Annotated in this window: 38 protein-coding genes, 2 tRNA genes and 1 rRNA gene (1 of these 41 running past the window's edge); 25 read left to right on the forward strand and 16 right to left on the reverse strand. The window is 70.4% G+C overall.

What is annotated here, in order from left to right:
- The 4 genes from ABGB01_RS22560 to ABGB01_RS22575 all read left to right on the forward strand — a co-directional run.
- On the forward strand, nt 1-449 hold the end of the coding sequence (locus ABGB01_RS22560) for a S8 family serine peptidase (protein ID WP_347775508.1). The gene continues 700 nt to the left of window position 1, outside the view; only the last 449 of its 1,149 coding nucleotides appear in the window; the start codon falls outside the window, past its left edge; its stop codon occupies nt 447-449.
- A 48-nt stretch (nt 450-497) separates the two neighbouring features.
- Nucleotides 498-857: a hypothetical protein gene (locus ABGB01_RS22565; RefSeq protein WP_347775509.1), complete on the forward strand. Its 360-nt coding sequence runs from the start codon at nt 498-500 to the stop codon at nt 855-857.
- A complete protein-coding gene (locus tag ABGB01_RS22570) occupies nt 845-1,159 on the forward strand; it encodes an MGMT family protein (RefSeq protein WP_347646425.1) in 315 nt (104 codons plus the stop codon). The genes ABGB01_RS22565 and ABGB01_RS22570 overlap by 13 nt, the downstream gene beginning before the upstream one ends.
- A 207-nt stretch (nt 1,160-1,366) precedes the next feature.
- Nucleotides 1,367-4,114, forward strand: a complete 2,748-nt coding sequence (locus ABGB01_RS22575; RefSeq protein WP_347775510.1) for a CDP-glycerol glycerophosphotransferase family protein — start codon at nt 1,367-1,369, stop codon at nt 4,112-4,114.
- A 17-nt stretch (nt 4,115-4,131) separates the two neighbouring features.
- Here the strand turns inward: ABGB01_RS22575 and ABGB01_RS22580 are convergent, their stop codons facing one another.
- Nucleotides 4,132-4,746, reverse strand: coding sequence for an NUDIX domain-containing protein (locus ABGB01_RS22580; RefSeq protein ID WP_347775511.1), 615 nt, complete (start codon nt 4,744-4,746; stop codon nt 4,132-4,134).
- Nucleotides 4,747-4,919: 173 nt separating this feature from the next.
- Here ABGB01_RS22580 and ABGB01_RS22585 point away from each other — a divergent pair, with 173 nt between their 5' ends.
- A complete protein-coding gene (locus tag ABGB01_RS22585; protein ID WP_347775512.1) occupies nt 4,920-8,132 on the forward strand; it encodes an ATP-dependent DNA helicase in 3,213 nt (1,070 codons plus the stop codon).
- Nucleotides 8,126-11,425 carry an ATP-dependent DNA helicase gene (locus tag ABGB01_RS22590; protein ID WP_347775513.1) on the forward strand — a complete coding sequence of 1,100 codons (3,300 nt, stop codon included), beginning with the start codon at nt 8,126-8,128 and terminating at the stop codon, nt 11,423-11,425. The genes ABGB01_RS22585 and ABGB01_RS22590 overlap by 7 nt, the downstream gene beginning before the upstream one ends.
- On the opposite strand, the gene ABGB01_RS22595 is transcribed toward ABGB01_RS22590, so the two are convergent.
- From ABGB01_RS22595 to ABGB01_RS22610, 4 genes are read right to left on the reverse strand one after another with little or no spacing between them, the layout of a single operon-like run.
- Nucleotides 11,385-12,455: a type III PLP-dependent enzyme gene (locus ABGB01_RS22595; protein WP_347775514.1), complete on the reverse strand. Its 1,071-nt coding sequence runs from the start codon at nt 12,453-12,455 to the stop codon at nt 11,385-11,387. The two genes, ABGB01_RS22590 and ABGB01_RS22595, sit on opposite strands and share 41 nt — an antisense overlap.
- Nucleotides 12,452-13,999, reverse strand: coding sequence for an IucA/IucC family protein (locus tag ABGB01_RS22600; RefSeq protein ID WP_347775515.1), 1,548 nt, complete (start codon nt 13,997-13,999; stop codon nt 12,452-12,454). Before ABGB01_RS22600 ends, ABGB01_RS22595 begins: the two co-directional genes overlap by 4 nt.
- Nucleotides 14,000-15,487: an IucA/IucC family protein gene (locus ABGB01_RS22605; RefSeq protein WP_347775516.1), complete on the reverse strand. Its 1,488-nt coding sequence runs from the start codon at nt 15,485-15,487 to the stop codon at nt 14,000-14,002. It lies immediately after the preceding gene.
- The gene (locus ABGB01_RS22610; protein WP_347775517.1) at nt 15,484-16,620 is read right to left on the reverse strand and encodes a siderophore biosynthesis protein; all 1,137 of its coding nucleotides are present in this window, start codon (nt 16,618-16,620) and stop codon (nt 15,484-15,486) included. The genes ABGB01_RS22605 and ABGB01_RS22610 overlap by 4 nt, the downstream gene beginning before the upstream one ends.
- Before the next feature lie 143 nt (nt 16,621-16,763).
- Between ABGB01_RS22610 and nudC the strand changes: the two genes are divergently transcribed.
- Complete coding sequence (gene nudC / locus ABGB01_RS22615; RefSeq protein WP_347775518.1) at nt 16,764-17,738, forward strand: NAD(+) diphosphatase; 975 nt, start codon at nt 16,764-16,766, stop codon at nt 17,736-17,738.
- Here nudC and ABGB01_RS22620 read toward each other — a convergent pair whose 3' ends face one another.
- Both ABGB01_RS22620 and ABGB01_RS22625 read right to left on the reverse strand, forming a co-directional pair.
- Entirely contained in the window at nt 17,739-17,987 is a 249-nt protein-coding gene (locus ABGB01_RS22620) for a mycoredoxin (protein WP_347775519.1), read from the reverse strand.
- Between the two features lie 91 nt (nt 17,988-18,078).
- A complete protein-coding gene (locus tag ABGB01_RS22625; protein ID WP_347775520.1) occupies nt 18,079-18,801 on the reverse strand; it encodes an alpha/beta hydrolase in 723 nt (240 codons plus the stop codon).
- A gap of 346 nt (nt 18,802-19,147) precedes the next feature.
- Between ABGB01_RS22625 and ABGB01_RS22630 the strand changes: the two genes are divergently transcribed.
- The 7 genes from ABGB01_RS22630 (at nt 19,148) to ABGB01_RS22660 (ending at nt 25,275) form a co-directional block, all read left to right on the forward strand.
- Complete coding sequence (locus ABGB01_RS22630) at nt 19,148-21,187, forward strand: ATP-dependent DNA helicase UvrD2 (protein WP_347775521.1); 2,040 nt, start codon at nt 19,148-19,150, stop codon at nt 21,185-21,187.
- Nucleotides 21,188-21,235: 48 nt separating this feature from the next.
- On the forward strand, nt 21,236-21,820 hold the full coding sequence (locus ABGB01_RS22635; protein WP_347775522.1) for a putative glycolipid-binding domain-containing protein: 585 nt from the start codon (nt 21,236-21,238) through the stop codon (nt 21,818-21,820).
- 296 nt (nt 21,821-22,116) lie between these two features.
- Nucleotides 22,117-22,266 carry a hypothetical protein gene (locus ABGB01_RS22640; RefSeq protein WP_347775523.1) on the forward strand — a complete coding sequence of 50 codons (150 nt, stop codon included), beginning with the start codon at nt 22,117-22,119 and terminating at the stop codon, nt 22,264-22,266.
- A gap of 4 nt (nt 22,267-22,270) precedes the next feature.
- Entirely contained in the window at nt 22,271-23,362 is a 1,092-nt protein-coding gene (locus ABGB01_RS22645) for a winged helix DNA-binding domain-containing protein (protein ID WP_347775524.1), read from the forward strand.
- 225 nt (nt 23,363-23,587) lie between these two features.
- A complete protein-coding gene (locus tag ABGB01_RS22650; protein ID WP_347775525.1) occupies nt 23,588-24,457 on the forward strand; it encodes an acyl-CoA thioesterase II in 870 nt (289 codons plus the stop codon).
- Nucleotides 24,458-24,616: 159 nt separating this feature from the next.
- Complete coding sequence (locus ABGB01_RS22655) at nt 24,617-24,880, forward strand: hypothetical protein (RefSeq protein WP_347775526.1); 264 nt, start codon at nt 24,617-24,619, stop codon at nt 24,878-24,880.
- 125 nt (nt 24,881-25,005) lie between these two features.
- Nucleotides 25,006-25,275, forward strand: coding sequence for a WhiB family transcriptional regulator (locus tag ABGB01_RS22660; protein WP_132333100.1), 270 nt, complete (start codon nt 25,006-25,008; stop codon nt 25,273-25,275).
- Between the two features lie 595 nt (nt 25,276-25,870).
- On the opposite strand, the gene ABGB01_RS22665 is transcribed toward ABGB01_RS22660, so the two are convergent.
- The 3 genes from ABGB01_RS22665 to ABGB01_RS22675 all read right to left on the reverse strand — a co-directional run bounded on the left by ABGB01_RS22665 (nt 25,871) and on the right by ABGB01_RS22675 (nt 29,289).
- Nucleotides 25,871-26,080 (reverse strand): hypothetical protein, encoded by a 210-nt coding sequence (locus ABGB01_RS22665; protein ID WP_347775527.1) that lies wholly within the window; start codon nt 26,078-26,080, stop codon nt 25,871-25,873.
- Between the two features lie 270 nt (nt 26,081-26,350).
- A complete protein-coding gene (locus ABGB01_RS22670; RefSeq protein ID WP_347775549.1) occupies nt 26,351-27,685 on the reverse strand; it encodes an AarF/UbiB family protein in 1,335 nt (444 codons plus the stop codon).
- Nucleotides 27,686-27,756: 71 nt separating this feature from the next.
- Nucleotides 27,757-29,289 (reverse strand): thiamine biosynthesis protein ThiF, encoded by a 1,533-nt coding sequence (locus ABGB01_RS22675; RefSeq protein ID WP_347775528.1) that lies wholly within the window; start codon nt 29,287-29,289, stop codon nt 27,757-27,759.
- A gap of 240 nt (nt 29,290-29,529) precedes the next feature.
- Here ABGB01_RS22675 and ABGB01_RS22680 point away from each other — a divergent pair, with 240 nt between their 5' ends.
- The 3 genes from ABGB01_RS22680 (at nt 29,530) to ABGB01_RS22690 (ending at nt 31,476) form a co-directional block, all read left to right on the forward strand.
- Nucleotides 29,530-30,312, forward strand: a complete 783-nt coding sequence (locus ABGB01_RS22680; protein WP_347775529.1) for an enoyl-CoA hydratase-related protein — start codon at nt 29,530-29,532, stop codon at nt 30,310-30,312.
- Between the two features lie 67 nt (nt 30,313-30,379).
- Nucleotides 30,380-30,895, forward strand: a complete 516-nt coding sequence (locus tag ABGB01_RS22685) for a M48 family metallopeptidase (RefSeq protein WP_347623147.1) — start codon at nt 30,380-30,382, stop codon at nt 30,893-30,895.
- Complete coding sequence (locus ABGB01_RS22690) at nt 30,892-31,476, forward strand: hypothetical protein (RefSeq protein WP_347775530.1); 585 nt, start codon at nt 30,892-30,894, stop codon at nt 31,474-31,476. The genes ABGB01_RS22685 and ABGB01_RS22690 overlap by 4 nt, the downstream gene beginning before the upstream one ends.
- Nucleotide 31,477: 1 nt before the next feature.
- On the opposite strand, the gene ABGB01_RS22695 is transcribed toward ABGB01_RS22690, so the two are convergent.
- Genes ABGB01_RS22695 through ABGB01_RS22705 form a run of 3 tightly spaced genes read right to left on the reverse strand, consistent with a single transcriptional unit; the run spans nt 31,478 to nt 34,259 of the window.
- Nucleotides 31,478-32,464 (reverse strand): endonuclease/exonuclease/phosphatase family protein, encoded by a 987-nt coding sequence (locus tag ABGB01_RS22695; RefSeq protein ID WP_347775531.1) that lies wholly within the window; start codon nt 32,462-32,464, stop codon nt 31,478-31,480.
- A gap of 32 nt (nt 32,465-32,496) precedes the next feature.
- Nucleotides 32,497-33,051, reverse strand: a complete 555-nt coding sequence (locus ABGB01_RS22700; protein ID WP_347775532.1) for an NUDIX domain-containing protein — start codon at nt 33,049-33,051, stop codon at nt 32,497-32,499.
- Entirely contained in the window at nt 33,048-34,259 is a 1,212-nt protein-coding gene (locus tag ABGB01_RS22705; RefSeq protein ID WP_347775550.1) for a zinc-dependent metalloprotease, read from the reverse strand. Before ABGB01_RS22705 ends, ABGB01_RS22700 begins: the two co-directional genes overlap by 4 nt.
- Nucleotides 34,260-34,389: 130 nt before the next feature.
- Between ABGB01_RS22705 and ABGB01_RS22710 the strand changes: the two genes are divergently transcribed.
- The 7 genes from ABGB01_RS22710 (at nt 34,390) to ABGB01_RS22740 (ending at nt 41,043) form a co-directional block, all read left to right on the forward strand.
- Nucleotides 34,390-35,463 (forward strand): NAD-dependent epimerase/dehydratase family protein, encoded by a 1,074-nt coding sequence (locus tag ABGB01_RS22710; RefSeq protein WP_347775551.1) that lies wholly within the window; start codon nt 34,390-34,392, stop codon nt 35,461-35,463.
- 105 nt (nt 35,464-35,568) lie between these two features.
- Complete coding sequence (locus ABGB01_RS22715; RefSeq protein ID WP_347775533.1) at nt 35,569-35,994, forward strand: molybdenum cofactor biosynthesis protein MoaE; 426 nt, start codon at nt 35,569-35,571, stop codon at nt 35,992-35,994.
- Between the two features lie 10 nt (nt 35,995-36,004).
- Nucleotides 36,005-37,051 (forward strand): PDZ domain-containing protein, encoded by a 1,047-nt coding sequence (locus ABGB01_RS22720; protein ID WP_347775534.1) that lies wholly within the window; start codon nt 36,005-36,007, stop codon nt 37,049-37,051.
- A gap of 128 nt (nt 37,052-37,179) precedes the next feature.
- On the forward strand, nt 37,180-40,149 hold the full coding sequence (locus ABGB01_RS22725; protein WP_347775535.1) for a UPF0182 family protein: 2,970 nt from the start codon (nt 37,180-37,182) through the stop codon (nt 40,147-40,149).
- Between the two features lie 54 nt (nt 40,150-40,203).
- A tRNA-Met gene (locus tag ABGB01_RS22730) sits at nt 40,204-40,280 on the forward strand.
- A gap of 107 nt (nt 40,281-40,387) precedes the next feature.
- Nucleotides 40,388-40,464, forward strand: a tRNA-Met gene (locus ABGB01_RS22735).
- A gap of 114 nt (nt 40,465-40,578) precedes the next feature.
- On the forward strand, nt 40,579-41,043 hold the full coding sequence (locus tag ABGB01_RS22740; protein WP_347775536.1) for a group II truncated hemoglobin: 465 nt from the start codon (nt 40,579-40,581) through the stop codon (nt 41,041-41,043).
- Nucleotides 41,044-41,056: 13 nt separating this feature from the next.
- Here the strand turns inward: ABGB01_RS22740 and ABGB01_RS22745 are convergent, their stop codons facing one another.
- From ABGB01_RS22745 to ABGB01_RS22755, 3 genes are all read right to left on the reverse strand, one after another.
- The gene (locus ABGB01_RS22745) at nt 41,057-41,293 is read right to left on the reverse strand and encodes a hypothetical protein (protein WP_347775537.1); all 237 of its coding nucleotides are present in this window, start codon (nt 41,291-41,293) and stop codon (nt 41,057-41,059) included.
- 5 nt (nt 41,294-41,298) lie between these two features.
- Nucleotides 41,299-41,487 (reverse strand): hypothetical protein, encoded by a 189-nt coding sequence (locus ABGB01_RS22750; protein WP_347775538.1) that lies wholly within the window; start codon nt 41,485-41,487, stop codon nt 41,299-41,301.
- A 75-nt stretch (nt 41,488-41,562) separates the two neighbouring features.
- The gene (locus ABGB01_RS22755) at nt 41,563-41,964 is read right to left on the reverse strand and encodes a hypothetical protein (protein ID WP_347775539.1); all 402 of its coding nucleotides are present in this window, start codon (nt 41,962-41,964) and stop codon (nt 41,563-41,565) included.
- A gap of 581 nt (nt 41,965-42,545) precedes the next feature.
- Here ABGB01_RS22755 and ABGB01_RS22760 point away from each other — a divergent pair.
- Nucleotides 42,546-42,661, forward strand: a 16S ribosomal RNA gene (locus ABGB01_RS22760); the annotation flags it as partial.

Here is a 42,661-nt window from a genome sequence, read left to right on the forward strand (position 1 = left end):
TGTCGGTGCTGGTGGCGGCGCCCGGCGTCGGCGTGCCCGTGGTCAAGCGCAAGAGCGGCTACGAGATGTCGCAGGGCACCAGCTCGGCCGCCGCGCTCGTGGCGGGCGTGGCCGCGTTGATCAAGTCGCGCTATCCGAAGATGCGGCCCGAGCAGGTGGCCCAGGCGCTGTCGTCGAGCGCCAGGGGCCGGCCCGCCGCCGGTTACGACGACCAGACGGGGTTCGGCGTGGTCGACGCGGCGGCCGCGCTCAACGCCGCCGGAAGCCTGAGTGGCGCGAAACGCAGCGTCGTGCCGGGGATGGACCACTTCGGGGAGGGCGAGGACTCACCCGTCCCGGCGCCTCCAGGGCCCGACCCGCTCCGCCTGCTGTTGTACGGCGGCGGCGTGCTGGTGGCGCTGGTGGCGTTCTGCGGCGCGATCATCATGCTCAATCAGCGCAAGGAGTGAAAGGCTCCGTACGACGGGAGGAGTGAACATCCGCTATGGTCCCCCGTCATGGGATACGAGCTGCGGGTGGTGCGTGAGTCACCACTCGCCTTCGCGGAGCTCGCGAAGGCCATCGCTCCGGCCGGTTTCGAGCTGCGCGGATCTGACGAGATCGTGGCCGGTCACGGGGGCGCCGTGCACGCGGTGGCACGCTGGGACGACCAGCTGATCGGCGAGCCGGGCTCCGACTGGCAGGTGGCACAGCTCCTGCGGTTGTCGGCCGCGCTCGGCGCCCGGCTCGTGGGCGAGGACGGCGAGGTCTACGCTCTGCGTGACGGCGTCATCGAGGTCGAGGCGGGCGGCGGCACGGTGGAGATCGGCAAGTTCGACGAGATCATCGACGCCGGGCCGGCCTCATGGACTCCATGAACCCGTTCGCGGAGAAGGTGCTCGATCTCGTGGAGCGCATCCCGCCGGGCAGGGTCATGGCCTACGGCGACATCGCCGAATACCTCGGCGAGGGCGGTCCGCGTCAGGTCGGCGCGGTGATGTCGACGTGGGGTGGCGGCGTGCCGTGGTGGCGGGTCGTGCACGCGGACGGCAGCGGCGCCGCCCCTGACCACCTGCGGAGATGCCTGGCCCACTGGCGCGAGGAGGGCACTCCGCTGCGCGGCGAGCGGGTCGACATGCGGCTGGCCCGCTGGGACGGGCGTTCAGCGGATTTTCAGTAAGCGGCCTGACCAGCACTTTCGCCGAACGGGCGATTCTGTGACATGTGACGCGCATTACCATGGGCAGAACACTGATGGCGGCCCGAAAGGCGGTGCCTCCCTATGGCCACCGGCGTTACAGCCCAAAGCCAGGGCGGCGATTCGCTCGCCGACCGCCTGAAGGCTGTCCAAGATCTTTGTGATCGTGGCGAGCCTCTCGAAGCGGTCATGCGAGCGGTCGGTCCAGGCGGTCGCGACGCGGCGTTCGACACCGAGGTGCTGAGCGGCCCCCTGGGGAACCGCATGGATCTCGCGGTCAAACGCGGCGCGGCGCGCCGGCGCGAGATGCTCCAGCTCATCCGCCCCTACCTGGCGGGCGTCGACGCGCGCGTCAAACGTGACCTGCCGGTCGCGCGCCGCGTCATCTGCCACCTGATCGAGCACCGCCCCGACGAGGAGCTCGTCGAGGGCGAGACGCTCACCACGGTCGTGGCCGCGGCGGCCGAGCCGTCCAAGCGCATCCGCAAGGGCCTGCGCTGGTACGCCGAGCTGCCCTTCAGCGACGAACTGCCGTCCGACCTGCTCCGGCTGCGCCGCTCCGACCTGGTCCCGGTGACCCACATCGACGACATCGTCTGGGTCGACGGCAAGCTGCGCGTCACCGGCTTCGCCTACCTGGCGGGCCTGTCCGTACGCAGCCGCAGGTTCAACTGGGCGACCGTGGTGCTGCGCGGCCCCCGGTGGTTGCCGCCCATCCGCATGCGCACGCGCCGGGTCCTCGCCCCCGAGGCCACCCACGGGGCGCGCGAGCCCGGCTGCAACTACGACTGGTCCGGATTCACCGCGGAGCTCAGCCCGTGGTCGCTGCGCTGGCGCGGCGCCGTGCGCGGCGCGGTGTCCGCCGTGCGCCGCCGGATGCGCCACCGCCCCTCCGTGCCCGACGCCACGACATGGCGCGCGGAGATCGTGTTCTGGAGCCGGGGAGCGCGGGCCACCGGCCTGCTGCGCGGCTTCTCGATCGGCAGGGCGGAGCGGCCGGCCGGGCGCCGGCTGAAGCCCGGCTGGTGGGCCAGGCCGGTCTGGACGTCCGACAGGGCGCTGCAGATCGTGCTCCAGCCCAACCGGGCCGAACTGAAGGGCGTGTCCGTCGACGGCGAGCGCCTCGAGCTCAGGATCTCCCTGCCCGGACGTACGGTGACCAAGGGCCACGCCAGGCTGGGCGGCCACCGCATCGCCGCCGACTTCACGCCCTCGGGCGACGGTACGCAGGTCGTCGTCGGGCTGGCCGTGCCGGCGCTGCTGCAGGAGAAGGACGGCCGGCGGCTCTGGGTCGAGCCCAAGGGAGACCCCGCCGCGTCGGTCATGCTCGCCGACCTGCCGGGCACCCGCACGACCGTGGGCGACCGCGAGATCACCGTGCTCGGCGACCGGCGCGACCGTGTCGTCGTCTCCGCCCACCGCACCCGGCCGGTGATCACCTCGGCCGCCTGGGAAGGGCCGGTGCTCGTCCTGCGCGGCGACTATCCCGACGCGCCGGGCCCCCGCACGCTCACGTTGCGGCACAGGTCAGGGCTGTCCTACTGGATCCCCATGGAGCGGTCCGGCGACGCGTTCACCGTACGCGTCGAGCCGGCGGCCATGGACCGTTTCGGCGATGCCGTGCCGCTGGCGTCCGGCACCTGGAACATGTCGCTGCGCCACCCGTCGGGTGAGATCGTGCCGTTGCGCGTCGGCCACGCCGCGCTGCCGGGGTTCGACGAGGATCCGCGCACGTTCGACGGGCGCACATACCGGATGATCTCCACGCGGTTCGACGTGCCGGTGGTGACGGTCGAGGAGGACCGGCCCGCCGACGAGCGCGGCGTGGCGGGCACCCACGTGCTGCGCCGCGTGTTCTACCCGGCCCAGCGCACCGAGCCGCTGACGGACGCGACCACCTACGTCGTCAACGACGGGCGGCTGTACGCCGACAGCGTCCGCGCCATCTACGAGGAGCGGCTGCGGCGGGGCGACGACCGCGAGCACATCTGGATCGTCAAGGACGGCGCGTTCGTGCCGGAGGGCGGCGCGACCGTCGTGCGTGCCGGCAGCCGCGAGCACCACGCGGCGCTGGCCAGGTCGCGCCACATCATCACCAACGCGTTCCTGCCCACGTGGTTCCGCGCCCGCGAGGACCAGGTCGTGGTGCAGACCTGGCACGGCACCCCGGCCAAGCACCTCGGCAACGACCAGCCCCACATGCAGCGCGACCCGAAGCCGCCGATCTGGTATCGGCAGGCGGCGGAGGTGCGCGGCTGGGACCTGCTGCTGTCGCAGTCGCCGTGGGCCACGCCGGTGCTGCGCAAGGCGTTCGGCTACAAGGGCGAGGTGCTGGAGAGCGGCCTGCCCCGCAACGACGTGCTCACCTCGCCCGACCGCGACGCTCTCGCGGCGGCGGTCCGCGAGCGTCTCGGGCTGGCGCCGGGCAAGCGGGTGGTCCTGTACGCGCCGACGTGGCGTGACTACGACCGCAAGAACGCCATGGTCAAGCTCGACCTCGCCAAGGCCAGGGAGGCGCTGGGCGCCGACCACGAGATCCTCGTACGTGCCCACCCGATGCAGGCGATGCCCGCTGTCCCCGACATCGCCCGCGACGTCACCACATATCCGGACATCGCCGAGTTGCTACTGGTGACCGACGTCCTGGTGACCGACTACTCCTCGGTCATGTTCGACTTCGTCTGCACCGGCCGCCCGATCGTGTTCTACGGCTACGACCTGGCTAAATACTCGTCGAAGCGGGGCCTCTACCTCGACCTGTCCGAGCTGGCGCCGGGGCCGGTGTTGTCGACGTCGGCCGAGGTGATCGACGCGCTGAGGTCGATCGACGAGGTGGCGGCGGCACACGCGGACCGTTACGACGCCTTCCGCGCCACGTTCGCGCCCAAGGACGACGGCAAGGCCACGGCGCGCGTGGTTGACCACCTCTTCCCCTGACGGGGGCGGCCCGGCCGTCAGAAGAGGTCGGGCAGGTCCGGCAGGAGGAGGCGCCTGCCGGGATCGTGCGCGGGCTCGGCGGGCGGCCGTGCCGCGCCACCGTGGGGGGTGTGCTCCACCAGGAGGTAGAGCAGCGCCGCCACGCTGGTGCCGCAGACCATCTCCCCGTCGGCGATGAGCCCGCGGATCAGGGAGAGGTGGAGCCACTCCACACGCGTGGCCTCCGACGGATCGGCGGGCGGCCCGACGCGGGTGGCCGACTCGGCGCGGTAGACGTGGTGCAGGCTGTCGGAGAGCCCGTTGAACGGCTGGACGGACAGCAGCGGGCGCAGCGGGCCTGGCCGCCATCCGGTCTCCTCCTCGACCTCGCGGGCCGCCGCCGCGATCGGCATCTCGCCCTCGTCGATCCGCCCGAGCGGGATCTCCCAGCCCCAGGTGTCGGTGATGAAGCGGTGCCGCCAGATCAGCAGCACCCGGTCGTGGCCGTCGGTGACGACGACCCCCGCGCCGGGCGCGGTGCGGACGAGCCGGTGGTCGAGGTGGCGCCCGTCGGGCAACTCCACGTCGGCGACCCTGAGGTCCAGCCACTCGTCGGAGTAGAGCGACGTCTCGGAGCGGACCAGCCAGCGCATGACTCCAGGTTACTGGACATCACTCTCCGTAGGCAGGGTGAAGCCCGGAGCGAACGGCGGGGCGGCGTGTCGCCGGGGATCTGGATATTTGCCTCGATACGGTAGGCGGATCGCGCGAGGAGACCGGGCAAGTCGGCACGATCTACCCCTGTGGTCTGGTGGAATCTAGTGTTGTGAGTGGTCAGACCTGGCGGCTGGTGCGTCGCGGCAACGGCGGACCTGTTGTGCCTCCTGTGCTCGACGAGCACCAGCGTGCCGTGGTCGAGCACGAAAGCGGCCCCCTCCTCGTCCTCGCCGGGCCCGGCACCGGCAAGACCACCACGATCGTGGAGAGCGTCGTCGACCGGATCGAGCGGCGGGGTCTCGACCCCGAGCGGGTGCTCATCCTCACCTTCAGCAGGAAGGCCGCCGAGGAGCTGCGCCAGCGCGTCACCGCCCGCCTGCGCCGCACCACCCGCACCCCGCTCGCCCTCACCTTCCACTCCTACGCCTACGCCCTCCTGCGCCGCGAGGCCGTGCTCGAAGGCAAGCCTCCGCCGCGCCTGCTCACCGGTCCCGAGCAGCTCCTGGAGATCCGCCGCCTGCTCCACGGCGAGCTGGAGAACGGCGCGCTCGACTGGCCGCCGTCGCTGCGCGAGCCGCTCAAGACCCGCGGGTTCGCCGAGGAGCTGCGCGACTTCCTGTCGCGGGCCAACGAGCGCGGCCTCGACGCCGAGCGCCTCGTCGCGCTCGGCCGGCGGCACGGGCGCGCCGACTGGGCGGCGGCCGGCCGGTTCGCCGAGCGTTACCAGGACAGGTTCGACCTCGACCCCGAGGAGACCTACGACTACGCCGAGCTCGTCAGGGCCGCCTCGGCGCTGCTGGCCCGGCCTGGGGTGCTGGCGCGCGAGCGGGCCGCGCACGACGTGGTGTTCGTCGACGAATACCAGGACACCGACCCGGCTCAGGAGCTGCTGCTCGCCCAGCTCGCGGGCGACGGCCGCGACCTGGTCGCGGTGGGAGACCCCGACCAGTCGATCTACGGCTTCAGGGGCGCCGACGTGCAGGGCATCATGCAGTTCCCCGAGCGATTCCCGGCCCGCGACGGCCGCCCCGCGCCGGTGCTGGCGCTGCGGGTGTGCCGCAGGAGCGGCGCCGACCTGCTGGAGGCCTCGCGCCGGGTCGCCGCCCGGCTGCCGGTCGCCCCCATGCCCGACCACGCCTACGGGCACGAGCACGACCACCGCGACCTGACGCCGCTCCCCGACGCCGAGGCCGGCGACGTGCGGGTGTTGCTGGCCGACAGCACCAGCCAGGAGGCCGCCATCGTGGCCGACACCCTGCGGCGGGCCCACCTGATCGACGGCGTGCCGTGGCGCCGGATGGCGGTGCTGGTCCGCTCGGCCAAACGCCAGGTGCCGCTGCTGAGGCGGGCTCTGGTCAACGCGGGCGTGCCGACGATGATCGCGGGCGACGAGGTGCCGATCGCCCAGGAGCCCGGCGTGCGCCCGCTGCTCACGATGTTGCGGGTCGCGCTCGACCCGGCCCAGCTCGACGAGCCGGTGGCGGAGGAGCTGCTGACGGGCCCGCTCGGCGGCACCGACATGATCGGCGTACGCCGCCTCCGCCGCGCTCTCAAGATCGCCGAGAACGACGCCGTGGCCGCGCTGCGCGAGGCGGGCGCCGGCGACGACGAGCGGCCGTTAGCGGCGCGCTCGTCCGGCGAGCTGCTCGTCGCCGCCGTGCAGGACGTGCGCGAGCTCACCCGCGTCGAGCCCCACATCGCCCTGCCCGCCGAGCGGGTCGCGAGGCTCCTCGCCACCGCCAGGGAGGCCGCACAGCAGGAGGGCACCGCCGAAGACCTCCTGTGGGCCGTGTGGCAGAGCAGCGGCCTGGGGGCGCGCTGGACCGATCTGAGCCTGGCGGGCGGCCCCAGGGGCGCGCAGGCCGACCGCGACCTCGACGCCGTGGTGGCGCTGTTCGACCACGCGGCACGGTTCGTCGACCGCATGCCCAAGGCGGGCCCCGAGGTGTTCATCGACGACCTGGCCGCCCAGGAGATCCCCGGCGACACGCTGGCCGACCGGGCCCCCGACGGCGACGCCGTACGCGTGCTGACCGCCCACCGCTCGAAGGGCCTCGAGTGGGACGTCGTCGTGGTCGCGGGCGTGCAGGAGGGCGTCTGGCCCGATCTGCGCCTGCGCGGGTCGCTCCTCGGCGTCGAAGACCTCGTCGAGGTGGTCGAGGGCGCCGAGCCGAGCGCCGCCTCGCTGGCCTCCAAGCTGCTGGCCGAGGAGCGCAGGCTGTTCTACGTGGCCGCGACCAGGGCCAGGCGCAGGCTCGTGGTGACGGCCGTGGGCGGCGACGACACCGACGAACGGCCGTCCAGGTTCCTGAGCGAGCTGATGCCGGGCGCGGTGGAGACGGCCACGATCGACGACCGCGCCCGCTGGCTCACCATGTCCGCGCTCGTGGCCGACCTGCGCAGCGCGGTGACCGACCCCACCAAGCCGGCGAAGATGCGCAGGAAAGCCGCGAGCCAGCTCGCCCGCCTGGCCGCCGCGGGGGTTCAGGGAGCCCACCCCAACGACTGGTACGCCCTCACCCCCATCTCCGACGATCGCGCCCTGAGCTGGCCCGACGGGGTCGTCAGCATCTCGCCGTCGGCGGTCGAGAGCTTCACCAAGTGCGGCCTGCGCTGGCTCCTGGAGACGGCGGTCGGGGCCGCGGGCACCAGCACCGCCCAGGGCCTGGGCAACGTGATCCACGCGCTGGCCGTCCTGGCGGCCACCGACCTGCCCAGCGAGGATCTCCTCGGCGACCGCCTCGACCAGGTCTGGAACGATCTCGACTTCGGCGGCGTCTGGTACAACCGCAAGCAGCGCCAGGTCGCCGAGCAGATGATCGGCAAGTTCCTGCGCTGGCACAAGGAGAATCCACGCGAGCTGGTGGCGCTGGAGGAGGCGTTCACCGCGATGATCTCCGACGGCGTGCAGATCAAGGGCCGGGTCGACCGGGTCGAGCGCGACTCCGGCAATCGCGCGGTCATCATCGACCTCAAGACCGGCGGCGCCAAACCCAAGGCGGGTGATCTCGACCGCCATCCGCAGCTGGGCGTCTACCAGCTCGCGGCGCTGCTCGGCGCGTTCGCCCGGCACGGCATGACCGAGCCGGGCGGCGCCGCGCTGGTGCAGCTGGGCAAGGCGGCGGGCAAGAAGGAGGCGCTGGAGCAGCGGCAGGGCGCGCTGGCCGACGACCGCGACCCCGGCTGGGCCGCGGATCTGGTCGACACCGTGGCGACCGGCATGTCGGGCCCGTTCTTCCAGGCCAAGGTCAACGACGGCTGCCGCACCTGCGCGGCCAGGGCGAGCTGCCCGGTCAACGACAACGGGGGCCAGGTGTGCTGACCCCGGCCGAACTCGCCGGCAAGCTCGGCATCCTGCCCCCCACCCGCGAGCAGGGCGCGGTCATCGAGGCGCCGCTGGAGCCGACCGTCGTGATGGCGGGCGCGGGCTCAGGCAAGAGCGAGACGATGGCCGGCCGCGTGGTCTGGCTGGTCGCCAACGGCCTGGTCAAGCCGGAGAACGTGCTCGGCCTGACGTTCACCCGCAAGGCCGCGGCCGAGCTGGCCACGAGGGTCAGGGAGCGGTTGTCCGGCCTGGCGGAGGCAGGCCTGGTCGAGCCGGGCGCGCTCGACAACGAGCCCACCGTGTCCACCTACCACGCCTACGCCTCCCGCCTGGTGACCGACCACGCGCTGCGCGAAGGGCTGGAGCCGACCATGCGCCTGGTCACGCCCGCCGTGTCGTGGCAGCTCGCGTCGCGGGTGGTGGCGATGTACGACGGGCCGATGGACAAGATCGAGCTGGGGCCGCCGTCGGTCACGGCCGCCGTGCTGGAACTGGCGGGCGAGCTGTCGGAGCATCTGCGCTCGCCCTCCGACGTCAGGCGGCTGGGCGGGTGGTTGAAGGACCGCCTCGCCGCGCTGCCCGGCCGCACCACGCTCGCGCAGCGCAGGCCGCTCGGCGTCCAGGAGGCCAGGGAGCAGCTGCTGCCGCTGGTGGAGGCGTACGAACTGCTCAAGCGCCGCCGCGAGGTCATCGACTACGGAGACCAGATGTCGCTGGCCGCCAGGATCGCCTCCGGTCACAAGGAGGTCGGCGAGATCGAGCGCGCCCGCTTCTCCGTGGTGCTGCTCGACGAATACCAGGACACCAGCCACGCCCAGCTCGTGCTGCTGCGCTCCCTCTACGGCGGGGGCCATCCGGTGACCGCCGTGGGCGACCCCTGCCAGTCGATCTACGGCTGGCGCGGCGCGTCCTCCGGCAACCTTCGCCGCTTTTCCCGAGATTTCCGGACAAGTTCGGGCGATCTTGCCCCGGTCCGCCAGCTCAGCGTCAGCTTCCGCAACGGCGACCGCGTCCTCGACGTCGCCGCCCGCGTCCAGCTCCCGCTGCGCATGGAGGCCCGCGAGGTGCCGGTCCTCGTCCCCGGCCCCAACCGTGTCGACCGGGGCCGCGTCACGTGCGCCTTCCACGAGACCGCCGAGGACGAAGCCGCGTGGATCGCCGACGGCATCGCCAGGATCCTCGGCCAGGAGGTCGCCCCCGACGGCATGCCCTGGGGCGAGCAGGAGCGCAAGAAGACGCTCGCCGTGCAACCCCAGGACGTCGCGATCCTGGCGCGCAAGCGCTCGCAGTTCCCGGCCCTGCGCAGGGCGCTCGAGGATCGCGACATCCCGGTCGAGGTGGTCGGCCTCGGCGGCCTGCTCACCGTGCCCGAGGTCAGCGACATCGTGGCCACCCTGCGCGTCCTCTACGACGCCACGGCCGGCGACGCGCTGGCCAGGCTGCTGGCCGGGCCGCGCTGGCGCATCGGCCCCGCCGACCTGCGGGTGCTGGGGGAGCGCGCGCGAGACCTGGCCCGCGAGCTGAGCGAGAGCCACCGCGAGGACGACCCGCTCGACCAGGTGGTGGCCGACCTGGCGGAGGAGCGCGGCAGCCTGGTCGACGCGCTGGACGAGCTGCCTGACAGGGAGGAGTGGCTGGAGGCTTTCTCGCCGCTGGCCCGCACCAGGCTCGTCGCGCTCGCCCACGAACTGCGCCAGCTCAGAGCCCACACCGCGCAACCGCTGCCCGACCTGATCTCCGAGGTCGAGCGGCGGCTCGGTCTCGACGTCGAGGTGGCCGCGCGCAGCGGCACGGTGAGCGCGTTCGCGGCGCGGGCCGACCTCGACGCGTTCCTCGACGCGGCGTCCAGGTTCGCGGGCGACTCCGAGGACCCGACGCTCGGCGCGTTCCTGGCCTACCTGCAGGCGGCCGAGAGCGAGGAGTTCGGGCTGGAGGCCGGACGGGTCGGCGAGAGCAACAGCGTCAAGCTGATGACCGTGCACGCCTCCAAGGGGCTGGAATGGCCGATCGTGGTGGTGCCGGGGTTGTCGCAGCTCGTCAGCTCGAAGGGGACGATCGCCACGGGCAGCGTGTTCCCCGCCACCCCGGTCACCAACAGCCGCTGGACGGACAACCCGCGCAAGCTCCCCTACTCCCTGCGCGGCGACGCCGCCGACCTGCCCAGGCTCGCCGGGCTGAGCAAGGAGGAGCTGGCCGCGTTCGACGAGCGCTGCCGCGAGCGCGACCTGATGGAGGAGCGCAGGCTGGCGTATGTCGCGGTGACCCGGGCCCACTATCACCTGATCGCCTCCGGCTACCGCTGGGGCACCGCGACGAAGCCGCTGGAGCCGTCCGACTTCCTGCTGGAGATCCGCGACACCGCCGACCGCGTCTCGTTCTGGGCCGGCGACCTCGCGGAGGGGGTCACCAACCCGCTGCTCGCCGAGCCCGCCGAGGCCGTCTGGCCCGTCACGCCGGAGGGGCTGCGCTACGAGTCGGTGCTCGACGGCGCCCGCCTGGTCGAGGACGCCCTCTCAGGCAGGCTCGCCGGCTCACCCGCCGAGGAGGAAGAAGCCGGGGAGCCGCTGCGCTCGTTCGAGGAGGAGCGCCTGCGCGCCTGGGAACGCGACACCGACCTGCTCCTGCGCGAGCGCGAGCTGCACCGGCGCCGGCCCGCGACGACCGTCGAGCTGCCCGCGAAGCTGACCGTGTCGTCGCTGGTCACGCTGGCCGCCGACCCGCGCGAGCTGGCCCGCAGGATCCGCCGTCCGGTCCCGGCCAAGCCCGCGCCGCTGGCCCGGCGCGGCACGTCGTTCCACAAGTGGCTGGAGACGCGCTGGGACCAGCAGCGGCTGATCGACGACTTCGAGCTCGACCTGTACGACGAGCTCGAAGAGGCCGACGTGCGGCTGGCCGAGCTGCAGGAGCGGTTCGAGGAGAGCGAGTGGGCCGACCGGCGGCCGGTCGAGCTCGAGGTGCCGTTCGAGACCATGATCGCCGACCGGCTGGTGCGCGGGCGGATGGACGCCGTCTTCGAGCGGCCCGGCGGCGGCTACGAGGTCGTCGACTGGAAGACCGGGCAGCCGCCCAGGGGCAGGAAGGCCAGGGCGGCGTCGGTGCAGCTGGCGGCGTACCGGCTGGCCTGGTCGCAGCTGGCGGGCGTGCCGCTGGAGCGGGTGGGCGCGGCCTTCCACTACGTACGCGCGAACCGCACGGTGCGCCCGGTCGACCTGCTCGACGCCGACGGCCTGGTGGCGCTCATCGAGAGCGTCAGGATCGCAGATAGTGGAAAGCCGGCTTCGGGTGCATGAGGAAGTCGTGGTGCGAGATGTTCCAGGCGTAGGCGCCGGCCATCTCGAAGACCACGGTGTCGCCCACGCGGGCCGTGGTCACGATATTTCGGGCGAATACGTCTTTCGGGGTGCACAGCTGGCCGACGAACGTGGTCGGCTCGCCGGCGACCCCCGGTCCTGACCCCGTGGGAAGCACCGTGAAGGGCTGGTCGTGGCCCTTCGTGGCCGGCGTGCGCAGGTGGTGGGTGCCGCCCAGCACGATCGCGTACGCCTCGCCGCGCACCCGCTTCACGTCCACGACCCTGGTCACGTAGAAGCCGCAGTAGACGGTCAGCGCCCGCCCCGGCTCGATCCGCAACCGCCGCCCCCGGCCCAGCGCCGCCAGCCCGGCCCCGTACGCCTCCCAGCCGAACCTCCTCTCCGGCGCGGCATAGGAGACCGCCATGCCGCCGCCCAGGTTGACCTCGTCGTACGCGCCCCCGAGCAGGATCCCGGCCAGCCGCAGCAACTCGTCCGCGTCCAGCCCGCTGGCCAGGTGCGCGTGCAGGCCGCGCAGCCGCACCCGCTCGCCGAACAGCGGCAGGCACTCGGCCACGCCCTCCTCGTCCATCCCGAACGGGCCGCTCATCGTGAGCGCCGCTCCCTCTACCGGCAGGTCGGGGTTGAGCCGGAGCAGCACGTCGGCCTCCAGGCCCGTGGCGAGCAGGCGGCGCAGCTCGTTCGGCGACTCCACGTGGATGCGGTGGTGCGGCAGGCGCAGCTCCGCGTCGGTCTTGCCGGGGCCGCCGAGCGCCACCGGCATGCCCGGGAACAGGCTCGTGACGTGGGCGTGCTCACCACCCGACGACACCTCGAACCCGTCCACGTGCCCGGCCAGCACGCGCAGCAGCTCGGCGTCGGGGTTGGCCTTGACGGCGTAGTACAGCTCGGCCGCCCCCAGCGCCCGCCGTACGGACGCGACGTGCTCGTCCAGCGCGGGCAGGTCATAGAGGTAGGCCGGGACGGCGGGCAGGCTCGCGGCGGCGTCCTCGACGCGGGCGCTGATCATGCGAGCGGGTTAGCGATCGGGACGTAACCGGCGGCCCGGTCGGCCGCCCTGGCCCAGCGCACGCCCAGGTTCGCCTTGGCCGGCAGCGGCGCCCCTGCGAGCAGGTCCGACAGGGGCAGCGGCCGGCCCAGCTCGCCGGCCTGGCGGGCCAGCAGGTCGCGGGCGACGCGCCACAACGCGCGCAGCAGCGCGTCGTCGGGTCCGGCGAGCGTCGCGGCGATCTCGGTGAGGTGGTTGACGAGCAGGCAGTAGACCACCCGGGCCCAGCCCCGCTCGGCGTCGTAGGTGAGGGCCCTGGCGACGTCGGGGTGCAGGCCGCCGAGGTCGTGCCGGCCCTCGACGAGCTTGGTGCCCTCCAGATCGCGGAAGACGGCCTGCGCGGGCAGCCCGGAGGTGTCCAGGCCGACCAGGACGTTCTGCAGGTGGGGCTCCAGCACCACGCCGTGGGTGAAATACAGCTCCAGCACCGGCAGCGCCACCACCCGCACGTACGCCTCCCACCACGGCAGCGGATCCAGGGTGGGAGCGTCGAGGGCGAGGGCGGCGGCCAGCACCGGGGTCACGCCGGGGGAGCAGGCGGCCCACGGGCTCTGCCTGACGATCACGCCCAGCCCTTCGAGCAGCCTCAGGCTGAGGGTGGCCGAACGGTAGCCGGGTTCGGGCAACCAGCGGGTGGCGGGATGCCGGGCCGACACGTCACGGAAGAGGGGTTCGAGTCGCCTGGTCAGCTCCACGGCCCCGGCCAGCTCGTACCAGGCGTTCTTCCGTACGCAGTTCGTGATCCGTACATCCAGGGAGAACTTCAGGCAGACCTCCGCCTCCGGGGCGTACACCGTCCGTACGGACGAGGTCGGCTGCACCACGGGGCCGGGCCCGAGGTCGACCAGCTCGGCCCCGAACGCGGGCCGCAGCAGGTCGAGCTGCCACGGATGCGCGGGCAGCAGCCGGTAGCCCGCCGGCGCGTCGCCCATCGCGTCGAGCGCCGACGCGTCCCCGTCCTGGGCGACGAGGTCCGCCCGCACGCCGAGCAGCCTGAGGGGGAACTCGGCGTGCGCCTCCGGCGCGTACTGCAACCAGCCGGCACCGCCCCGCGCCTTCGGACTGGGGTGGAACGGATGGCCGAACACGAGCGCCTGCTCCGACGCCAGCCACGGATCGGCGGGCGGCACGGCCGCGCCCCTGGCCGTCAGGATCGCCGCCACGGCGTCCCTGCTGGCCGCCACCTGACCGGCGAACTCGCCGTTGCACTCGAGCCCTCCCAGCTCGGCCTCGGCCAGCCCGATCAGCTCGTCCGTGGTCAGCGCCTGCCACGCGCCGCCGGCCAGGCGCTCAGGCGGGCCGTCGAAGCGCAGCGCGGCGCCGCCGTGGGCACGCACGCGCAGCAGCGTGCCCGCGACCCGCAGCAGCAGGTACGGCGGCGCCGGCCACACCAGGCCGCGCGGCCCGGCCACCTCCCGCACGCAGCAGCGCAGCAGGGCCGCCAGCGTCGCCTCCTCGGCCAGGGCGGAGGGCGCCTCTACGGCCAGTCCCTCAAGGCTCGGCATTCACGCTCTCCTCAGATAGTTGGGCCCGCTGGTCCCGTAGAACTTGTTGATGTCGCGGGCGCCGGACCGCTCCTTCGCCACGAGCGTCCCGGCTGTGATCATGGACTTGCCGGTCAGCCTGGCGGCGTCGAGCGTCCGGGCGCGCAGGAGCCTGGCCATGGGGTCGTCGCCGTACTCGGCGAGCGCCTCGGCCAGCGTGTCGCGCAGCAGCGCGGACGCGCGCGCGTGCGGCAGCGCCCCGAACGTGACCGCCGCGGCGGCCAGGTGCAGCGTGATGGTCACGAACACGTCGGCCAGCGCGTGCGGATCGTCGTTCAGCATGCGCCCGTCCCCGAACTCCGGCACCGCCACCCCGGCGGCGGCCAGCCTCGCCGGTGAGGCCAGCAGCCCGTCGTTGTCCTTGACGAGCAGCTTCATGCGGTCTCCTCCGAGGACCAGGGCGAGGTTCTGCTGGTGGGCCTCCACCGCGACGCCGTAACGCACGAAAAGCCGTACGTTCCACCGCAACAGCAGCCGCAGATAGCCGGGCAGCACGTCGCCCACCTCGTCGAGCACGCCGGGGGCGGTCAACGCGGCGACCGGCACGATCTCGCCCGCGGGCAGCCGCCTGGCCATCCACGCGAGATGTTCGTCCCCGGTCTGCGCGTAGGTCTGCTCGTCGGCCGGCAGCACGTCCGGGCCGGCCAGCTCGCGCAGCAGCAGCTCGGCTCTGGCGCCGTCGGCCAGCGTCCCCGGTTTGATCGAGCGGCGGTTCCTGGCCCCCAGCGTGCTGATCGGCAGCGGCAGCTTGAGATGCAGCCGGGGGGTGACCTCGACGGTCCGCATGGACAGGGTGGGCCGCACGGTGACCGCGGCCTGGTCGAGCAGGCGCACGCCGTCGATCTTCCGTACCTCGCCGGTGGTCAGCGGGTGCACGGGGAACAGCACCTCGCGCGGCCCCACGGGCAGGCCGGGGTCGGCCTCCGCGGGAAGGCGCACGGCGGAGCCCGGCGCGAGCGCGTCGCGCGGCACGGCCGCCCACCGCAGCTCGAAGGCGGGCCCGAACTCCGGCGCGTAGGCCACCAGTTCGTCCTCGGACAACCCCGGCCGGGCGCGGGAGGTCGGATAGACCGGATGGTCCACGAACGCGGCCCGCGTCTCGTACGACGGCCGCCGCGCCAGCACCTCGTCCACCCGGGAGTCGTGCGCCTCCAGCGCGGCCAGCGCCGCCAGGCACTCCTCGAAGAACGCCGCCACCCCTTCGGCGTCGGCGGGGTCGGCCACCTCCACGAGCGTCTCCAGCACCTGCTCCAGGCCCAGTCGCTCGCCCTCGGCGACCACGAAGTCCTGGAACGGCAGCCCTGGCGCCAGGCGCACCCAGCGGCCGTCCGCCAGCAGCAGCCCGACGCCGTCCCTGGCCCTGGTGACGCGGGAGGACAGCCCGCCGTAGTCCTCGCGCAGCAGGGCGTTCAGCACCCGCGCGGCAAGGTACGACTCCCTGGTGCTCATTCGAGCACCCACGGCCGGCGGGCCCGGTAGTCGGCGATGGCCGCGTCGACCCGCGCCCGGTCCGGCCCGACCGCGCGGACGACGCCCAGGTAGTCGCGGTTGGTGTGGGTGAGGGAGACGACGTCGCCGACGGCCCGCAAGGACCGGTGCCAGAGCCGCACGTCACCGGCGACGACGCACTCGTGGCCGGGCGCCTGCTTGATCGTCCCCGGCCGGTCGGCGACCAGGCTCACCGCGCTCCCGTACCCGGTGGTTTCGGGGACGGCGGGCGCCGGCTCGCCGAGGTGCACCCGCAGGATCCACGCGAACAGCGGCGCCCCGAGCACGTCGCCCAGCAGGAAGTCGCAGTGGTCGCCGATCACCCGGTAGTTGACCTCGACGATCCTCGGCCCGCGCGGGGTGACGACGTACTCGGTGTGGCAGGCCCCGAACCCCGCTCCGAGTGCCCGCAACGCCTCCAGTACGTGCTCGTGCGGCCCGCCGGGCGCCCAGTCGAGCCGCTCCTCCACGAAGTACGGCAGCGGCCCCAGCGTCGTCTCGAACCCGCCGAGCACCCGCAGCCCGGTGCCGTCGCCCAGCGTCTCCAGCGTGCGCAGCGGCCCTTCGAGGTATTCCTCCACGACCAGCGCCTCACCGGGCCGCCGCTTCCTGACCTCGGCCACGGCCCGGTCCAGGTCTCGCTCGACGAGCATGACGTCCTCGCTGGCAACGCCCTCGCGCGGCTTGAGCACGACCGGGTAGGGCGGGTCGCCGGGCACCGGGTCGCCGGGCGCGAGTCGTACGGTGAAGACCTGCTCGACCCCCGCCTCCCGCAGCCGGCGCCGCATGAGGAACTTGTTCTTGGCCGCCACGCACGCCCGCCAGTCCTTGCCGGGCAGCCCGAAGTAGTCCGCGGCCAGCGCAGTCTCCGCCTGCAGGTGGTCGGAGTTGGAGAAGATCGCGTCGGGCCTGCCGAGCTGCTCGACCGTGTCGATCAGCGCGCGCGGATCCCGCACGTCGCACGCGACGGCGTGCGGATGCTGCTCAGGCCGGTCCGTCAGGATCGTCACCTCGCAGCCCAGCGCGCGTGCCGCGGGCAGGAAGCCGTCCGTCACGGAGTCGGTCGGTTTGAGCGCGGTCAGGTAGAGCCGCAACGCGAGGACCCCCAGAAGAATCAGGTAAGCCTTACCTAACTCATCGATCGTAGCTCAGAGAGATCATCGCGTCGCCCGGATACGTTAATCGGCCGCCAACTGCGAGGTCATAGGATGACATGGAATTCGGGAGGGGACGATCAGTGGAGACGACCGCGGAAGAGCAACTCATCGGACCACTGCTTCTGGCGCGGGGCACCGTCGACAGATCCGTGCTGCTGCGGGCCGACGAACGCCGGCTGGAGCAGGCGTGGTCGGATCCGGCGACCAGGGTGCTGGTGATCGACAACGGTCACACGCTGGTGCGCCGGCAGGGAGATGAGGTGCAGGCGGTGCTCTTCACCACCGCGGAGGCGCCCCCGGGGCCGCGCTATCTCCTCGGCGTGGAGGGCGGAGCCGCCTACTTCGCGGTCGCCGCGCCGCTGCCCGGCGTCTCCGGAGGCGACGGCAACGGCCGCGTGACCGTCCCGATGAGCCTGCGTGACACGCCCGAGGGCGTGCCGGTGCCGGCCGGGCTGCGCCAGGCGGGCGGCCTGCTCGGCGACCGCGACGCGGGCCTGCTGGTCTACGCCGTGGCGCTGGAGGCCTGGCACGCGACCCACGAGTTCTGCCCGCGCTGCGGCGCCCGCACCACGATCCAGGCGGGCGGCCACATCCGCGTCTGCCCGCAGGACTCCAGCCAGCACTTCCCGCGCGTCGACCCGGCCGTGATCATGCTGATCCGCGACCCCGACGACCGCTGCCTGCTCGCCCGCGGGCCGCAGTGGCCGCAGGGCCGCCTGTCGATCCTGGCGGGGTTCGTCGAGCCGGGCGAGTCGCTGGAGGCCGCCGTCGCGCGCGAGGTGGCGGAGGAGGTCGGCATCACCGTCGTCAACGCGCGCTACCTCGGCAGCCAGCCGTGGCCGTTCCCGCGCAGCCTCATGCTCGGTTTCTTCGCCGACGCCACGACGACCACCCTGACACCCGACGCCGAGGAGATCGCCGAGGCGCACTGGTTCTCCCGTGAGGAGCTGGTGCGGGCGCTCGACTCGGGCGAGCTGCGCCTGCCGCCGCCGGTGTCGATAGCCCGCCGCCTGATCGAGACGTGGTACGGCGGCGAGCTGACCGGCGACTGGTGATCAGGCGGGCGCGAGCAGGGCCTTGACCTCGATGGCCGACGGGTTGGTGCGCACGATGCGGCCGCCCGGGGTGTCGATCACGACGGTCGGCACCACCTGGTTGCCGTTGTTGACGCTCATCACGAACTCCGCGGCGGCGGGGTCACGCTCGATGTCGACTTCGTCGTAGCTGATGCCCTCGCGGGTCAGCTGAGACTTGAGCCGCTTGCAGGGGCCGCACCACGTGGTGCTGTAGACCGTGAGCGCCATGTTGGGAAATCCCTCCAAGGTCAGGAAGACAGGCGCTCGGTGCAACAACGCGGCCCTGCGGCTTAATCCCGGTCGCCTGATCCCCGGCCGTCTAGCCGATGCGCTCGGCGATCCAGGCCTGCACGCGCTCGGCCACGCCGGGCATGCGGTAGAGGGGGGAGCTGTGGTTGCCGCCCGGCACGGCGTAGACCGTCACGGGGACTCCGACCTGGCCCAGCATCTGCTTGAGCAGCTGGCTCTGCACCGGCGGCACGAACTCGTCCTTCGAGTGCACGGCCAGCACCGGCGCGTCCTTACGGCTGGCGTGCCAGGCCACCTCCATGCTGGCCCACACGCGCGAGCACTTGCCCTTGGGATGGCAGTCGCCCGCCAGGCGGATGGCGGCGGTGCGCAGCTTGCGCTTGTTCCGCTCGATGGCCTTCGCGCCGTCGGCGTAGGCGCGCAGCGGCGAGATGATCGGCGACAGGCCCACCACGCCCTTGAGGCCGGCGATGCCGTCGCCGTAGGTGCCGACGGCGGCCGCGATGTGGCCGCCGGCGGAGAAGCCGACCACCACGTAGTTGCTCGGGTCGAACGCCCACCTGTCGGCGTGCTTGCGGGCCGTCGCGATCGCGGCCAGCGCGTCGGTGCGCTGCGCCGGCCAGGCGGCGTCGCCGGACAGGCGGTAGTTGAGGTTGAAGACCGTGTAGCCGAGCTCGGCGTAGCTCCGCGTGATCTCCTTCATGTATCTCTTGTCGCCGCTGGACCACCAACCGCCGTGGATCAGGAAGACACCCGGGCGCTCCATGCCGTCGGGGGTCCACCACACGTCCATGCTCTGGCGCTTGTGGCGGCCGTACGCGACGGTTTCTAACGCGAGGCCCCCGAGCCCATCCGGATTCAGGGGATTACTCACCGTAGGGCCGGGTGTGGGCTCCCTGGTCGCATTCGCGGCGACGACCGGTGTGAGCACAACGGCAGCGAGCGTCAGAGCACCCACAGTGACCGCAGTTCGCACGGCCTTCCTTTCCCCCATGCAGATGGTCGGCCCCATTGTGGGGGAAGAGACCAGTAGTTTGCATCTTGTTGGCTATGAACATACGCCGGCAGGCATGTTGCCAGAATAAAGCGCATGGCCGCCACTCCTTGGGAATATGTACGGGTGAACAACGGTGAACAACGTGGATGACGTTCTGATCGGTCTCGATCCCGAGCAGCGGGCGGTCGCCGAGGCCGTGCGGGGGCCGGTGTGCGTGCTGGCGGGCGCGGGCACGGGCAAGACCAGGGCGATCACCCACCGTATCGCGCACGCGGTCCGCAGCGGCGTCGTCGAGGCGCGGAGCGTCCTGGCTGTGACGTTCACCACGCGCGCGGCGGGCGAGCTGCGCCAGCGCCTGCGCACGCTGGGCGCGCCCGGGGTGCAGGCGCGCACCTTCCACGCGGCGGCGCTGCGCCAGCTCACCTACTTCTGGCCGCGGGTCATCGGCGGCGAGGCGCCTTCGGTGATCGAGTCGAAGCTGCCGGTGCTGGTGGAGGCCTGCCGACAGGTCCGGAGAAATCCCGACCGGTCCGAGCTGCGAGACATCGCCGCCGAGGTCGAATGGGCCAAGGTCACCCAGATCGGCCCGGAAGACTACGTCGCGGCCGCGGCCAAACACCACCGCACCCCTCCCGTGCCGGCCGAGGAGGTGGCCCGCCTCTACGACACGTACGAGCAGATCAGGCGGGAGCGCCACCTGGTCGACTTCGAGACCATTCTCGAGCTGACCGCGGCCGTGATGACCGAGCACCAGGAGGTGGCGGCCCAGATCCGCCAGCAGTACCGCTACTTCGTCGTCGACGAATACCAGGACGTCAACCCGCTGCAGAAGCTCCTGCTCGACACCTGGCTCGGCGGGCGCGACGACATCTGCGTGGTCGGCGACCCCAACCAGACCATCTACTCCTTCACCGGCGCCAGCCCCCGCTACCTCACCGGGTTCGCGGTGGAGCACCCGGAGGCCGCCGTCATCAAGCTGGTGCGCGACTACCGCTCCACCCCCCAGGTGGTCGACCTGGCCAACCTCGTCATCGCCAAGGGCAGGTCCCCCCACCGCCTCGAACTCGTCGCCCAGCGCCCCGACGGCCCCAAGCCGGCGTTCGCCGACTACGACGACGAGCCCGCCGAGGCCGCGGGCGTGGCCAGGGCCATCAGGAAGCTCCTCGACAAGGGCGTGCCCTCGCGCGAGATGGCCGTGCTCTTCCGCGTCAACTCCCAGTCCGAGGCCTACGAGGAGGCCCTGTCCAAGGCCGAGATCCCCTACGTCCTGCGCGGCGCCGAGCGCTTCTTCGAACGGCCCGAGGTGCGCCAGGCGGTCGTCCTCCTGCGCGGCGCCGCCCGCTCCGCGGCCGGCGAACCCCTGGCCTCCGAGGTCCACCACATCCTCGCCGGCATCGGCTTGACCCCCACGCCCCCCTCCGGAGGCGGCAAGGCCCGGGAGAAGTGGGAGTCGCTGAAAGCCCTGGCCGACCTCGCCGAGGACATGGCCGCCGAGGGCGCCGACCTGCCCACGTTCGTGGCCGAGCTCGAACGCCGCGCCTCCGAGCAGCACGCCCCGCCCGTCGAAGGTGTCACCCTCGCCTCACTCCACGCCGCCAAAGGCCTGGAATGGGACGCCGTCTTCCTGGTCGGCCTGACCGACGGCATGTTGCCCATCATCTACGCGGAAACTTCCGACCAGATCGAGGAGGAACGCCGCCTCCTCTACGTCGGCATCACCCGAGCCCGCGAACACCTCTCCCTGTCCTGGGCCCTCGCCCGCGCGCCGGGCGGGCGCAAGAGCCGCCGCCCCTCCCGATTCCTCGACGGCCTCACCGGCCGCGCCTCCGCCCCGGCCCGCGTCGCGTCGCCGTCCCGCGAACGCCGCCAGGTGGCCGCGCCGGTCAGCTGCCGCGTCTGCGCGAAGACGCTGGTGGCGGCCGCCGAACAGAAACTCGGCCGCTGCTCGACCTGTCCCGCCGACTACGACGAGGCCCTCCTCGAACGCCTGAAGGCCTGGCGTACGGCCACGGCCAAGGAAGCCAAGATCCCGCCGTACGTCGTCTTCACGGACGTCACCCTCCAGGCGATCGCGGAACGCGCGCCTGAGACGGAGCAACAACTGCTGTCGATCGCGGGCATCGGCAAGGTCAAGTTCGACCGCTACGGCGAAGCCGTCCTCGACCTCTGCCGCCACCCCTGACCACTCCAGGCTTCGCTTCGGTCACCAGGAGCTGACACGATCATGTCCATGACCTTCGCACCGCCGCCGGAGGCCGCCGCCTGGCGACACCTCGGCGCGCGCACCGGCTTCGAGGTGGTCTACTTCCGTCCGACGGGCGGAGGCGGGCACCGCGTCGAGGGCTGCACGACGGCCGTCGAGGACGGGGTGGCCTGGGCGGTCGACTACGCGATCGACGTGGACCGCGACTGGGTCACCCGGCGTGCGGAGATCAGAAGCCGATCGGCGGCCGGGCCCCGGCACGCCGTCCTGGAGGGCGACGGTGACGGCGGCTGGCGGATCGACGGCGTGCCGGCCTCTCACCTGGACGGCTGCCTGGACGTGGATCTGGAGTCGTCGGCGGTGACCAACACGTTCCCCGTGCACCGGATACGCCTGGCCGTGGGCGGGGGAGCCGGCGCCCCGGCCGCGTACGTCCGCGCCGCCGATCTCACCGTCGAGCGCCTCGACCAGCGCTACGTCCGGGTCGCCGGCGACGGCCAGGGACAGCGTTACGACTACGAAGCGCCGGTCTTCGGCTTCACCTGCCGCCTGGTCTACGACGCGTCAGGGCTCGTCCTCGACTACCCCGGTCTGGCCGCCAGGGCTCTGTGAGCTCGGCGAGGCGGTCCCCGGCGTCCAGGACGGATGCTCAAGCAACGGCCCGGCGAAGCAGGCGGCGAGGGCTTGCCCCGAGAGCTGGACGCGCCGTCGCGAGAGTCGTGGGCCGGATGCCCGAAGCGGCCACAACTTGTCCGCTACTCCTGCGAGGGTGATCTCCGGGAACCGAACGACGGGGCCTACGCCTCCGGCGTGGCGGGCCGGAACGAGCCAGGAAAGGGAGCAGGGTATGGGGACGCGCACGCTGGGCCGTCCTGGAATCCAGGCCGGCCACGTACTGCCTGGGCACCATGATGGTCGGCCAGGTCGGCATCCCCGACCACAACGACTCCACACACCGGGCCACGGGGGTCAACGTCATCGAAACCGCCGACGTCTCGGCCGACACGCATCGCGAGCCACGCCGCAGACCGGCCGGCGAGCGCGTCGATGCATGGTGATCCGATGACCGTTCTCGACACCAGGGCGCTCAACCGCGCGACGCTGGCCCGGCAGTTGCTGCTCGACCGCGCCGACCTGCCGGTCCTCGAGGCGGTCGAGCACCTTTGCGGCCTGCAGGCCCAGGAGCCGCAAGAACCGTTCGTCGGGCTGTGGTCGCGGCTGCGCGCGTTCGACCCGGCGGTGCTCTCGGACCTGCTGGTACGGCGCAGCGTGGTGCGTACCCATCTCATGCGCCGTACCGTCCACCTCGTGACCGCCGAGGACGTCCTGTCCTGGCGGGCCCGCCACAACGCCATGCTGCGCCAGCGGGTGCTCGGGACCTACCGGAGTCAGCTCGCCGGGGTCGATCTCGACGAGCTCGCCGCGGCCGGGCTCGAGGTGATGGCCGACGACCAGCCCCGCTCGATGTCCGAGCTCGCGCGGGCGGTCGCCGACCGCTGGCCGGAGCCGGGTCCGCGGCCGCTGGGAGAGATGCTGGTCGCCGCCCTCATCCCGATGGTGCAGCTCCCGCCACGCGGGCTCTGGCGCGCGAAGGCCGGAGTGCGCAACGTTCCCATCTCCTCCTGGCTGGGCCGCGACATCCACCCACCCGCAACGGACGGCTCCGACCCCGCGGGCCAAGCGCTGGTACGCCGCTACCTCGCCGCGTTCGGCCCGGCCGCCACCGCCGACCTACGCGCATGGTCCGGCCTGGCCGGACTGCCGGCCGCCGTCTCCGCGATACGCGGCGAGCTGATCAGCTTCCGCGACGAGAAAGGCCGGGAACTCCTGGACCTCCCCGACGCACCGCGCCCCGATCCCGGCACACCAGCCCCGATCCGGTTCCTGCCGGCCTTCGACAACGCGCTCCTCGGCTATCACGACCGCAGCCGTATCGTCGACGACGCCCACCGTGGCCTTTCCGTGGCCGGCGAGCGTGTGGTCCTGGTCGACGGCCGGGTCGCCGCGACCTGGACCGTCAAGGACGACACCGTGCACGTCACCCCGCTGCGCCCCTTTTCCCGGGCCGACCGCGACGCCGTCGCCGAGCAGGGGCAGGCGCTGGCGGCGTTCCTGTCCGACGGCGACTACCACCGCGTACAGATCGCCGCCTAGGGGGGCACCCGACCCTCCGCGGGTCGCGCGCACGACGAGAGGACCCGACGCCGATGGCAGTCGCGGCCCGGGACTCACCGGCGAAGCGTCCGAAATGTCGGCTGACCCGTAACCCCGGTGAAACCGGGGCACGAAATCATCAGACAAGCCAGCCCCCCTTGTGGCCTGAACCAAGCGGCACGTCACACTTGTCCCGACGACCGGAGAAGCGAAGGGGACCGACACGTGAACGAGGCGCTGAAGGAGTTGCTGGACCTGCTCGACCTTGAGCAGATCGAGCTGGACATCTTCCGGGGCAGAAGCCCGGAAGAGCGCATTCAGCGCGTCTTCGGCGGTCAGGTCGCGGCCCAGGCTCTGGTGGCGGCCGGCCGTACGGTGCCCAAAGACCGCAACGTGCACTCCCTCCACGCCTACTTCATCCGCCCGGGCGACCCGTCCATCCCGATCGTCTACAACGTCGACCGCCTCCGCGACGGTCGTTCGTTCACCACCCGGCGCATCGTGGCGGTCCAGCACGGCAAGGCGATCTTCACGATGTCGGCGTCGTTCCACGTCGCCGAGGAGGGCGTGGCGCACCAGGCGTCCGTGATGCCGGTGGTGCCGGACCCCGAGACGCTTCCCACGTTCAAGGACAGGATGTACGAGCTGGTCGCCGATCATCCTGATTTGCGCGACTGGTTGTCACGCCCGCGCCCGGTCGACGCGCGCTACGCCTCGCCGCTCACGTGGGAGGCGTACCAGAACCCCGAGCTGCGCAGCGCCGAGACGAACGTGTGGTTCCGCTATGACGCCGAGTTGCCCGACGACCCGCTGCTGCACGTCGTGCTGGCCGCGTACGCCTCCGACTTCACGCTGGTCGACACGATACTGCTGGCGCACGGCATGGCCTGGGGAGTCTCGGACATCGTCGGCGCCTCGCTGGATCACGCCATGTGGTTTCACAGACCCTTCCGGGCCGACGACTGGCTGCTCTACGCGCAGGAGTCCCCATGGTCGGGGAGGGCGCGGGGCCTCGCGCGGGGCGAGATGTTCAACGCCTCCGGCGAGCTCGTGGTCTCGGTCGTCCAGGAGGCGATGATCCGCCAGACGAAATAGGCCCGAATCGCCTGCCCATCGGCGGGCCGCAGAGCCTGTGGAATGTAACGAAATCGCAGGTAGAAAATATGTTGCCGGTTCCTGGGTTCCCGGTTTAGGGTCTTGGTCAAGCGAGTCGGACAGTCCTGTTCCGACGATCTCAGAGGGAGGAGAGTCACTGTGATCAGCATCAAGATGCCAGCCACGACGTGGCTCGCCTCCGCGTGCCGTGACTCGGTGAGACTCGTCGATGGTCCCACGAAGTTCCGGCAGGAGAAGTCTGTCCGTAGCCAGGCCGCCGCCTATGCGCACGCCCACTTCGGCGCTGCCGCCGCACAGGCAGCTCCTGTCTACACCGCTCGTATCGAACTGCCGGCCAACCAGCTCACCAAGGGTGGACTGCGCGGTCCGCATCCCTGGCGGGATACCCCGGTCATAACCTGACCGGGAATGCCCCACCAGGCCGCGGATCCGCAGACAGGATCCGCGGCCTTCTTGTTTGTCCGTGATCCCCGACCACCCACGAGGTGCCCGAACAAGATCAAGAGATCGATCAAAGGAGAAAGCAGATGGGGGCGAAGACGATCATGGACCTGATCGACGAAGCCGAGATCCCCTGTCGTACCGACCCTGACCTGTGGTTCGCCGAGTCGCCGGAGGACGTGGAGTTCGCCAAGGCGCTCTGCGGCGGCTGCCCGATCCAGAAGGCCTGCCTGGCTCGTGCGCTCGAGCGCGAGGAGCCTTGGGGCGTCTGGGGCGGCGAGCTCATCCTCAGGGGAACCATCATTCCTCGCAAGCGTCCGCGCGGGCGTCCCCGCAAGCACCCGGTCGCTGCCTGAAACACCGCACCTACGAGCAAGAAAGCGCAACGTGATGATCACTCAGTCAACGAGGAGCCTCGCAGTGCCGGATCTCATCCATGAGTTGGTGAATGACCGAATACAAACGCTTCATCGAGAGGCGGAGGAGCAACGCCTCATCGCGCGCCTCCGTCGCGTGGAGCGGGCCAGGCGTGGGGTCAGGCGGGCGAACGACCGCCTCCGCAGGGCCATGAGCCACCCGTTCTGATCGGGGAGATCCTGCCGCCGGCGCAGGATCTCTCCTTGAGCTCCAGCCAATGAGAGCCGGGCGCGTCCAGCGCCCGGCTCTTCCATTTGCCCCGAGACGTTGCCCCACGGGCCTCGCCTTGCCCTGCGAGGGATCTCATCCGCAACGACGAGCTGCCCAGCAAGGGCCTCCCGGTGATCCGTGCGGACGGTCGGACCTCGCGGGACGGCACCGCTGGGCAGCTCTGCCACATCGCGGGGCACGGTGTCGGACGCCGGGGTCAGGGGTGCAGGGCGTCGCGTGCCTCGCGCGCGCCGAGTGATCCAACGGGGCCGCGGGATCACTCGCCACGATCTCTGCGTGCCTCTCCTCAAGGCACGGGACCGGTCAGGGGCCGGCCAGGCAGTGTACGGCGGGGATCTCGGCGGGCACGCCCGGCGCCGACGGGTCGACCACGGTGGTGAGCTCGCCGACGCTGGAGGCGAGGCAGCCGGCGATGGCCGCCGGGCCGACGACAGCGTTCGCCGCGGGGGCGGCGGAGAGCAGGCCCGCCGCCGCGAAGGCGGTAACCGTTAGGAGACGCGCGGATCCATCCATGAAGGTCCTTCCAAGCTATGACTCTCTGCATTCAAATAATTACATACAGTAGTCAAGCTGCGATAGAGCGAACGTCGAATCCTCATCTACCAGCCCGGCCAGGCACCTCGTTGACCCGTGACCTGTCACCCCGCCCGGTCCCGGCCAGATTGTGTCCAGTCAGCAAACCCGTTCGATCCAGGCCAGGCGCACATCGATCCTGGTCGACCTGGCGCGGATTCCCCGCAGCAGAAAGACGGCGTCGCCGAGCCAGGCTGGGATCGGCAGCGGTCAACCGATGGCCAGGGCCTCGTCATCGGGGTCGTCGGCGAAACCGGGAACCCAGCGGATCACCTCGTCGCGGAAGCGTGCTGTGGCGCCCAACTGGCACAGAACACCCACGCCCGCCGCATGGACCCGGTGGATGAGCACGTACGACGTCGGCAGGTTGAGCTGGCGGACCACGTTGGTGGGACGGAGGTCCGTGACGCTGGCGACCTGCGCCTGCAACCACTCCCGGCTGAACGTGAATTCCTCCACCGCGGTCGGCTCGACATAGGGGGCGAGGAAGGCCCGCAACGCGTCGGGGTCGATCTGGATGTCCTCGCGGATGAAGCCCTCCTTGCGCAGGCCCCGCATGACGGTTTCCATGTCGCCCTGGTTGAAGATTCGGGTCAGCTGGCCGAACGACTTGGGGTAGCCGTCGGGCAGGCGGTTGACCGCGCCGAAGTCGAGAACGCCGAGCTTGCCGTTGTCGAGCATGCGGAAGTTGCCGGGGTGGGGGTCGGCGTGCAGCATGCCGACGCGCGCGGGGGAGCAGAAGAGGAAACGCACGAGGAGCAGGCCTGCCCGGTCGCGCTGTTCCTTCGTGCCCTCGGCGATGATCCGGGACAGCGGTGTGCCGTCCATCCACTCGCTGACCAGCACCATCTCGTTAGCCGCGACGACGTCGGGGACGTGGAAGTCGGGGTCGCCTTCGAACTCCAACGCGAACGCGTGCTGAGCCTCGGCCTCCCTGAGATAGTCGAGTTCCTCGGCGATCCGCTCCCGCAGTTCGCTCAGCACGGCCTTCATGTCGAGGCCGGGCAGCAGCGTCCCGAACACCTTGCCCAGGCGTGCCAGCTGCGCGAAGTCGCCGAGCAGCGCCTTGCCCGCCCCCGGATACTGGATCTTGACGGCCACGTCGCGGCCGTCGTGCCACACGGCCCGGTGCACCTGGCCGATGGAGGCGGCGGCCGTCGGCTGGTCGTCGAAGGACAGGAAGTGCTGCCGCCAGTCGTCACCCAGTTGTTCCGTGAGCACGGTGTGAACCGTGGAGGTGGGAAGCGGGGGAGCGGCGTCCTGCAGTTTGGTCAGCGTGGCACGGTAGGGGCCGGCGATCTCCTGCGGCAGCGCCGCCTCGAAGATCGACAGCGCCTGCCCGAGCTTCATCGCTCCGCCCTTGAGCTCGCCCAGGACCTTGAAAACCTGCTCGGCAGTACGCTGCTGCACCTCCTGCGCCACGATCTCGGCGGACTTGCCGCCGAGGCGTTTGCCCAGCCCCAGAGCGGTGCGGCCCGCGAAACTGAGCGGAAGGGCGGCCAGCTTGGCGGAGCGCGTGACGGCACGGCGTGGAAGATCGCTCACACTCATGCGCGAACCTCGAAAGATCCGCTTCCCCCCTTCGTGGTCGTCCCTGAGCACGTCAGTCGCGGTTGTCATGCCATGACCATTCTTAGCGAATAAGGATTGTTTCGCATACAACGACATTGCGGGTGAATGGTCCAAGACCGCCTTTTCCAACGCCAATCAGGGGTTACGTCCATTGTGCCGTTGGTCACAGCGGACTCCCGGCCATCGAGATGAGCCAGCGCGTGGCCGGTCGCCGCGGCTGCGACCAGGGCGGCCAGCGTCGAGTCGCAGGCGATCTCGCCGGGTGGATAACCACCCAGCCTCGCAGTGACGATAGGCCAAGCCGGGTCGTGGTCGCGCCGGGTCAGGTCGAGACAGTGCAGGCACGCGCTCTCTCCGGGCAGGACCAGCGGACCGACAATGCCATGGCCCTCGAAGGCCGACACCAGGAGATGCGGGATGCGCAGCGCGGTCAGTTCGTTGACCAGCACCCCGTCGAGCGGGCCGACCGGCGCCAGGACGACCAGGTCGGGCCGATCCGTGGTGTCCCCCAGATACGGGCCTCCCGCCAAGGCGTTGACGGACGGCGCGACCTCCCCTTGCCCAGGCGACCCCGCCCTGGCCGGCCGAGGCCCGGCGTCCCGAGCAGGCGGTCGACGAACCCCTCGCCCGCCCACGGACGCCGGCGACTCAGACCGAGAACCGGACGAGGGCGCGGCGACTCCCAAAGACCGGGACGGGCGGTCGGACTCGGCGTCGTGGTCGGGCTGGGATGGCCGGCCGCCGTTGGGGCTGCGGCGGCGCGGGCGGTCGGCATCGGGGACCGCCCGGGATGGCCGGGTCGTTCCTGGCGCGGGAGATGACGGGACGACGGGCCGTGACCGCGCCGCCGGGGCGGAGGGCGCGGGAGCCACGGATGGACCAGCTTCGCGTGACCCCTGACCCCAAGTCGTGGACGACGATCGGCGGTGAGCGGTGGCGGAGGGTGTTTCGGAAGGTGGAGCGGGCGCGGGGACGGGTGGCGTGCGGCCGCCGGAGGTGAGCCTTCTGGCGACCGTGACCGCGCCGGCCTCGCGGGTCAGGCCCAGCTCTGCCCACGTCAGACCGCCCGGTGTGATGTCGCCCGGCCGGACGACGCCCGGATCGAACACCCGGACGGTGCCCACCCCGGCGCCCGCGAGCAGCGCCACGACCTGCGCCCCCACCCGCCCGGCCCCGTAGACCCGCACCCGCTTGTCCCTGCGCCGCTCCAGCACGGCGATCCCGCCTTCCGGCGAGGTCGATGCCAGATCGAGGGCGTCGAGATCCGGCCGCAGACGGTCTCGCTCGGCCAGCGGGAGGTCACGAAGGGCGCCAGGGCCGGCGGAGGCGTCGTGGAGGGCTCCTTGCAAGGTGAGCTGGTCGAGCAGGGAACGGGCTCGGTCTTCTTCAAGTCCTGCGCGGGCCGCCTCGCGCAGGACCCGCTCCAGATCGCGAGTGCCGTCGAGACTCTCGATCCATGCGCGGACCGGGCGGGTCAGACCGCTCAGCATGACGGCCCTGAGGGGGTGCACACCGAACTGGAGGGTGTGCTCGTCGCGGACGATACGCCGGAGGGCGGGCTTCACACGTGGCCTCATGGCGGGAGGCTCGCACGCGACGGCAAGATCCCGTGCGGATTCGTCCGTGGCTGTGGATAACCACGGAGCTGCCGGAGCAACTGTGGATAACGCGCCGCTTCAGCCCGTTCCCGGAGCAGGCTCATCTCGAAGCAGAACAGCCCGGCTCGGCGGGACACGCGCGTGCGAACGCGTGGGCCGAACGCGTGGGCCGGGGGACGGCCTGTGGCATGACGGGCGGGCCGGGTTACGCTTCCCGGCATGACCGAGCTCCTGGTTGATCGCCATGACGACGGAGTCGTCCTCATCACCCTCAACCGCCCCGACATGCGCAACGCCATGACCGACGCCATGACCGCCCAATGGCGCGCCACGATGTCGTCGCTGGCCAAGGACCGCGACGCCCGCTGCGTCGTGATCACCGGGGCGGGCACCGCGTTCTCCTCCGGCGGCGACCTGTCGTGGATCGGCGATCGCGGCGCGGAGGCGGTGCCGTTGTTGCGCGACCGCATGCTCGACTTCTACCGCACCTGGCTCATGGTCACGGAGCTCGAGGTCCCCACGATCGCCGCCGTCAACGGCCCCGCCGTCGGCGCGGGGCTGTGCGTGGCGCTGGCCTGTGACCTCGTGTACGCCGCCGCCGACGCCAAGCTGCTGGCCCCGTTCACGTCGCTCGGCCTTCATCCCGGTATGGCGGCCACGCATTTGCTTCCCAGGAGGGCGGGCACGGGCCTGGCACGGGAGATGCTCCTGGCCGGCCGTACGGTGACAGGTGCGGAAGCGGCGGTTAAAGGACTAGTAAATGAATCTTTCCCCAAAGATGACCTTATGTCGGAAGTACGGTCCATCGCCGGGAAGATCGCGAAGAACGCACCTATAGCCACAAGACTCACGAAAGTAGCCCTGAACCAAGACCATCAAGACCTGGAAGCCGCGCTGAGGTGGGAATCCCTGGCACAGCCGGTGACCATGGCATCGTCCGACATGATCGAGGGGCTGGCCGCGCATCGGGAAAGGCGCATGCCCAAATTCACCGGCTCTTAATCATCTGACCAGCAGAAACAACGTCCACCCTCTGTGGAATTTCGTCAGTCTCGGCTACCGTGCATATGTGCCCCCCGAGACAGTCGAGGTTCGTCGCAGTTCTCGTCGCAGGCGTACGGTCTCCGCCTACCGCGACGGTGACAAGACGATCGTGCTCCTGCCCGCCTGGCTGAGCGGCGAAGACGCGGATGAATGGGTGAGCCGGATGCTGGATCGGCTGGCCGCGAAAGAGCGCCGGCGACGGCCGACGGACGAGGCTCTCCTCGAACGGGCCAAGGAGCTCTCGGCCAGATATCTCGACGGCAAGCCCGATCCCGTGAGCGTGCGCTGGGTCGACAACCAGCAGCACCGGTGGGGCTCGTGCACCCCGGAGAACGGCACGATCAGGATCTCGACGCGACTCAAGGGCCTGCCGGAATGGGTCATCAACTACGTGATCATCCACGAGCTGGTGCACCTGCTGGTGCCCAGCCACGGCCCCAAGTTCTGGGCGCTGGTAGAACAGTATCCGAAGGCGGAGCGGGCGCGCGGGTTCCTTGAGGGATTCTCCGCCGCGGCCCACACGGCACCGGAGGAGTGTTGACGCGCATAGCCGCGGTCCTGGCACGACGGCGCATGTCGCAGGCGGCGCCCCCGGGCGTCGACCCGGCGATGTTCCTCGAGGCGGTGGCCGAAGACACCTACGAGATGGTCGCCGGGCTGGAGCTCGTCACCCCGGTCCTGATCACCAGCGTGCCCGAGCTCGACGCGATCGTCTGGCCGGGCACCCAGGTCATCGTGGTCGACGAGGACGAGCCGCTGAAGAGCATCCTCGCCCGCCTGGACGCCGACCAGGCCGCCGTGATCGCCGCGGACGCCCCCGATCTTCCTCCGCTGCTGGTCGGAAAGTTGTTCAGGGAGCTGGGCAGGGCCGAGATCACGATCTGCCCCGCGGAGCGCGGCGGAGCCGTGGCACTGGCCTGCGCGCTTCCCGCACCCGGCTGGGCCGACCCCGACCTCGACGACCCCGACGTGGTGGCCACGTTGCGCGCCCAGGCTCCAGGGCCGCGCAGGGTCGCCACCACCCCCGGCTGGCACCGCCTGCGCACCCGAGGCGACGTCGAACGCCTCGACCCCGGCCTCGAAGGCTGGGACAACACGCGAGCTCTGATCTCCGCGCGCTGACTCAGGGCACGGTGAGCTCGGCCAGCAGGGCACGATGGTCGGTGCCCGGCACGTCGTGCACGCTGACCTCCTTGACCCCGACCCGCTGATCGACCAGCACGTGGTCGATCGTGATGATCGGCGGCACCCGCTTGTTGGCCGGCCACGTGGGGATCAGCCCGGCCCCCACCTGGTCGGCCGCGTCTTTGTAGCCGCGTGCCAGCAACGATCGCATGGGCGCGTGGTCGAGCGAGGCGTTGAAGTCGCCCGCCAGGATCCGCACCCGCTCGCGTGATGCGGAGGGAAACGCCTCCAACGCCTCGTTCCAGTCGGCGTAGTTACGGCCGAGCGGCGGATAGGGATGCGCGTCGACGAACTCGATCGGCGGCCCGCCGGGCAGCGAGACCAGCGCGGCCGGCATGCGGTGCCCGATCTCCGGCATCACGTCGGGCAGCTCCTGCATCGGGTGCTTGGAGTAGAGCCCGCTGCCCCCGGCGCTCCACTCGGCTTCCAGCACCCGGTGCGGCATGATCTCCTTGAGCCCGGCCGCGTCCAGATCGGAGATGGCCCCCGGGGTCAGCTCCTGCGTGCTCAGCACGTCGGGCTCGAACTCGCGTACGAGCCGCATGATCGTCGCCACGTCGGCCCTGCCGAACAACATGTTGATCGTCATGACCTTGAGCGGCCGGCCCGCCGTGGCGTCCGCGGTGCCCAGCGCCCTGGGCAGCACGCTGAAGCCGAGCGCGGTCGTGGCGAGCAGCGCGACGGCGGTCGCGGCTCGCCTGCGCCCGACCGCGGCGATCAGCAGCGGGATCAGCGAGCCCGCCGCCGCGTACGGGGTCGCGGTCATGAGCTGTGTGGGCAGTGACCCGCGCTCCAGCCCGGCCACCCGGGCGACGGCCCAGGCGGCGAACGGGGTCACGGCCAGCCAGGTGAACGCCGTCGCCGGAAACTTGCGTCGTTTACGGACCGGCACCACGATCGTGCCGCCGACGGCGGAAGTCTCCACGCAAGCCCCCTTTGGAACGACCCAAGAGGACTCTAGCCAAGTGCTCGCGAGCCGAGCGCGTCCCGTCCGCGCGCGGCCAGTCGCCGCGTCGCCTCGTCGGACAGCTCGGGGATCTCGTCGACAGGAAACCAGCGCAGGTCGAGCGACTCCTCGCTGATCACGGCCTCTGCCCCTTCGGGGGCCACGGCGGCGTATTCGACGTCGAGATGCCAGCTGTGCGGCGGATGGCACCACACGACGTGCCTGTCGACGGCGAGCGGCCCCGGCAGCAACTCGAGCCCGGAGATCCCCGACTCCTCCCATGCCTCCCGCAGCGCCACGTCGGCGAGCGACATGTCGGAGATCTCACAGTGGCCACCCATCGGCAGCCACATCTTGGCCTTCGGATGCAGGGTGAGCAGCACCTGGGAGCCGTCGTGCGACAGCACGGCCGTCGTCGCCGTCAGATGCCCCGGCACGCAGGCGCGCGTCATCGCGTCGTCGTGGGTGCGAAGGTGCTCGAGAAACTCCGTGCGCAGCGCCTCTTCCTCGGGCGTGGGCGCCGTCCAGCCGGACAGCACCGCCACGGCGTCGCGGTGCAGGCTCAACTCTTGTCGCCCTCGCCCTCGTCGTCCGGCTTGGCCTCCAGCTGGGAGATGTCCCAGGCCTGCTCACCGCGTACGAACGCCTCGGGGTCGTCGAGGTCCTCGGCCGTCGGCATCAGGTCGGGGTGTGACCACAGCCCGTCGCGCCCGTCGACCCCCCGCTCGCTCTCCAGCGCGCGCCACAGCGCGGCCGCCTCGCGCAGGCGCCTGGGCCGCAGCTCCAGCCCCACCAGGGTGCCGAACGTGAGCTCGGCGGGACCGCCTGTGGCGCGCCGCCTGCGCACGGTCTCCGCCAGGGCCACGGCGGAGGGCAGCTTGCCCTGGGCGGCCTGGTCGACCACGGTGGCCACCCAACCCTCGACCAGGGCGAGCATGGTCTCCAGCCGCGCCAGGGCGGCCTTCTGCCGCTCGGTCTCCTCGGGCTTGAGCAGGTTGCCCCCGCTGAGCGCCTCCTGGATGGCCTCGGGGTTGTTGATGTCGAGACCGCGGATCTGCTCTTCGAGGGCAGAGGTGTCGACGGTGATCCCCCTGGCGTATTCCTCGACCGCGCCGAGCAGGTGCGAGCGCAGCCACGGAACATGCTGGAACAGCCGGTGGTGCGCCGCCTCGCGCAGCGCCAGGTAGAGCCTGATCTCGTCGGACGGCACCTCGAGGCCCTCGCTGAACGACGCGATGCCGCCGGGCAGCAGCGCCGCCGTGTCGGACAGGGGCAGCCCGATGTCCGTGGTGCCGATCACCTCGCGGGCCAGCGAGCCGATCGCCTGCCCGATCTGCTGGCCGACCATCATGCCGCCCATCTGCTTGAGCATGCCCATCAACGGCCCGGCCATCTGCTGGGCCTCGGGAGGCAGCCCCGAGCCTCCGAGCGCGCCGCCCATGGTCTCGACCATGCGTTCGGCGATGGGCTCGCAAAGCTTTCGCCAGATCGGGATCGTGTTCTCGATCCACTCGGACCGGCTCCAGGCCTGCGGATTGGACACGCCGCTGGGCAGCGTCGTCGCTTCGTTCAGCCACAGGTCGGCCAGGCTGAGCGCCTCGACGATCTGACGGCGCTCGCCTTCCATGACGCTCGGATCGCCCTCGGCGGCCACGGAGTGCCGGGCGATGTTCTTGGCCATGTCCCAGTTGACAGGGCCTGAACCCTGCGGCGCCGACAACATGTCGGCGAACTGGCGCATTGCCTGAGCCATCTGCTCAGGGTTGCCGAACATGGCGAACGGGTTCTCGTTAGGGTCGTTTTCGCGACCTGGCAGGTCAGTCACCGCTCTACCTCGTGCAGGATGGAGGAGTCCACATCCGCCACGTTAGTCGTCCTACGGCGGATCAGTGCAAAGTGAGGACCTGGTGCCTACCTCGAAACGCCCGCGTCAACCCGTCGTAGCCATCACCGGCGCGGCCTCCGGCCTCGGCCGCGAGCTGCTCGTTAGGCTCGTATCCGCTGCGGATTTCCGCAGGGTGGTGGCCATTGACGAGCAGCGCGGCGACGTCGGTGAGGCCACCTGGAGAGTGCTCGACGTACGAGATCCGCTCTTGGCGAACCGGATCTCCGACATAGACGTCCTCGTTCATCTGGCCGGCGACTACACCGTCGACTCCGACCCCGGCGAGCGGCGCGCCTACAACCTGCGCGCCGCCCAGACCGTGCTGACGGCCTGCGCCGCGGCGCGCGTCCGCCGCGTGGTGCTGGTCACGAGCGCAATGGTGTACGGCGCCGCGCCCGACAACGAGGTGCCCCTGCCCGAGGACGCCCCGGTCACGGCAGAGCCCGACACCGGCGTCGTCGGCGACTTCCTGGAGATCGAGTCGCTCGTACGCAGGTCGCTGCGCAGCCATCCCGGCCTCGAGGTGACCGTGCTGCGCCCGGCCGCGGTGGTCGGCCCCGGCGTCGACACGGTGATCACCCGTCACTTCGAGTCGCCCAGGCTGCTGACCGTGAAGGGCTGCAGCCCTCACTGGCAGTTCTGCCACATCGACGACCTGCTCTCGGCGCTGGAGCTGGCGGCGCGCGGAGCCGTCACGGGCGTGGTGGCGGTCGGGTGCGACGGGTGGATGGAGCAGGAGCAGGTCGAGGAGATGTCCGGCATCCGCAGGTTCGAGCTGCCCGCGGGGCTGACGTTCGGCACGGCGCAGCGCCTGCACCGGCTCGGCATCACCCCGGCGCCCGCGACCGACCTGCACTACGTCGTCTACCCGTGGGTGGTCGACTGCACGGCGCTGCGCGAGGCGGGCTGGAAGCCGACGTGGACGAACGAGGCGGCGTTCGAGCAGCTTCTGGAGCTGCGCGAGAACAGGACGACCGTGGTCGGCAGGCGCCTGCCCGTCAAGGAGGCGACGCTCACCGCCGCCGGCGCCACCGTCGCCGTGATCGGCACCGCCGCTATCGTTCGCCAGGTGCGGAAGAAGAGGCGGCAGTGAAGGCCGGTGCGAAAACTCCCAGGTGATCTGCCGCAACGTCCCTGACCAGGCACGACATTAGAGCGGCAGGCCGGCGGGCAGATTTCTTGTTGGTAGTCTCTTTCCGTGGACGTCATCCGGTTGCTCGGCATTCGTGAGACCCCGCTGTCCGTGGACGAGGTGCTGGCCGCCGTGGGCGACCACGCCGCCGGCGGCACCACGATCTTCGTGGGCACCGTCCGCGAGCAGGACCAGGGAAAGCCGGTGACCCGGCTCTCCTATTCGGCGCACCCCTCGGCCGAGGCCGAGCTGCGGCAGGTGGCCGAGAAGGTGGCCGCAGACTTCCCGGTGACGGCGCTGGCCGCCGTCCACCGCGTGGGCGACCTGGCGCTGGGCGACACGGCCGTGATCGTCGCGGTGGCCGCGCCGCATCGTGACGAGGCGTTCAAGGCCTCGCGCCGGCTGATCGACGAGCTGAAGGCGCACGTCCCGATCTGGAAACACCAGTCATTCGCTGACGGCGAGGCCGAATGGGTCGGTGCCGGCGAATAGGCTTTCCACCATGTCGCGACGCGCCCTGACCCTGCTGCTGTCGGGGTTTCTCGTGCTCGCGCTCGGTGTGGTGGGCGCGCTCCAGAAGGTCCCCTACGTCGTGCTGAGCCCCGGCCCGACGGAGAACACCATCGGCGAGGTCGACAAGAAGCCCGTGATCTCGATCAAAGGGCGGCAGACCTATCCCACCAAGGGCGCTTTGAGCCTGGTCACGGTCGCTTATCAAGGCGGCCCTGCCGCCCAGATCGACCTGTTGACCGCGTTGCGCGGCTGGATCGATCCGACCGTCGCGGTGGTCCCGCAGGAGACCATCTTCGCTCCCGACCGTGACCCCAAGGAGGTCGAGGAGGAAAACACGGTCGAGATGTCCAACTCGCAAGACTCGGCCACGGCCGCCGCGCTCAACGAGCTCAAGATCCCCTACAACATGGTCGTGTCGGTCGTGTCCACGGAGAAGGGCAAGCCCGCCGAGGGCAAGCTGCGCAAGGGCGACGAGATCAACTCCGTCGACGGCAAGCCGGCGAAAAACGTCGATGTCGTGGGCGACGCGGTCAAGGCCCACAAGCCGGGCCAGAAGGTCGTCTTCAACGTCACCAGGAACGGGACGAAGCTCGACGTCACCGTGCCGACGATCGCGGGCCCTGAGGGGCAGACCCTGGTGGGCGTGCTGATGCAGGCCACGTTCAAGTTCCCGTTCGACGTCGACATCAACGTGGGCGACGTCGGCGGGCCCAGTGCCGGGCTGATGTTCTCGCTCGGCATACTCGACAAGCTCACGCCTGGCGAGCTCACCGGGGGCAAGCGGATCGCCGGCACCGGCACCATCCAGCCGACGGGCGAGGTCGGGGCGATCGGCGGCATCGCCCAGAAGATGGTCGGGGCGAAGGAATCGGGCGCCATCGTCTTCCTGACGCCCGCCGACAACTGCGCCGAGGCCATGAAAGCCGTCCCTGACGGGCTCCGGCTGGTCAAGGCCGACACTCTGCACAACGCGGTGCTGGCGCTGGACGCACTGCGCACGGGTAAGGGCAACGTGCCCGCTTGTGACGCTGGATGAAACTTTCGGCAAGGCCCATGCGTTAGTCATAGGGCTGGCACAGCGGTGTAGGTTGCCAGACACGGACCGATTTCCATGACGACGAGGGGTTGGCCTTGAGCTTCCGGACCCCAGGAGCCGGCCGGGCGATGCGCTTGCCCCGCCGACCGCGACTGCTTCTGCCGGTGGCGATCGCCCTTGTGGTGATCGTTGCCCTGTTCTTTCTCTTCTCTGGTTTTTACACCGACTACCTGTGGTTCGACGCGACGAACTACACGTCGGTCTTCACCACTGTCCTGCTGACCCAAATCGTGCTGTTCCTGGTCGGAGCGGCGCTGATGGTCGGCATCGCCGGCGGCAACATGTTGCTGGCCTTTCGGATGCGGCCGATGTTCGGGCCCGCGGTGTTCGGCGGGAGCAGCGGCGCCGACCGCTACCGCATGGCGCTCGACCCCCACCGCAAACTCATCTTCATCGTCGGCATGGCGCTGCTCGCGCTCTTCTCCGGCTCCTCGTTCGCCGGCCAGTGGCAGACGTGGCTGAAGTTCATCAACGGCGAGGCCTTCGGCAGGCAGGACCCGCTGTTCCAGATGGACATCTCGTTCTTCATGTTCGACTATCCGTTCATCCGGATGGCGCTGAACTTCCTGTTCACCGCGGTGATCATCTCCATCATCCTCGCGGCGATCACCCACTACCTCTACGGCGGGTTCCGCCTGCAGTCGCCCGGCGTCCACGCCTCCAGGGCCGCCCGCACGCACCTGTCCGTGCTGCTGGGCGTCTTCCTGCTGCTCAAGGCCGTCGCTTACTTTGTCGACCGCTACGGCCTGGTCTTCTCTGACCGCGGATTCGTGGACGGCGCCTCCTACACCGACGTCAACGCCGTCCTGCCGGCCAAGACCATCCTCGCGATCATCGCACTGATCTGCGCCGCCCTGTTCTTCGCCGGTGTGTTCCGGCCCGGCGGCATGCTGCCCGGGGTCTCCGCGGGCCTGCTCGTGCTCTCGGCCGTCCTGATCGGCGGCGTCTACCCGGCGCTGGTCGAGCAGTTCCAGGTCAAGCCCAACCAGCAGGGCAAGGAGTCCCCTTACATCCAGCGCAACATCCAGGCCACGCGAGAGGCGTACAACGTCGACAAGACCGAGGTCGAGACCTACAACGCGCAGGCAGACCCGGCCAAGGTCGAAAGCAACGGCGACGCCTCCGTCTCCGGCGTGCGGCTGCTCGATCCGGCGCTCGTGTCCTCGACGTACGAGCAGACCCAGCGCATCCGAGGCTTCTACAGCTTCGCCGACACGCTCGACGTCGACCGCTATCCCGACAGCACGGGCAAGCTGACCGACCACATCGTGGGCGTGCGCGAGCTGACCAGCCCGCCCCAGGACCAGAACAACTGGATCAACCGGGCCCTGGTCTACACCCACGGCTACGGCTTCGTCGCCGCGCCCGGCAACCAGGTCGACTCCAGCGGCCTGCCCGCCTACGACGCCAAGGACATGCCGGTCACGGGCCCACTGGTGAACAGCGCCAAGCTCAAGGAATCGCGCATCTACTTCGGCGAGGACCCATCGTCCTCCGAATACGTCATCGCCGGCGGCAACCCCAACAACCCGCAGGAGCTCGACTACCCGGAGACGGGCGGCACGGGCCAGAAGAACACCACCTACACCGGCAAGGGCGGAGTGCCCGTCGGCTCGTTCATCAACCGGCTCCTCTACGCCGCCAAGTACAGCGAGGCGAACATCCTGCTGTCGGGCGACATCAACGACAACTCCAAGATTCTTTACGTCCGTCACCCGCGTGACAGGGTCGAGCAGGTCGCGCCGTTCCTCAAGCTCGACGGCAACCCCTACCCGGCGATCGTCGACGGGCGTGTCACCTGGATCCTCGACGGCTACACGACGTCCAACGACTACCCCTACTCTCAGAGCGAGAGCCTCGGCGACATGACGCGCGACACGTCCACCGACCGTCGCGTGATCGCCCAGCAGCCGCGTGACCAGATCAACTACATCCGCAACTCCGTCAAGGCCACGGTCGACGCCTACGACGGCACGGTCAAGCTCTACGCCTGGGACAACAACGACCCGGTGCTCAAGACCTGGAGCAACGCCTTCCCCGGCGTCGTCCGCCCGGCCTCGGAGATGAGCGCCGACCTGCGCAGCCACGTGCGCTACCCGGAAGACCTGTTCAAGGTGCAGCGCTACACACTCTCGCGCTACCACATCACCGACCCTGCCGCCTTCTACAGCGGCCAGGACTTCTGGAACGTCCCCAACGACCCCACGCAGGGAGAGCAGAACGTCAAGCAGCCGCCCTACTACCTGACCACCACGATGCCGGGCGGCACGCCGACGTTCTCGCTGACGACGACCTTCGTGCCACGGCAGGGGCCCAACCTGGCGGCGTTCATGGCGGTCGACTCGTCGTCCGGTTCCGGCTACGGCCGGATGCGCATCCTCCGCATGCCGTCCAGCACGCCCATCCCCGGTCCCGGCCAGGCACAAAACGCCTTCCAGAGCCGTTTCGCGGGTGAGCTCAACCTGCTGGGCGTCGGCGCGTCGTCGGTGCGTTATGGCAACCTGCTGACGCTCCCGTACGCGGGCGGCCTGGTCTACGTCGAACCGGTCTACATCCAGGTGGCCGCGGGCGGCGGTCAGGAGCCCTACCCGATCCTGCAGCGCATCCTGGTGTCGTTCGGCTCCAAGATCGGTGTGGCCCGCACGCTGGAGGAGGCGCTGCAAGAGGTCTTCGGCGGCGAGCAACAGCAACAGCAACAACCGCAGGAGAACGAGCAACAGACCCAGCCCAACCAGGCCAACACGGCGCTCAACTCGGCGATCGCCAACGCGAAGAAGGCGTACGACGACGCGCAGAAGGCCCTGCAGGCGAGCCCGCCCGACTGGGACGCCTACGGCGACGCACAGAAGCGGCTGGAAGAGGCCCTGAAGACGCTGGAAGGGGCCAACAAGCAAGAGCCGGCGCCCACGGGCACTCCGAGCCCATCGCCCTCGGCCACGCCGTCTGCGACGCCTACCGGCACAAGCTCGCCGCCGGCCTCCGCACCACCTTCAGTCGCGCCGTCACCCACCGGATCACAGGCGGGAGGCACCTCTTAGCGCAATCAATTTGCGCCCACCCCGCGCCGCCGATACGCTTACAAAGCAAGACGACGCGGGGTGGAGCAGTTCGGTAGCTCGCTGGGCTCATAACCCAGAGGTCGCAGGTTCAAATCCTGTCCCCGCTACCAGGCCAGAGGCTCGGGATTCGGAAACGGATCCGAGCCTTTGATCTTTTCAGAGTATGACCGTCACAGGCACTCCTCTGAAGGCTGTATAGTAGTTAGCAACACACCGACGCGGGGTGGAGCAGTTCGGTAGCTCGCTGGGCTCATAACCCAGAGGTCGCAGGTTCAAATCCTGTCCCCGCTACCAAAGAAAGTCCCCGGCCACCGGATCACCCGGTGGCCGGGGACTTTTTCGTTTCTCCGATAACTGGTGTTCACGGTCTGCCTTGTCCTGTGATCCACGCCGTGATTACATGATTACATGTCAGAAGCAGTTCCCACGATCTACGAATGGGCCGGCGGAGTCGACGCCTTCGAGCGGCTGACCGAGACGTTCTACCGCAGCGTCGTCAAGGATGACCTGATTGGGCCGCTGTTCGCACACATGGATGCCGATCATCCGAAACATGTGGCGATGTGGCTCAGCGAGGTCTTCGGTGGCCCTGACCGCTACACCAAGGAGCGCGGTGGATACCCCAACATGCTCCGTCACCACCTGAGCAGGGCGATCACAGAGCCGCAACGCCGCAGGTGGGTCAGCCTGCTCATGGACGCGGCCGACGAGGTGGGGTTGCCGGACGATCCGGAGTTCAGGGCGGCGTTCGCCGGCTACATCGAGTGGGGCACCCGGCTGGCCGTACAGAACTCCCAGCCGGGCGCGGAGCCTCCGCCGCAGGCGCCCGTGCCAAAGTGGGGGTGGGGAGTGGCTCCGCCGTACCAGCCTTGAGCCGGTCGGGCGGTCACCGGTTCCACTCGTCCGGTTCGGCATAGGCGTCCGGGTCGTCGAGCGGATTCACGTACGTGTCGGAGTCCCGGAAATCCTCTTCACGGACCCATCGCGAGATGCCCCGTGAGACCTCGTCGTCGATCTCGGCGATGCGGTGCAGGTAGGGCAGCCGGTCCCGGTACATGTCGATGATCGACAGCTGGAGGTCGTCCCCCATGTCCCGGCTGATCTCGTAGAGGTTGTCGTCCATGGCACTCAGGCCTTATTGATCATTTCGATCGCCTTCTGCACGGCCCAGCCGAGGAGCAGGAGCCCGAAGACGACTTGCACGATGCGCATCCACAGGGACGAGAAGTGATCGGCGTAAACAACGATGCCGACCCACATCAGGCCGAATATCCCGACGAGGAGGATTGCTGCCCAGTTCAGCCCTCGCTGCCACATATGTGAAGTCTCGCAGCCGGTCCGCCAATGGCGGGTATGCCGGGAGTCGTCATCGGGTCACTGCGCCGGGGCCCTTCAGCGGGGGAGCGCCCTGCCCGTGCCGACGCAGCGCCGCAGGCGCACGCCGCGCCGATGGGGCCGCTGAGGTGACTCCTCCAGGCACGCGAGCAACGCGGCCGCCGTCGTGGCGTCGGCAAGGACGCGTTGCACGGTCTCGTCGCCCTGGGGCAACTGGCCGTGTTCAGCCAGCTCGTGCTTGAGGAACGCCATGGGATCCGGCGCGTGCGCGGCGTCGGCGGCCACGGTCGCCCGCGCGGACGTCAGCAGGCGCAGGTAGTGGGTGCGCAGGATGGCCTCGCGCATGCGGGAGTGCTCGAGATCGTCGATCAGCATCCTGGCGATGCTCAGCAGGTCTCCGGCTTGGGTCGTCTCATCGGCGAGGAAGGCGCGGATGTCGTCGAACTCCGAGCGGGTCATGGCGGACACCTCCGAGAGCGCAGTCTGCTCGTAGGTACATTCGTAGCGGTGAGCGATTGCGGATGGCTTGCCGTCGGCTTGCGCCGCGAGGTCGCCAGGGGAGTTCATCGGCAAGGTTTGGGTGTCCGCTGGCGAGGGAAGAACCTCCTGAATACCTGAGTGGGCCGAAGTAGGTGCCACAGGCTGCTAGAGTTGCTTCGCGCAGGGCGGTCCGGAGGTTCCTCGGAGCCTCGGAGATCCCCGGCAAAACCCACTACCTTCATGGTCGTCCGTCATGGTTTCGCACCGGTTCGGACGGGCTGGTAAGTTAGAGGGGTTGTCTCCGAAAGGGGGCGGCGCTTAATTCCCGCAGGTTGTGCAGGTCCGGTCAATTTGACAGGGACTTGAACGGCTGAAAGAGTTAAGACACAACGAAATGAACGCCTCCGAGCGAGGATCCCGGACACGGGGTTTTGGTGAGGATGAACGCGTGCGTTTCTTGAGAACTCAACAGTGTGTTAAAAGCCAGTGCATGATGCACAACCCCGTCATATCGGCTTATGCCGGTAGACGGATTCCTTTTGTTAGTTGGGTTCAGACCTTTTTTGGAGAGTTTGATCCTGGCTCAGGACGAACGCTGGCGGCGTGCTTAACACATGCAAGTCGAGCGGAAAGGCCCTTCGGGGTACTCGAGCGGCGAACGGGTGAGTAACACGTG

It is taken from the genome of Nonomuraea sp. B5E05 (assembly GCF_039880665.1).
In the GTDB taxonomy this organism is placed as follows: Bacteria; Actinomycetota; Actinomycetes; order Streptosporangiales; family Streptosporangiaceae; genus Nonomuraea.

Excerpts from the sequence above, each read along its gene's own strand:
- ABGB01_RS22565 (WP_347775509.1), top strand. The coding sequence starts at position 498 with ATGGGATACGAGCTGCGGGTGGTGCGTGAGTCACCACTCGCCTTCGCG.
- ABGB01_RS22570 (WP_347646425.1), top strand. The coding sequence starts at position 845 with ATGGACTCCATGAACCCGTTCGCGGAGAAGGTGCTCGATCTCGTGGAG.
- ABGB01_RS22575 (WP_347775510.1), top strand. The coding sequence starts at position 1,367 with ATGCGAGCGGTCGGTCCAGGCGGTCGCGACGCGGCGTTCGACACCGAG.
- ABGB01_RS22580 (WP_347775511.1), bottom strand. The coding sequence starts at position 4,746 with ATGCGCTGGCTGGTCCGCTCCGAGACGTCGCTCTACTCCGACGAGTGG.
- ABGB01_RS22595 (WP_347775514.1), bottom strand. The coding sequence starts at position 12,455 with ATGATCAGCGCCCGCGTCGAGGACGCCGCCGCGAGCCTGCCCGCCGTC.
- ABGB01_RS22600 (WP_347775515.1), bottom strand. The coding sequence starts at position 13,999 with ATGCCGAGCCTTGAGGGACTGGCCGTAGAGGCGCCCTCCGCCCTGGCC.
- ABGB01_RS22605 (WP_347775516.1), bottom strand. The coding sequence starts at position 15,487 with ATGAGCACCAGGGAGTCGTACCTTGCCGCGCGGGTGCTGAACGCCCTG.
- ABGB01_RS22620 (WP_347775519.1), bottom strand. The coding sequence starts at position 17,987 with ATGGCGCTCACGGTCTACAGCACCACGTGGTGCGGCCCCTGCAAGCGG.
- ABGB01_RS22625 (WP_347775520.1), bottom strand. The coding sequence starts at position 18,801 with ATGGACGTGTGGTGGACCCCCGACGGCATGGAGCGCCCGGGTGTCTTC.
- ABGB01_RS22635 (WP_347775522.1), top strand. The coding sequence starts at position 21,236 with ATGACCTTCGCACCGCCGCCGGAGGCCGCCGCCTGGCGACACCTCGGC.
- ABGB01_RS22640 (WP_347775523.1), top strand. The coding sequence starts at position 22,117 with ATGATGGTCGGCCAGGTCGGCATCCCCGACCACAACGACTCCACACAC.
- ABGB01_RS22645 (WP_347775524.1), top strand. The coding sequence starts at position 22,271 with ATGACCGTTCTCGACACCAGGGCGCTCAACCGCGCGACGCTGGCCCGG.
- ABGB01_RS22660 (WP_132333100.1), top strand. The coding sequence starts at position 25,006 with ATGGGGGCGAAGACGATCATGGACCTGATCGACGAAGCCGAGATCCCC.
- ABGB01_RS22665 (WP_347775527.1), bottom strand. The coding sequence starts at position 26,080 with ATGGATGGATCCGCGCGTCTCCTAACGGTTACCGCCTTCGCGGCGGCG.
- ABGB01_RS22675 (WP_347775528.1), bottom strand. The coding sequence starts at position 29,289 with ATGAGGCCACGTGTGAAGCCCGCCCTCCGGCGTATCGTCCGCGACGAG.
- ABGB01_RS22680 (WP_347775529.1), top strand. The coding sequence starts at position 29,530 with ATGACCGAGCTCCTGGTTGATCGCCATGACGACGGAGTCGTCCTCATC.
- ABGB01_RS22705 (WP_347775550.1), bottom strand. The coding sequence starts at position 34,259 with ATGTTCGGCAACCCTGAGCAGATGGCTCAGGCAATGCGCCAGTTCGCC.
- ABGB01_RS22720 (WP_347775534.1), top strand. The coding sequence starts at position 36,005 with ATGTCGCGACGCGCCCTGACCCTGCTGCTGTCGGGGTTTCTCGTGCTC.
- ABGB01_RS22725 (WP_347775535.1), top strand. The coding sequence starts at position 37,180 with ATGCGCTTGCCCCGCCGACCGCGACTGCTTCTGCCGGTGGCGATCGCC.
- ABGB01_RS22740 (WP_347775536.1), top strand. The coding sequence starts at position 40,579 with ATGTCAGAAGCAGTTCCCACGATCTACGAATGGGCCGGCGGAGTCGAC.
- ABGB01_RS22745 (WP_347775537.1), bottom strand. The coding sequence starts at position 41,293 with ATGGACGACAACCTCTACGAGATCAGCCGGGACATGGGGGACGACCTC.
- ABGB01_RS22750 (WP_347775538.1), bottom strand. The coding sequence starts at position 41,487 with ATGTGGCAGCGAGGGCTGAACTGGGCAGCAATCCTCCTCGTCGGGATA.
- ABGB01_RS22755 (WP_347775539.1), bottom strand. The coding sequence starts at position 41,964 with ATGACCCGCTCGGAGTTCGACGACATCCGCGCCTTCCTCGCCGATGAG.